General features: G+C 68.2%; 51 protein-coding genes and 2 pseudogenes (1 of these 53 running past the window's edge). 28 read left to right on the top strand and 25 right to left on the bottom strand.

Translation table 11 applies throughout. The features are described from left to right. The 5 genes from JNW91_RS31710 to JNW91_RS02460 all read left to right on the top strand — a co-directional run. On the top strand, positions 1 to 206 hold a 206-nt coding region (locus tag JNW91_RS31710), incomplete at its 5' end, for a hypothetical protein (RefSeq protein ID WP_238424239.1). Further along, a complete protein-coding gene (locus JNW91_RS02445) occupies positions 196 to 1,089 on the top strand; it encodes a CHAT domain-containing protein (RefSeq protein ID WP_309244197.1) in 894 nt (297 codons plus the stop codon). The genes JNW91_RS31710 and JNW91_RS02445, both read left to right, overlap by 11 nt. Before the next feature lie 61 nt (positions 1,090 to 1,150). Continuing rightward, on the top strand, positions 1,151 to 2,104 hold the full coding sequence (locus JNW91_RS02450) for an SH3 domain-containing protein (protein WP_203173320.1): 954 nt from the start codon (positions 1,151 to 1,153) through the stop codon (positions 2,102 to 2,104). A gap of 586 nt (positions 2,105 to 2,690) precedes the next feature. Further along, positions 2,691 to 2,921: a hypothetical protein gene (locus tag JNW91_RS02455; protein WP_203173321.1), complete on the top strand. Its 231-nt coding sequence runs from the start codon at positions 2,691 to 2,693 to the stop codon at positions 2,919 to 2,921. A 96-nt stretch (positions 2,922 to 3,017) separates the two neighbouring features. After that, on the top strand, positions 3,018 to 4,202 hold the full coding sequence (locus JNW91_RS02460) for a radical SAM protein (RefSeq protein WP_203173322.1): 1,185 nt from the start codon (positions 3,018 to 3,020) through the stop codon (positions 4,200 to 4,202). A 217-nt stretch (positions 4,203 to 4,419) separates the two neighbouring features. Here JNW91_RS02460 and JNW91_RS02465 read toward each other — a convergent pair whose 3' ends face one another. Beyond that, the gene (locus tag JNW91_RS02465; RefSeq protein ID WP_203173323.1) at positions 4,420 to 4,602 is read right to left on the bottom strand and encodes a hypothetical protein; all 183 of its coding nucleotides are present in this window, start codon (positions 4,600 to 4,602) and stop codon (positions 4,420 to 4,422) included. A 204-nt stretch (positions 4,603 to 4,806) separates the two neighbouring features. Between JNW91_RS02465 and JNW91_RS02470 the strand changes: the two genes are divergently transcribed. After that, complete coding sequence (locus JNW91_RS02470) at positions 4,807 to 5,370, top strand: RICIN domain-containing protein (protein ID WP_203173324.1); 564 nt, start codon at positions 4,807 to 4,809, stop codon at positions 5,368 to 5,370. Positions 5,371 to 5,402: 32 nt separating this feature from the next. Here JNW91_RS02470 and JNW91_RS02475 read toward each other — a convergent pair whose 3' ends face one another. Continuing rightward, entirely contained in the window at positions 5,403 to 6,242 is an 840-nt protein-coding gene (locus JNW91_RS02475) for an ABC transporter permease subunit (protein WP_203173325.1), read from the bottom strand. Next, positions 6,220 to 6,990 (bottom strand): ABC transporter ATP-binding protein, encoded by a 771-nt coding sequence (locus JNW91_RS02480; protein ID WP_309244198.1) that lies wholly within the window; start codon positions 6,988 to 6,990, stop codon positions 6,220 to 6,222. The genes JNW91_RS02475 and JNW91_RS02480 overlap by 23 nt, the downstream gene beginning before the upstream one ends. A gap of 7 nt (positions 6,991 to 6,997) precedes the next feature. Between JNW91_RS02480 and JNW91_RS02485 the strand changes: the two genes are divergently transcribed. Beyond that, the gene (locus JNW91_RS02485) at positions 6,998 to 7,738 is read left to right on the top strand and encodes an ATP-binding cassette domain-containing protein (protein ID WP_203173327.1); all 741 of its coding nucleotides are present in this window, start codon (positions 6,998 to 7,000) and stop codon (positions 7,736 to 7,738) included. Positions 7,739 to 8,051: 313 nt separating this feature from the next. Next, on the top strand, positions 8,052 to 8,900 hold the full coding sequence (locus JNW91_RS02490) for a hypothetical protein (protein ID WP_203173328.1): 849 nt from the start codon (positions 8,052 to 8,054) through the stop codon (positions 8,898 to 8,900). Between the two features lie 482 nt (positions 8,901 to 9,382). On the opposite strand, the gene nhaA is transcribed toward JNW91_RS02490, so the two are convergent. Then, entirely contained in the window at positions 9,383 to 10,714 is a 1,332-nt protein-coding gene (gene nhaA / locus JNW91_RS02495) for a Na+/H+ antiporter NhaA (RefSeq protein WP_203173329.1), read from the bottom strand. Positions 10,715 to 10,883: 169 nt separating this feature from the next. After that, positions 10,884 to 11,486 (bottom strand): TetR/AcrR family transcriptional regulator, encoded by a 603-nt coding sequence (locus tag JNW91_RS02500; protein WP_238424240.1) that lies wholly within the window; start codon positions 11,484 to 11,486, stop codon positions 10,884 to 10,886. Positions 11,487 to 11,870: 384 nt separating this feature from the next. Between JNW91_RS02500 and JNW91_RS02505 the strand changes: the two genes are divergently transcribed. Genes JNW91_RS02505 through JNW91_RS02515 form a run of 3 tightly spaced genes read left to right on the top strand, consistent with a single transcriptional unit; the run spans position 11,871 to position 14,098 of the window. Next, positions 11,871 to 13,373 (top strand): SulP family inorganic anion transporter, encoded by a 1,503-nt coding sequence (locus JNW91_RS02505; RefSeq protein WP_203173331.1) that lies wholly within the window; start codon positions 11,871 to 11,873, stop codon positions 13,371 to 13,373. Positions 13,374 to 13,411: 38 nt separating this feature from the next. Continuing rightward, positions 13,412 to 13,789 (top strand): MerR family transcriptional regulator, encoded by a 378-nt coding sequence (locus JNW91_RS02510; protein ID WP_238424241.1) that lies wholly within the window; start codon positions 13,412 to 13,414, stop codon positions 13,787 to 13,789. A gap of 60 nt (positions 13,790 to 13,849) precedes the next feature. Then, the gene (locus JNW91_RS02515; RefSeq protein ID WP_203173386.1) at positions 13,850 to 14,098 is read left to right on the top strand and encodes a hypothetical protein; all 249 of its coding nucleotides are present in this window, start codon (positions 13,850 to 13,852) and stop codon (positions 14,096 to 14,098) included. 459 nt (positions 14,099 to 14,557) lie between these two features. On the opposite strand, the gene JNW91_RS02520 is transcribed toward JNW91_RS02515, so the two are convergent. The 5 genes from JNW91_RS02520 to JNW91_RS02540 all read right to left on the bottom strand — a co-directional run bounded on the left by JNW91_RS02520 (position 14,558) and on the right by JNW91_RS02540 (position 20,037). Next, a complete protein-coding gene (locus JNW91_RS02520) occupies positions 14,558 to 15,553 on the bottom strand; it encodes an aldo/keto reductase (RefSeq protein WP_203173333.1) in 996 nt (331 codons plus the stop codon). Between the two features lie 137 nt (positions 15,554 to 15,690). Next, positions 15,691 to 17,823, bottom strand: a complete 2,133-nt coding sequence (locus tag JNW91_RS02525) for a xanthine dehydrogenase family protein molybdopterin-binding subunit (RefSeq protein WP_203173334.1) — start codon at positions 17,821 to 17,823, stop codon at positions 15,691 to 15,693. Then, positions 17,820 to 18,809 (bottom strand): FAD binding domain-containing protein, encoded by a 990-nt coding sequence (locus tag JNW91_RS02530; protein WP_203173335.1) that lies wholly within the window; start codon positions 18,807 to 18,809, stop codon positions 17,820 to 17,822. The genes JNW91_RS02525 and JNW91_RS02530 overlap by 4 nt, the downstream gene beginning before the upstream one ends. Then, on the bottom strand, positions 18,806 to 19,351 hold the full coding sequence (locus tag JNW91_RS02535; RefSeq protein WP_203173336.1) for a (2Fe-2S)-binding protein: 546 nt from the start codon (positions 19,349 to 19,351) through the stop codon (positions 18,806 to 18,808). The genes JNW91_RS02530 and JNW91_RS02535 overlap by 4 nt, the downstream gene beginning before the upstream one ends. A gap of 95 nt (positions 19,352 to 19,446) precedes the next feature. Further along, positions 19,447 to 20,037: a TetR/AcrR family transcriptional regulator gene (locus JNW91_RS02540; protein WP_238424242.1), complete on the bottom strand. Its 591-nt coding sequence runs from the start codon at positions 20,035 to 20,037 to the stop codon at positions 19,447 to 19,449. 105 nt (positions 20,038 to 20,142) lie between these two features. On the opposite strand from JNW91_RS02540, the gene JNW91_RS02545 reads away from it, so the two are divergent. Beyond that, entirely contained in the window at positions 20,143 to 20,886 is a 744-nt protein-coding gene (locus JNW91_RS02545; protein WP_203173338.1) for an SDR family oxidoreductase, read from the top strand. On the opposite strand, the gene JNW91_RS31715 is transcribed toward JNW91_RS02545, so the two are convergent. Both JNW91_RS31715 and JNW91_RS31720 read right to left on the bottom strand, forming a co-directional pair. After that, entirely contained in the window at positions 20,858 to 21,112 is a 255-nt protein-coding gene (locus tag JNW91_RS31715; protein WP_238424243.1) for a SigE family RNA polymerase sigma factor, read from the bottom strand. The genes JNW91_RS02545 and JNW91_RS31715 overlap by 29 nt on opposite strands. 33 nt (positions 21,113 to 21,145) lie before the next feature. After that, positions 21,146 to 21,295: a SigE family RNA polymerase sigma factor gene (locus tag JNW91_RS31720; protein ID WP_238424244.1), complete on the bottom strand. Its 150-nt coding sequence runs from the start codon at positions 21,293 to 21,295 to the stop codon at positions 21,146 to 21,148. A gap of 527 nt (positions 21,296 to 21,822) precedes the next feature. Here JNW91_RS31720 and JNW91_RS02555 point away from each other — a divergent pair. Then, a pseudogene (locus tag JNW91_RS02555) lies at positions 21,823 to 23,070 on the top strand (IS3 family transposase). 451 nt (positions 23,071 to 23,521) lie between these two features. Here JNW91_RS02555 and JNW91_RS02560 read toward each other — a convergent pair. Both JNW91_RS02560 and JNW91_RS02565 read right to left on the bottom strand, forming a co-directional pair. After that, positions 23,522 to 27,091, bottom strand: a complete 3,570-nt coding sequence (locus tag JNW91_RS02560) for an NACHT and WD repeat domain-containing protein (protein WP_203173339.1) — start codon at positions 27,089 to 27,091, stop codon at positions 23,522 to 23,524. 203 nt (positions 27,092 to 27,294) lie between these two features. After that, entirely contained in the window at positions 27,295 to 28,296 is a 1,002-nt protein-coding gene (locus JNW91_RS02565; RefSeq protein ID WP_203173340.1) for a hypothetical protein, read from the bottom strand. 792 nt (positions 28,297 to 29,088) lie between these two features. Between JNW91_RS02565 and JNW91_RS02570 the strand changes: the two genes are divergently transcribed. Next, entirely contained in the window at positions 29,089 to 32,895 is a 3,807-nt protein-coding gene (locus tag JNW91_RS02570) for a hypothetical protein (protein ID WP_203173341.1), read from the top strand. 266 nt (positions 32,896 to 33,161) lie between these two features. Here the strand turns inward: JNW91_RS02570 and JNW91_RS02575 are convergent, their stop codons facing one another. Next, positions 33,162 to 34,571, bottom strand: a complete 1,410-nt coding sequence (locus JNW91_RS02575) for a hypothetical protein (RefSeq protein WP_203173342.1) — start codon at positions 34,569 to 34,571, stop codon at positions 33,162 to 33,164. Between the two features lie 130 nt (positions 34,572 to 34,701). Here JNW91_RS02575 and JNW91_RS02580 point away from each other — a divergent pair, with 130 nt between their 5' ends. The 3 genes from JNW91_RS02580 to JNW91_RS02590 all read left to right on the top strand — a co-directional run bounded on the left by JNW91_RS02580 (position 34,702) and on the right by JNW91_RS02590 (position 36,877). Further along, positions 34,702 to 35,313, top strand: a complete 612-nt coding sequence (locus JNW91_RS02580) for an RNA polymerase sigma factor (protein WP_238424245.1) — start codon at positions 34,702 to 34,704, stop codon at positions 35,311 to 35,313. Beyond that, positions 35,310 to 36,095: a hypothetical protein gene (locus tag JNW91_RS02585; protein WP_203173343.1), complete on the top strand. Its 786-nt coding sequence runs from the start codon at positions 35,310 to 35,312 to the stop codon at positions 36,093 to 36,095. The genes JNW91_RS02580 and JNW91_RS02585 overlap by 4 nt, the downstream gene beginning before the upstream one ends. Positions 36,096 to 36,274: 179 nt before the next feature. After that, complete coding sequence (locus tag JNW91_RS02590) at positions 36,275 to 36,877, top strand: hypothetical protein (RefSeq protein WP_203173344.1); 603 nt, start codon at positions 36,275 to 36,277, stop codon at positions 36,875 to 36,877. Positions 36,878 to 37,176: 299 nt separating this feature from the next. On the opposite strand, the gene JNW91_RS02595 is transcribed toward JNW91_RS02590, so the two are convergent. After that, complete coding sequence (locus tag JNW91_RS02595; RefSeq protein ID WP_203173345.1) at positions 37,177 to 37,599, bottom strand: hypothetical protein; 423 nt, start codon at positions 37,597 to 37,599, stop codon at positions 37,177 to 37,179. A 350-nt stretch (positions 37,600 to 37,949) separates the two neighbouring features. Here JNW91_RS02595 and JNW91_RS02600 point away from each other — a divergent pair, with 350 nt between their 5' ends. Further along, on the top strand, positions 37,950 to 38,987 hold the full coding sequence (locus tag JNW91_RS02600; RefSeq protein ID WP_203173346.1) for a DUF4238 domain-containing protein: 1,038 nt from the start codon (positions 37,950 to 37,952) through the stop codon (positions 38,985 to 38,987). Between the two features lie 965 nt (positions 38,988 to 39,952). Here the strand turns inward: JNW91_RS02600 and JNW91_RS02605 are convergent. Beyond that, entirely contained in the window at positions 39,953 to 41,479 is a 1,527-nt protein-coding gene (locus JNW91_RS02605) for a hypothetical protein (RefSeq protein ID WP_203173347.1), read from the bottom strand. Positions 41,480 to 41,818: 339 nt separating this feature from the next. Between JNW91_RS02605 and JNW91_RS02610 the strand changes: the two are divergent. Then, positions 41,819 to 42,162 (top strand): annotated as a pseudogene (locus JNW91_RS02610) (ArsR/SmtB family transcription factor). Continuing rightward, positions 42,162 to 42,878 carry a cation transporter gene (locus JNW91_RS02615; RefSeq protein WP_203173348.1) on the top strand — a complete coding sequence of 239 codons (717 nt, stop codon included), beginning with the start codon at positions 42,162 to 42,164 and terminating at the stop codon, positions 42,876 to 42,878. Before JNW91_RS02610 ends, JNW91_RS02615 begins: the two are co-directional and overlap by 1 nt. Before the next feature lie 78 nt (positions 42,879 to 42,956). On the opposite strand, the gene JNW91_RS02620 is transcribed toward JNW91_RS02615, so the two are convergent. The 5 genes from JNW91_RS02620 to JNW91_RS02640 form a co-directional block, all read right to left on the bottom strand. Continuing rightward, positions 42,957 to 43,595: a vitamin K epoxide reductase family protein gene (locus JNW91_RS02620; protein WP_203173349.1), complete on the bottom strand. Its 639-nt coding sequence runs from the start codon at positions 43,593 to 43,595 to the stop codon at positions 42,957 to 42,959. Beyond that, positions 43,592 to 44,254, bottom strand: a complete 663-nt coding sequence (locus tag JNW91_RS02625) for a DsbA family protein (RefSeq protein ID WP_203173350.1) — start codon at positions 44,252 to 44,254, stop codon at positions 43,592 to 43,594. Before JNW91_RS02625 ends, JNW91_RS02620 begins: the two co-directional genes overlap by 4 nt. Positions 44,255 to 45,194: 940 nt before the next feature. Further along, a complete protein-coding gene (locus JNW91_RS02630) occupies positions 45,195 to 45,590 on the bottom strand; it encodes a DUF1622 domain-containing protein (RefSeq protein ID WP_203173351.1) in 396 nt (131 codons plus the stop codon). Between the two features lie 412 nt (positions 45,591 to 46,002). After that, positions 46,003 to 47,598: a peptide chain release factor 3 gene (locus JNW91_RS02635; RefSeq protein WP_203173352.1), complete on the bottom strand. Its 1,596-nt coding sequence runs from the start codon at positions 47,596 to 47,598 to the stop codon at positions 46,003 to 46,005. 90 nt (positions 47,599 to 47,688) lie between these two features. Continuing rightward, positions 47,689 to 48,123: a MerR family transcriptional regulator gene (locus tag JNW91_RS02640; RefSeq protein WP_238424247.1), complete on the bottom strand. Its 435-nt coding sequence runs from the start codon at positions 48,121 to 48,123 to the stop codon at positions 47,689 to 47,691. A gap of 355 nt (positions 48,124 to 48,478) precedes the next feature. Between JNW91_RS02640 and JNW91_RS31725 the strand changes: the two genes are divergently transcribed. The 5 genes from JNW91_RS31725 to JNW91_RS02660 all read left to right on the top strand — a co-directional run bounded on the left by JNW91_RS31725 (position 48,479) and on the right by JNW91_RS02660 (position 53,595). After that, a complete protein-coding gene (locus tag JNW91_RS31725; protein WP_238424248.1) occupies positions 48,479 to 48,799 on the top strand; it encodes a hypothetical protein in 321 nt (106 codons plus the stop codon). Next, on the top strand, positions 48,688 to 50,694 hold the full coding sequence (locus JNW91_RS02645) for a HelD family protein (protein ID WP_238424257.1): 2,007 nt from the start codon (positions 48,688 to 48,690) through the stop codon (positions 50,692 to 50,694). Before JNW91_RS31725 ends, JNW91_RS02645 begins: the two co-directional genes overlap by 112 nt. A 465-nt stretch (positions 50,695 to 51,159) precedes the next feature. After that, a complete protein-coding gene (locus tag JNW91_RS02650) occupies positions 51,160 to 52,452 on the top strand; it encodes an MFS transporter (protein ID WP_203173354.1) in 1,293 nt (430 codons plus the stop codon). Positions 52,453 to 52,535: 83 nt separating this feature from the next. Further along, entirely contained in the window at positions 52,536 to 52,805 is a 270-nt protein-coding gene (locus JNW91_RS02655; RefSeq protein WP_203173355.1) for a DUF2795 domain-containing protein, read from the top strand. A gap of 31 nt (positions 52,806 to 52,836) precedes the next feature. Beyond that, on the top strand, positions 52,837 to 53,595 hold the full coding sequence (locus tag JNW91_RS02660) for a hypothetical protein (protein ID WP_203173356.1): 759 nt from the start codon (positions 52,837 to 52,839) through the stop codon (positions 53,593 to 53,595). A gap of 252 nt (positions 53,596 to 53,847) precedes the next feature. Here the strand turns inward: JNW91_RS02660 and JNW91_RS33015 are convergent, their stop codons facing one another. Both JNW91_RS33015 and JNW91_RS02670 read right to left on the bottom strand, forming a co-directional pair. Then, positions 53,848 to 53,919, bottom strand: a complete 72-nt coding sequence (locus JNW91_RS33015; RefSeq protein ID WP_255544944.1) for a MerR family DNA-binding transcriptional regulator — start codon at positions 53,917 to 53,919, stop codon at positions 53,848 to 53,850. A gap of 40 nt (positions 53,920 to 53,959) precedes the next feature. Then, positions 53,960 to 54,478 carry a VOC family protein gene (locus tag JNW91_RS02670; protein WP_203173357.1) on the bottom strand — a complete coding sequence of 173 codons (519 nt, stop codon included), beginning with the start codon at positions 54,476 to 54,478 and terminating at the stop codon, positions 53,960 to 53,962. Positions 54,479 to 54,807: 329 nt separating this feature from the next. On the opposite strand from JNW91_RS02670, the gene JNW91_RS02675 reads away from it, so the two are divergent. Then, entirely contained in the window at positions 54,808 to 55,779 is a 972-nt protein-coding gene (locus tag JNW91_RS02675; RefSeq protein WP_203173358.1) for an ADP-ribosylglycohydrolase family protein, read from the top strand. 296 nt (positions 55,780 to 56,075) lie between these two features. Continuing rightward, entirely contained in the window at positions 56,076 to 56,978 is a 903-nt protein-coding gene (locus JNW91_RS02680; RefSeq protein ID WP_203173359.1) for a hypothetical protein, read from the top strand. Between the two features lie 67 nt (positions 56,979 to 57,045). Here JNW91_RS02680 and JNW91_RS02685 read toward each other — a convergent pair whose 3' ends face one another. Further along, entirely contained in the window at positions 57,046 to 57,234 is a 189-nt protein-coding gene (locus tag JNW91_RS02685) for a hypothetical protein (protein WP_203173360.1), read from the bottom strand. 341 nt (positions 57,235 to 57,575) lie between these two features. Here JNW91_RS02685 and JNW91_RS02690 point away from each other — a divergent pair, with 341 nt between their 5' ends. Continuing rightward, positions 57,576 to 57,671: the start of a hypothetical protein gene (locus tag JNW91_RS02690; protein WP_203173361.1), read on the top strand. 543 nt of this gene lie beyond the right edge of the window; the window shows 96 of its 639 coding nt (coding positions 1-96); the start codon lies at positions 57,576 to 57,578; its stop codon lies off the right edge, out of view.

Here is a 57,671-nt window from a genome sequence, read left to right on the forward strand (position 1 = left end):
CGGGCCGCCCGACCCTGGCCTTCCACAGCCGATTGGAGGCGCTCCAGCGGGTGATCCGGGAGCGCGCCTGGGCGACGCCGGGGCCCCGGGACGCGGCGCCGCCGACGTCGGCGCCGCTGACCGCCGTGACGGCGCAGCTGGCCGGCGCGGCGCTCGTGGGTGTACGTGGCCGCCGGGGACGTTTTGCGCGCGCTGGTGGTCACTGATCGGGCGACCTCGGTGGTGGTGCTCGGCGACCGCAGCACGGCCGAGGAGACGGTACGACGGTTGCGCGCCGACCTGGACGCGCAGGCGGGCCGGGCCATGCCCGCCCGGCTGGCAGCGGTGGTCCGCGCGGCGACGCGGCAGGACGCCGACCGAGTGGGCTCGATGGTGCTCGATCCGGTGCTTCCGCTGGTCGGCGACCGGGACCTGGTGGTGGTCCCGACCGGGCTGTTGCTGACCACGCCGTGGCACGCCCTGCCAGCGTGCGCGTCCCGGCCGGTCACGGTGGCGCCGTCGGTCGGGGTCTGGCTGGCCGCCCGACGCCGCCTGAACGCCAGCCGGCCGGCCGCCGAGTCGGCGGCGGTGACGGTGGTGGCGGGACCGGGAATCCCCCGAGGTGAGGCGGAGGCCCGGGCCGTGGCGTCGCTGCACCGAGGCGCCGTGGTGCTCACCGGGCCGGAGGCGACCCCGGCGGCGGCACTCGCGGCGATGGCCGGCGCCCGCCTCGCCCATATCGCCGCGCACGGGCAGCACCAAACCGAGAACCCGCTGTTCTCCACGCTTGAGCTGGCCGGCGGCCCGCTCATGGGATATGACGTGCAGGAGCTGCGGACCGCTCCGCGTACCGTGGTCTTGTCCTGCTGTGACCTGGGCCTGACCGACGTGCGGCACGGCGACGAGGCGCTCGGCATGCCGACCGCCCTGCTCGCCGCAGGCACCGCCACGGTCGTGGCGAGCGTCAGCCGGGTCGCCGACGAGGCGGCCACGGAGATCATGGTGGCCTATCATCGGGCGGTCGTCGCGGGCCGGCCGCCGGCAGCAGCACTGGCGGAAGCCGTACGCGGCAACCAGCCCTCGAGTTTCGTCTGTTTCGGCGCCGGCTGATCCGACAGGGAATCGTGCCGACAGCAGGTATCCAGGATGCCATCCGGCCCCCCATCCAGGCATGACTGACCACAATGGGAGGAAGCTCCGACGCCGGGCGGGTCTCGCCGCCAGCCTCACCGTGCTCGCCCTGGCGGCCGGTCTCCTGGCGGGGTGCCGCCCGAACGGCGGCGCGGCCAGCGGCGGTGCCGAGAACCACCCCGGCACGGCCAACGGCCTCGCGAAGATCGCCGGAGGCGGCTGCCCGGCGGCCGGCACCCGCAGCGGCGGACTGCTCCCGAAGCTCGACGAGGAGAGTTACACCTCGATCGAAAACCCCTGCCTGCCGTACGTTGACCTGGTAAGCGAGGTGACCCAACGGATCGTGCCTGGGCAGCGGCCCCGGGTCGACCAGTTCCTCGACAACCTCGGCCGCTTTGCCGACCGGCTCGGGCAGGTCAACGACGCCGTCCAATGCGCCTACCAGACGGACCGGCTGGCGGTGCGGATCTACCAGAGCCGGCGCGACTCGTGGGCGGTCGGCGTCGTAGCGGTCCTCCGTGGCCGCCTCGGCGCGGTCGCCGACAGCACCGCCTGCTTCCTGATCAAGCAGATCCCGCTCTTGGATCTGGCCACCCAGGGCATCGGACCGGAGCGGGACAACCCGGCGTACTGCTTCGACACCACCCACCAACAAGGCGACGGTGAGGACTACACCATCATGTGGATCGGCTCGTCGGCCCTCACCTGCCGAGGACTCCAGGACGGCCTGGTTCCCGGCGACGGCCGGCTTGTCGCAGTGAAGGCCCGACCCAACGTGTCGCTGCGCGCCGGCCCCGCTACGCGCGACCGGGTGCTGCGGCAGGTCCCCGACGGCACGCTGGGCCGGGTGACCTGCTACCGCACCGGGGAAGCCGTCCAGAACGACGACGTCTGGGCCAGGACGACCGTCCTCGGCGACACCGGCTGGATCGCAGCGGCCCACCTGGACAGCGCTCTGCCGATCCGGAGCACCGGTTTGTGCCCGGACAACTGAGGCGGCACCGCGCGCGCTGGCGGGCGATCCCACGGGCGGCCGGCTCACCACCGGCCAAGTACGACGACTCGCAGACCCGCGCCAGCGTCCGCGGCCTGCGCGCCACCCGCCCGGCCACCATGCACCGCGTCCGCCGGGGGCGGCCAGCCGAAGAACCTGCCCTCCCCAACCCTGCGACCCAGCCCACACTCGCCGCCGAGTTGCCCACCGCAGAACGGTTTCATAGCGAGTGACCTGCGCCAGGCCGACACCTGGCTCTCGCTCTCCCAAGCGAAGGGCTGGACCTTTCAATCCGCTGCTCCCCGCTCCACGACGAAGCTACCGCCCAGCAACAGGCGCCGGGAGCGTTGTGCAGGCACGGCACCCACGCGCGACGCCGACAAGTCCGAAAGCCGGGCGGCCGGCGAGACGGTGAATCGCCTGCACCGGACGTCCGCAGACCTCCATAGCTGACATCACCGCTGACCGGTGCGGCGGCACTCGATCGGGGGAGAACCCGGCGGATCGGTATCTGCTACCGACCCTGCCGCCACGTATCCAGAAGACCGGCGGGAAGTCGTTCCGGCCGGAGAAGGGAGCAGGACAGATGTGCGGTATTCAGATCGGTGCCGAAGAACTGCAGAACATCCTCATCAACCGAGGGCCGGACGCCTCCGGTGAAGAGGCCGCCGCCTGCGGAGTCCAGATCGGGGCGCCCGAGGTAAGCCGGGTTCTCGCCAACCGCAGCTCCGCACAGCTCGCGCCCGCCGCCTGCGGGATCCAGATCGGCGCGCCAGAGAACGCCACGCTGCAGCACAACGCCGGCCCGAACGCCTAGCCGGGTGCATTACCGCGGGGCCCGTTGGCGGCTTCGACCGGCCTACGGGCCCCGCTGACCCGACACACAGCACTTCTGGAGGAGGAAGGAAAAGCCATGATCGGCACCCGCCTGGACGACATCGACGCGCCGCGCCTGATCCGCAGCGACCACGGCTGGTGGTTCATCGGGAACCAGACCTGGACCCTGCTGCGCCCCGAGTGTGTGGGGCCCGACGGCACGGTCGACGACGCCACCACTGGCTTCCTTCGCCGCATTGGGGCGTTCCAGCCGCGTATGCCGGCCTCGTTCTCGCTGACCGTGCTCACCACGACCACCTGCAACCTCGGCTGTGGCTACTGCTTTCAGAACACCGGGCTGGACAACACAGGCGGCGCACGGCCGCCGCGGATCCGGCGGGCCTGGCTGGACACTGGCATCGTCGAGCGCATCATCACTTTTGCCCGCGACCGGATGCGTCAATGCGAGCTGGATCGCCTTTACCTGCTGCTATTTGGGGGTGAGCCGCTGCTCAATCCGCGTGGCTGCCTCACCCTGCTGGACCGAGCCCGCGTGATCGGGCTCGACCAGTGCGCCATGACCACGAACGGCGTTCTGCTGAGCCCGAGGCTGGCCCGCGAGCTGTACGCGGCAGGTCTCAACGGCGTGCAGGTGACGTTCGACGGCAGCCGGGCGGACCATGACCAGATCCGGGTCAAGCGGTCTGGAGCGCCCACCTTCGACACCATCCTGCGCAACGTGGCTCGCGCGACCGAGGTCACCGGGCTGAACTGGAATCTGCGGGTGAACGTGTCGCACCACAACTTCGACCGCATCGCCGACCTCGTCGGGGAACTGGCCGCCGGCCTGAGCCCCGACCGGTGCACGGTGACGTTCGCCTGGGTGGGCGACGCGGGTTTCGGGTACCGCAACACCATGCGCCACATCGATGATGTGAGCGATGCGTTCGCGAGCTGGAGCATCGCGGCATTGGAAGCGGGCTTCCGGATGGTCCGACCCACCATGAGAACCACCTGCCACATCTGCTCGGTGCCCGGAGGTCGGTACGGCGCCGTGGTCAACGCCGACGGTCAACTCTTCAGCTGCTGGCAGTCGGCCGGAAAGCCCGGCTTCGAGGTGGGCAGCATCGACGAGGGGTACCTGGACGTGGCCAGCGTCCCGGAACGCTGGGTGCGCTGCGGTTACGAGTACGAACAACCGAGAGCGGCGCTGGCCGATACCTTCCAGGACCGGGTGGACGGTCGGTTGCTCGACTACCTCTACACCAGCGGCCGCCTGTAACCCTGTCGATGAGATAACGCCGATCAGCACGTCAGCACCCGACCTGCTTCGACGGCCCGCGCCGGAGTTGAGTCGAGCAATGCGGGAACCCGCTTCCGAAGCTTGCCATCACCTGCGCCAGCCCGGTGCCCAGTCGTTGCCGTCCCGGCGCACTCACCCGCCTGTGCGGCGGCAGGACCATGATCGGCAATTTTGGTGCCTCCCGCACCCGGTTGCGCTAGGTGACGGCGCGGCGCAGGTAGACCAGCTCCGCCCGCCGGGCCCGGGCTCCCGCGGCGGCGGCCGCGGCCTGCGCCGGGGTCAGCTCAGCGGCGAACGCGCGCTGCAGGGTGCGCAGCGCGGCGGCGAGGGCGGGTACGTCGTTGACGCCATCGCAGCAGGCGTGCCGATGCCGGCCCACGTCGAGATCGCGACGATCAACACCCCTTGCCCGCACGGAACTGCACCGCCATGCCGAGTCCCGGCTTCCGCCGATATCCACGACGGCGCCTTCCACTCGCACACCATCGCGAAGCCGATCCTCACCCGCGCCTGACGCAGACGTATCTGGCGCGGCCGGCTACCCCTTTATCGATATCTCCGACTCCCATTGGAAGGAACGGTCATGAACATCCTCAGCCGGACGTCCGTGGTGCTCACGGTCTGCGTCGGACTCGTAGCCGCCAGCCTGGTGGTCGCCTCGCCTGCCAGCGCCGCCACCGAATACTCATTCAGATCCGAGAGTTCCGCGACCAGCGAGCACCCCTTCGGCAGCCTGTGTATCGACGTGTCGTACGCCAGCACCGCCAACGGCACGGCCATCAAGCAGTGGCCCTGCGACGGCGGCCCGGCCCAGAAATGGACCATCGTCTTCGAGGGAAGGTGGGACGGCGTCGTCTACTACCAGCTTGTCAGCTCCCTCTGGTCGCCAGACGGCCCCAAGTGCCTCGACCTGCCCTGGGGCAACCCGGCCGCCGGTCAGACGCTACAACTGTGGGACTGCCTGGGCGTCGCCCGGCAGCTCTGGTCCGTCACGCAGGTACCCGGCTCGAATGGCTACGCGCTGCGCAACCTCCAGACCGGACAATGCGTCGATGTCCCCTGGGGCGACCCCATCGCGGGCAACGCCGTGTGGCAGTGGACCTGCAACAACACCGCCGCCCAGCAGTGGAACTTGCGCGCCTGGTAGACGGGCTGCCGCCTGGTCAACCGCTCGGTTGATCAGGCGGCAGCCTGGAACACCGACCGGGTGTTCTCGCCGGTCCTATGGTTCGCTGGCCAGGCATAGAACAGGTAGAGCAAGGCCGCGACCTCGACCGCACATGCGGCGCCGAGGAGCACGAGGGCGAGAAGCTCGAGCGGGTGCCAGCCGGTGTGCAGCGGATCGGTGCCGATGAAGTAGTGGAACGGTGAGAGCCAGCGCACCCAGTGCCACCCGTCGAGCATGCCGCCGATGGCGTTGGCCATGTAGGCGGCCAGGGCAAGGCCACCGGTGATCGCGAGGACGGCAGCCCGTTTTCCGGTGGTGGCGCCAACGAGGAAGGCGACGCCAGCGAAGCTCCACACCAGGGCGACCAGGCCGGCGGACGCGGCGGCGACGTTCGACAGGGGGATGTCCATGCCGATCCAGGGAACAATGATCATCAGCAGGAGCCCCGGGATGGCGGCGATCCCGGTGAGCGCGCTGCCGGCGGCGGCCACCCGTTGCCAGGCGAAAGCAGCTCGCGAGACCGGATTGGCCAGCATCAGCTCCATGCCGCCGTCCTCCTCCGGCCGAGCGATCGTGCGGGCAGTCAGCGTGATGGCGCACATCAGGACCAGCAGTGGGCCGACCAGGCTGAAGATGGTCGCCTGCAGATAGCCGGCGGGTGACAGCATGTCGGCGATGCCGAGGAAGTCCAGCATGCCCTGAGGCAGCGCGTCCTGCTTCAGCTCCGCGGCTCCCTGGAACTGGCTGTAGAACGAGGTGTAGATGGTGGTGAAAGCGGCGACGCCGCCGGCCCAACCAATCAGTGCCAGGCGGTCGTCACGCCAGGTCTTACGCACCAGCGCGGGAAGCATCGCCGGCTCCTTCCCCGTGGTAGTAGAACGACAGGAACGTCTCTTCCAGGTCGGGCTCGGCCGACAACATGTCCACCACCTCATGACGTGCCGCCGCCTTGACCAGCGGGTCGATGCGGCCGTCGACCGTGCATTTCAGCACCGGCCCGGACACCACCACGTCACTTACTCCGGGCAGGACACTGAACTCTGCCGGGTCCACCGGATCGTCGAAATGAATCTCGACGGCGCGGACCGCCCGCTTTCCCAGTGACTCAACCCGCTCGACCGCGGCCAACTGGCCGTCGCGGACGATGGCGACCCGGTCGGCCGCCTGCTGCACCTCGGCCAGGACATGAGAGGACATGAAGACGGTCTGCCCAGCACCACTGGCGTCGCGGACCATGGCCAGGAACTCCTGCTGCATGAGTGGATCCAGGCCACTGGTCGGCTCATCCAGGACCAGCACCGCCGGCCGGTGCATGAACGCCTGCACCAGGCCGACCTTCTGCTTGTTGCCCTTACTCATCGTCCGTACCGAGCGCGAGAGGTCCAGGTCGAGCCGCTCCGCGAGCTCGGTCACCTGCGACCAGGCCACGCCGCCGCGCGCCGCAGCAAAGAAGCGCAGCAGGTCTTCCGCCTTGTCGCGCCCGGGGAACACGAGCTCGCCGGGCAGGTAGCCGATCTGACGGTGCAGTGCGGCCTTGTCCCTGCGCGGGTCGAGCCCGAGCACAGTCGCGTGGCCCAATGGTGCCGGCAAGTCCACCACGATCCGCATGGTGCTGGGCCAGGTGCGCCCGACGACAGGCCGTGCCTGGGTGTTCGACGCCGACGCAGGGGATGTTGCCCGCGCGCACCGACTGCTGGCGTACGTCCCCGCTGATGTGGCGTTGTGGCCGCAGCTGACCGGCGCGGAGATTCTGCACCTGCAGGCCTCCACCGGCCCGGGCACCGACCTGGCCTATCGTGACGAACTGGTGGAGCGGTTCGCGCTTGACACGACCAAACCGGCGCGTACGTATTCGTCGGGGAACCGGCAGAAGGTCGCGCTCGTCGCGGCGTTCTCGACCCGGGCGCCGTTGCTGGTGCTGGACGAGCCGACCAGCGGCCTCGACCCGCTGATGGAGCGCGAGTTCCGTAGCGTCATGCAGGCACGCGACCGGGGGCAGACCGTGTTCCTCAGCTCCCATCAGCTGGCTGAGGTCGAGGCGGTGTGCGATCGCGTCGGCATCCTGCGGGCGGGTCGGCTCGTCGAGATCGCCACCATTGAGCACCTGCGGGGCCTGCATCGCACCGAGGTGACCGTGTCCTACACCGGCAGAGCACCGGATCTCGGCGCGGTCTCCGGCGTCGAGGCCGTTGAGGAGACCGGGGTGGGTCGGTTGCGGTTCTCGCTCATCGGGCCGCCCGCTGCGGCGTTGCGGGCGCTGGCCGCCGCTGAAGTGACCGCTTTGGCATTGCGAGAGCCGAACCTTGAAGAGATCTTCCTCGACTACTACGGCGAGCAGGCCAACTGATGAGCATGTCGATGATGGCGCCCGCCTCTGGAATCACCACGCAGGCCGTTCCGGGGAGGTCGATCAGCGGGCTGGCAACACGCCAGCTACGCTGAAGCGGCCTGATCGTGCTGGCCGTGACCGCGGTCATGCCGGCGCTGGTGGCTGGCACCTACACCAGTGTTATGGCGGATCCCGCCGCTGCGGGCAGCATCGCCGAGCTTGCCGGGAACCCCGCCATCCGGCCCCTGTTCGGGGAGCCGGTTGCGCTCGACCAGGCGGGCGGGTTCACGGTGTGGCGGGTCGGTACCTTCGTCGCCGTCCTTCTCGCAGCTTGGTCGATTCTGGCGACTACCCGCATCACGCGCGGCGAGGAGGATGCCGGCCGTGGGATGTGCTGCTGGCCGGGCGGGTGTCGCTGCGGGTGGTGGTGGCCCGCCACCTCACGGCGGTCGTGATCGTGCCGGTTGTCGCCGGTGGTGCCGTCGCCACGGTGTTGCTGCTGGCCGGCACCGAGCCGGCCGGAGCCGTAGTGCACGGAGCCGGCGTGGGCGTCCTCGGGTTGTTCTTCGTCGCCCTTGCTGGGCTGACGGCGCAGGTGTTCCCGGCGCGGGCGACCGCGACCGGAGCGGCCGTGGCGCTCCTCGGCACGGGCCTGCTCGCACGAATGATCGGCGACGGCCTCACCGAGTTGGGGTGGTTGCGGTGGCTGTCACCGTTCGGGTTGCTCGCGATCAGCGAGCCGTACGCGCAGAACCGAATCCTGCCGCTGGTGCTCCTCCTCTCCGCAGCGGTGGTGCTGGTCGGCGCCGCGCTCGGCGCCGCCGGGCACCGCGATGTCCGCGGTGGTCTGGTCGCCCCCGCCGCCGGCCGGCAGCCGCAGTTGACATTACTGAGCAGCGTGGGAGGGTTCGCGGTGCGGCGTCTGCTGCGACCGCTGACCGGGTGGGCCCTCGGCGTCGGCGCCTACTACCTGCTCATCGGCTGTACCGCGATGTCGGTCACCGGCTTCCTGGCTGATAATCCGGCGCTCGCTGCCGAAGCAGCACGAGCGGTTTCACCGCGCTCGGTGCGGTCGAAGGGTTCGCCGCGACTCTGTTCGCGCTGCTCGCCCTGCCCGTCGGCGGCTTCTGTGCAGTTCGGATGTCCGCCTTCGCCGCCGCCGAGACCAACCGCCACCTGACTTTGCTGACCGGGCAGCCGGTCAGCCGGCTGCGCCTGCTCGCCGCCGAACTTGCCGCCACCGCCGGCGGCGCCGTGGCTCTGGTCATCGTCGCCGGATTGGCCGTGTGGGCGGGCGTCACCGCGACCGACGGTGATTCGAGCCTGCTCGCGGCCCTGAGCGGGGCGTGCAACGCGCTGCCTGTTGTGCTGCTCAGCCTCGGCGCGGCCACCCTCGCCACCGGCTGGGCACCCCGGGTGGCCGCGGTCGCCGGGTCGCTGCCCGCGACCGGCGGTTTCCTTCTGCTGGTGATCGTCGACAGCATCGGCGCACCCGGGTGGATCCGTGAGGTGTCCGTTCGCCCATCTGGCACCCGTCCCCCTCGCCGGTGTCGACTGGGCCGCCACCCTGGCCATGACCGGCGTGGCCGCAGTCCTGACGGTGACCGGAGCCTTGGGCTATCGACGGCGGGATCTACGCGGGTGAGCGCGCATCGCCGTCGGTCAGGCGGTGTCGGTACGGCCACCGGTCGGCTGCTGGTAGACGTCGGGGATGTCGTCGCGGTCGGCGTCGACGGTCTCTTCGTCGTGAATGCGCCGGTAGGTGCGGTTCCGCAGGCGCAGGATGATCGTGGCCAGCACCGCGGCGGCGAGGGAGCCGGTCAGCACGGCGACCTTGACGTGGTCGTCGCGGTCACTGCCGAGACCGAAGGCCAGTTCCCCGATCAGCAGCGACACCGTGAATCCGATCCCGGCGAGCACGGCCAGACCGACCACGTCGATCCACGCGAAGCCGCTGTCCATCCTCGCCCGGGTGAATCGAGTGACCAGCCAAGTCGCGGCGGTGATCCCGATCGGTTTGCCCAGCACCAGGCCAACGACGATGCCGATCGCGACCGGGTCGGTGAAGGCGGAGCCCAGCCCGCTGAGACCACCCACCGTGACGCCGGCGGACATGAACGCGAAGACCGGCACGGCGACGCCGGCGGAGATCGGCCGGAAGCGGTGCTCGAAGTGCTCGGCCAGCCCGGGACCGGCGTCCGGGCCGCCCGCCTTGCGGCTGCGCAGCACGGGGACCGCGAAACCGAGCAGGACCCCGGCGACGGTGGCGTGGACACCGGAGGCGTGCATCAACGTCCAGGTGGCGAACGCCAGCGGCAGGAGCAGCCACCACGACCGGACCCGGCGCTGCACCAGGACGGTGAACACCGCCAGCGGGACGATCGCGGCGAGCAGCGGCAGGATCGACAGGCTCGCGGTGTAGAAGACGGCGATGATGACGATCGCGAGCAGATCGTCGACCACGGCGAGGGTGAGCAGGAACGTGCGCATGGCATTCGGTAGGAATCGGCCGATGACAGCGAGCACCGCCAGGGCGAAGGCGATGTCCGTGGCGGTCGGGATCGCCCAGCCCTTGGCCTGCCCACCAGCCGAACTGACGTTGATCACCGAATACAGCACGGCGGGGATCAGCACGCCGCCGACCGCTGCGGCGATCGGCACCGCTGCCCGTCGCGGATCGCGCAGGTCACCGGCCACGAACTCGCGTTTCAGCTCGAGGCCAGCGACGAAGAAGAAGATCGCCAGCAGGCCGTCGGCTGCCCACGTCGCGGCCGACAGGTCGAGGTGCAGCGACGGCGGGCCGACCGTGAACCTGCGCAGCGTCTCGTAACCGTCCCGCCAGGGAGAGTTCGCCCAGATCAGAGCGAGGACCGCGCCGGCGAGCAGCAGAATGCCGCCGATGGTCTCTTTGCGCAGGATGTCGCCGATCCGGCGGGCTTCCGGCCACGACCCTCGGTCGAACAGGCGTGGGCTTTGCGGGGGTGTTGCCGTCATGAGTGCGCCACTTTCGGGGTCGGGTCGGACGTTGCCGACCAGACTTCCCGGCGCACCGTTTGCAACCGTACCGGCCTTGGCCGTGTGCATTGTGCGGACGTAGCTGCGGCAAACGTCACGATCCTGTCGGGTTGGACTGCGGCGGGCCCGCTGGCTCGCCAATGCGCTGTCACACCGCCTTGCTGGTCGAGTAGGCGCCGTGGAGGAAGAGGTCGACGAGCTGGTGGGTGTCGATCTCGGGGTGCTGGTGCAGGTTTCGGCTTCTGCCGAAGAACATGCCGAGGAACAGGTCGGTCAGGGTGTGGGCCGGAAGCCGTAGCTGCGGCTGCTCGGGTTCGATCAATTCGAGGATCGCCTGCCGGGTGGCGGCCTGTGAGGCGTCACGCCCGGCGGATCGCTGCCGCAGCTGGGCGGGGTCAGTGGCGCCACGCCCTGATCTGCGGTTGGGATTGCCGGAGGCGTGCAGGGCAGCGATGACCGCGCCCATGCGGTTGAGGTGGGCGTCGAGCGCGTCGACCGCGTCGACGAGTCGGTCCACCAACGGTTGCTCAAGCGAGATCGATCGCAGCTGTTGAAGGACATGGGTGGGATCCATGGCTGCGGCGACGCACGCGTCGAGCACGGCGTCCTTGTCGTCGAAGACGCGGAAGATCGTGGCTTCACCGATGCCCGCGGCCCGGGCGATCTGCGCGGTCGTCACGGCGGCCCCACGCTCGGCCACCAGGGGGAGAGCGGCGTGGAGGATGGTCTCGCGTCGCTGTTCGGCGGTCATGCCTGTCGCCCTGCGCCGATTCGGATTGGAAGTCATACACCAACGCTACGGAGTGAGTACTTACTCCCTCAACCGATTTATGCCACGGTACCCGGGAAAGCGCCCGCCAACCTGAGCTTCTGGTGGTCGATCAGATCCGGGTGATCATCGACACGTAAGCCCTCAACGAACTCTCCTCTCACCGAAGGGTAGGGTCGGGTGCGTCGCCGGGACGTGACGCCATTGCGCCCCCGGCAGCGACAACCCGTTTCGTGAGCGAAGGCGCTCACTGCTGCGTCGGCGGCCACGTCCGCGACCCGGCAACCCCTAGGTCAAGCAGCGCACCCGCAGCCGGTGGCGCCGGTGTACGCCCACGCGCGTACACGTCGAGTGGAAATGAGAGCCATGTCCTCGCAGTTGTCCGCAGTACGCCCGCCCCGATGGTCACGCCCCGACTGGCTGACCTCCCCGCGGGTCCTGCGCACCGAGGTCCTCGCCGGCCTGGTCGTCGCGCTGGCGCTGATCCCCGAGGCGATCTCGTTCTCCATCCTGGCCGGCGTCGACCCGAAGATCGGCCTGTTCGCCTCCTTCACGATGGCCGTCACCATCGCCTTCACCGGCGGTCGCCCCGCCATGATCTCCGCCGCGACCGGCGCTATCGCGCTGGTCGTGGCGCCCCTGGCCCGCGATCACGGGCTGGGTTACCTGATCACCGCGGTCATCCTCGGCGGAGTGCTGCAGGTGGTCCTGGCGCTGGTCGGGGTCGCAAAGCTGATGCGATTCATCCCGCGCAGCGTCATGGTGGGCTTCGTCAACGCCCTGGCGATCCTCATCTTCACCGCCCAACTGCCCCACCTGCTCGGCGTGCCATGGCTGGTGTACCCGCTCGTAGCGGTCGCGTTGGCCGTCATGGTGTTCCTGCCGAAGTTCACCACCGTGGTCCCGGCGCCGCTGATCGCCATCGTCCTGCTCACCGCGTTCGCCGTCATCACGCATATGAGCGTGCCGACCGTCGGTGACGAGGGCACCCTGCCCGACAGCCTGCCCGTGCCCGGCCTGCCCGACGTGCCGTTCACCTTCGACACGCTGACCACCGTCGCCCCCTACGCCCTGGCCATTGCTCTGGTGGGGCTGATGGAGTCGCTGATGACCGCCAAGTTGGTCGACGACATCACCGACACCCATTCGAACAAGACCCGCGAGTCCTGGGGCCAGGGCGTGGCGAACATCGTCACCGGTTTCTTCGGCGGCATGGGCGGCTGCGCCATGATCGGCCAAACCATGATCAACGTGAAGGCGTCCGGCGCCCGCACCCGCCTGTCCACGTTTCTTGCCGGGATGTTCCTGCTCATACTGGTTGTTGCTCTGGGCGACGTGGTCGCGCTGATTCCGATGGCCGCCCTGGTCGCCGTGATGATCATCGTGTCGGTTGGGACGTTCGACTGGCACAGCATCGCCCCCGCCACCCTCAAGCGCATGCCAGCCGGCGAGATCATCGTCATGCTCGTCACCGTCGCCGCCACCCTGGCCACCCACAATCTGGCCATCGGCGTCGTCCTCGGCGTACTCGCCGCGATGGTCATCTTCGCCCGTCGGGTGGCTCACTTCGCCGACGTCACCAGCGTCCTGGACCCGGACGGCTCGACGCGGATCTACCACGTGCACGGCGAGTTGTTCTTCGCCTCCAGCAACGACCTGGTCTACCAGTTCGACTACGCCGCCGACCCTGAGCACGTAATCATCGACATGAGCGCCGCGCACATTTGGGACGCCTCCTCGGTAGCCGCGCTGGACGCCATCACCACCAAGTACGAGTCCCGTGGCAAGCGCGTGGACATCGTCGGGCTCAACACCGCCAGCGCCCAGTTCCACGAGAACCTCGCCGGTAATCTCAAGGTTGGCCATTGATGACGCACAGGCACACTGACGCGATGACGCCAGGGCGCATGCAGATCGGCGAAGCCGCCGAACGGGTCGGGCTGAGCATCCGCACCATCCGGCACTACGAGGACGCCGGCCTGGTCGTGCCGTCGGCGCGCAGCGAAGGCGGGTTCCGCCTCTACACCCAACCCGACCTCGACCGCCTGCGCGTCGTCAAGCGCATGAAGCCGCTCGGGTTCACCCTCGAGGAGATGCGCGACCTCCTGCAGATCCTGGACGCCCTCCCCGGCGCCGACGGCGACGAACGCGTAGCCCTGCAAAATCGGCTGGCTACGTTCCACACCGCTGCGCAGACCCGCGTCCAAGCCCTGCGCGCGCAACTCGCCACCGCCGAAGGCTTCGCCCAGCAGATTCAGGGCCACATCGACCAGCACAACCGCTGACGCCGCCGGCTGCGCCTGCCTCCTCCGCGCCAGGGCAGGCACGAAGGCGAAGGCATCCTTTTGCAACGCACCGACTGGCGGCGTGGCACGACCCGAACGACAGGGCGCTTCAACGGCCTCAGGGCACCCCAAGCCGACGGCCGGCCCGTCAAACTCGGCATGGCCGGCAACGCGCCCACCGGTCTGGCCCACGACACCTGGATCCAGGTCACCGGCCGCTACACCGACCGCGTCACCCGCGACTCCATCAACGACGAAGACATCCCCTATATCGAAGACATCCCCTATATCGACGTCGAATCCTGGTGACAGGTGACCGCCCCCAAGGACCCGTACGAGTAGTCCTCCGCACCGCCGGGCACGCTCCCGGCGAGTACGGCCGCCGGAGCGCCGCAGACACTGCGCGGGAGTGCAGATCTGCGGCGGAGTCCACCTCGGGCCATGACACCCTCCTGGGTGAGCTCGGTAGCCTCCAGCGTGGCTGGTGGCCGCCGCGGTCGCCTGCCTCCGTTTCCGGCTTCTGGGCAAGCTCACCCTCGACTGCGACGTGTGGGACAGCCCGGACGGCAGCGGACAGCGCCTCATGTCGCCGAAGCTGCAGGATCGCGGTGCCCGCTGCGGCGGTTACCTCACCTGCCGCAGCGGCGCGCCGCTCAACGAGAAGGTGACCGTGACGTACACCGTCGATCCGGAGCTGGTTTCCATGCGGGCGCGGCCGGCGCCGTGGTCCTCGTCGACCAAGGCGAGGGCGAGATCGATCGAGGGTCCTTACCGTTCGCTGTCCAGCTCCGCCATTGCCGGGGGCCCGTACCGTTCACCGGCGGCGGCGCCGGCCGGTACCGCCAGTTCGATGGCGGCCAGATCGTCGTCGGTCAGCGTCAGGGCGAGCGCGCCCAGCGACTCGGCCAGCCGGTCCGGGCGGCGGGCCCCGACCAGGGGGACGATGTCGTCGCCGCGGTTGAGTATCCAGGCGATGGCGACCTGCGCGACGGTGACGTTGCGCGCGTCGGCGATCGTCCGCAGCGCCTCGACCAGGCCCAGGTTCGCGAGCAGGTTGTCGCCCTGGAAGCGCGGGCTGAAGCCGCGGAAGTCGCCGGGGGTGAGTGCGCGGTCGGCGGTCCATCGGCCGCTGAGCAGGCCGCGGGAGAGGACCCCGTAGGCGGTCAGGCCGATGCCCAGCTCGCGCAGGGTCGGCAGGATCTCTGCCTCGATGCCGCGGGAGAGCAGCGAGTACTCGATCTGCAGGTCGCTGATCGGGTGTACGCTGGCGGCCCGCCGGATGGTGTCGGCGCCGACCTCGGAGAGGCCGATGTGGCGTACCCGGCCGGCCTGCACCTGCTCGGCGATGGCTCCGATGGTTTCCTCGATCGGCACGTCGTGGTCGAGCCGGCTAAGCCGGTAGATGTCGACGTAGTCGGTGTCGAGGCGGCGCAGGGTGTACGCGAGGAAGTTGGCAACCGCCTTGGGCCGGCCGTCGGAGCCGTGCCAGCCGCCAGCGGCGTCCCGCAACGCCCCGAACTTGACGCTGATCTTCACCTGTTCCCGGTCGCGGCCGCGCAGCGCCCGGCCGATCAGCATCTCGTTGTGCCCCATGCCGTAGAAGTCGCCGGTGTCGATCAGGTTGATCCCGGCGTCGAACGCGGCGTGGATCGTCGCGAGGCCCTCCGCCTCGTCAGTGGGGCCGTAGAGGTCGGACATCCCCATCGCGCCGAGTCCGAGTGCGGAAACTTCCGGTCCGGTACGGCCGAGCGTACGCGTCTGCATGTCAGCTCCTGTCTTGATTGTCGTGTCAACCAAGTCCCGGAGAACGGATTCAAACGCCATCGCGCTGTCGCGACCCGCGACGACGAAGCGCTGTCCGCTACCGGGCCACCCCGCGCATCGTCACGATCAACGAATGGCTACCCGCCAACTTCTGAACCGGGCCTGTCGCCTGGTAGAAGTTTGTCCAGGGTGATCGGTAGGTCTCGGATGCGGACGCCGGTGGCGTGGTACACGGCGTTCGCGATCGCCGCTGCGGCGCCGACGATGCCGATCTCACCGACGCCCTTGGTCCGCATCGGGTTGACGTAAGGGTCGTCCTCCTCGATCCAGTGCACCTCGATGGCGCCGACGTCGGCGTTGCTGCTGATGTGGTATTGGGCGAGGTCGTGGTTGACCACGTGACCGAACCGAAGATCGAGCACGCTCTGTTCGTGCAGCGCCATGGACAGCCCCCAGGTCATTCCACCGAGCAGTTGCGAACGGGCGGTTTTCGGGTTGACGATCCGGCCGCACGCGAATACGCCGAGCTGTCGGGGTACGCGTATCTCGCCGGTTCGCTCGTTTACCCGTACCTCGGCGAACTGCGCGCCGAAGCTGTGCATCGCGTACTGCTTCAGGTAGGGGTTGTCCGGCGTGTCGGCGGTGACCTCCAGACCGTCGGCCGGCACTGTTCCACCGTGCTCGGTGGTCAGTCGCTGGCGCAGCTGGTCGGCGGCCTCGTGTATCGCCGCGCCCCAACTGGTGATCCCTGCCGACGCACCCTCCTCGGCCGCCGGTGGGTAGGTGCTGTCGCCGAGCCGCAGATCGACCTGCTCGATGTCGACCTGCAGGGCGTCGGCGGCGACCTGGGTCAGCGCGGTGCGGGTGCCGGTACCGATGTCCACGGCCGCGATCAGCACGAGGTACCGGCCGTCCGGGCCGACGCGGATGGTCGCCTTCGACCCGGGTAACCGGAGCACCGGGTACGTTGCCGCTGCTACCCCGGTGCCGATCAGCCAGCCCCCGTCTCGACGGGCCCGAGGGGTCGGGTCGCGCGGCTCCCACCCGAATCGGCGGGCACCCTCCTGCAGGCATGCAACCAGGTTCCGGCTGGAGAACGGCAGCTGGAAGTGAGGGTGGACCTGCGGTTCGTTGCGGATGCGCAGCTCGATCGGGTCTAGGTCACAGGCGATGGCCAGCTCGTCCATCGCCGACTCGAGAGCGAACATGCCGGACGCCTCTCCCGGCGCCCGCATGATCGTCGGCGTCGGTACGTCCAGCTCGGCCACCCACTGCTGGGTACGCCGGTTTGGCGCGGCGTACATGCTCGGGGTGGCTCTGGTGCTGTGCTCGGCGAACTGCCTGATCTTCGAGGTCTGCTCGATCGCGTTGTGTTCGATCGCGACCAGCCGGCCGTCGCTGCCGGCACCCAGTCGTACCCGTTGGAACGTCGGCGGCCGGTAGCCGGTCTGGGAGAACGTCTGTTGCCGGGTGAGTGCGAACTTCACCGGTCGACCCGGTACGAGCCGGGCGGCCATCGCGGCGAGCACGACATCGGCCCGCGGATAGACCTTCGACCCGAACGCGCCGCCGACGTGTGGCGAGATCACCCGTACCCGGCTGGGGTCGAGCCGGAAGGCACCAGCCACCGCGGCCTGTATCCCGGTCACCCCCTGGGTCGACAGACGCAGGGTGAACCCGTCGCCGGTCCAGCAGGCGATCGTGGTGTGCGGTTCCAACGCGTTGTGGGTGTACCAGGGGGTGCTGTAGCGCGAGTCCACCCGTACCGCCGCCGAGGCCAGCGCGGCATCGACGTCTCCTTCGGAGGTGTCCATCGGGAAGATCGGCAGCACCTCGTCCGGTACCTTGAGTCTCTCCCGGTGGCCCGGCACCTCGCCCCGGAGGTCGACGTTGTGTGGTCGTTCCTCGTAGTCCATCCGGACCAGGCCGGCGGCGTCCCGGGCGATCTCCGAGGTCTCCGCGATCACCCCGCCGACGATCTGGCCGCGAAAGGTGACCTCGTCGGACTGCAGGGTGCGCAGCTCACCGTTGTCCGTGCTGAGCCGAGGAGCGTTCTGGTGTGTGAGCACGGCCAGCACGCCCGGCCGGGCGCTCGCCTGGCTGCAGTCGATCGCGGTGATCCGACCGACCGCGATGGTGCTCTGCACCGCGAACAGGTACACCGGGTGCTCTACCGGGTGTTCAAAGGCGTACGGAGCCAGGCCGCGTACCTTCTCCGCGCCGTCGAACCTGTCCAACGGCTGACCGATGGCCGGTACGGGGGTGGTCATCGCGGCCCCCCGGCCAGATCCAGCAGGGTAGCCACTAGCGTGTTGCGGGCCAGCGGCACCTTGAACGCGTTGCCCGGCATCGGCCGGGCATCGGCGAGCTCGGCCTCGGCAGCCTGGCGGAACCGTTCCTCGTCGGCCGGTCCACCGCGCAACAGCTCCTCGGCTCGATACGCTCGCCACGGCTTGTGCGCCACCCCGCCAAGCGCGATCCGCACGTCCCGGACCACGCCATCCGCCAGGTCGATGGCTGCGGCCACCGCGACCAACGCGAACGCGTACGACGCCCGGTCCCGGACCTTGCGGAAGTGCGACCGGGTGGCGAAGGGTGCCGGCGGCAGGTCGATCGCCGTGATCAACTCGCCGTGCTGGAGCACAGTGTCCCGCTGCGGCTCCGGCCCGGGCAGCCGGTGCAGCTCGGTCATCGAAATGACCCGTTCCCCGCCTGGCCCGTGGGTACGGACCGTCGCGTCCAACGCGGCCAAGGCGACGGCGAGGTCCGACGGGTGAGTCGCGACGCACTCCGGTGAGGTGCCGAGGATGGCGAGGTCGCGGTGGTGCCCCTCGATGGCGGAGCAGCCGGTTCCCGGTTCGCGTTTGTTGCACGCCGTGGTGATGTCCTGGAAGTACGGGCAGCGGGTGCGCTGCAACAGGTTCCCGGCGGTGGTGGCGAGATTGCGCAGTTGGCCGGAGGCGCCGGACAGCAGGGCCTGGGAGACCATCGGATAACGCTGGCGGACCAGCGGGTGGGCCGCACACTCGCTGTTGGGAGTACCGGCACCGATGCGTACCCCGCCGCCAGGCAACTCCTCGACCCGGTCCGAGACCAGCCGCCGCACATCGACCAGCAGGTCCGGCTGGGCCACCCCGAGCTTCATCAGGTCCACCAGATTGGTCCCCCCGCCCAGAAAGGCACCGTGCGGCGCCTCGGCGAGTAGCGCCACAGCGCCGGACACGCTGCTGGAGCGTTCGTAGCGGAATGTCCTCATCGCCGAGCCACTTCCTGGATCGCTGGCACGATATTGGCGTACGCGGCGCAGCGGCACAGGTTGCCGCTCATCCGCTCGCGGACCTCGTCGTCGGTCACCGTCCCCACGGTCGGGCCGTCACCCCCGCCACTGCCCACACCGGCAGGTTCACCCATCGTCACCGCACTCGGCCAGCCGGCCTCAGCCTCGGCCAGCATGGCGACCGCCGAGACGATCTGGCCCGGCGTGCAGTAGCCGCACTGGAAGGCATCGTGGCGGATGAAGGCGCGCTGCATCGGGTGTAGCTCACCGTCCAACGCCAGCCCGGCCGCCGTCACAATCTCGGCACCATCGTGCGCCACCGCGAGCGCGAGGCAACTGTTAACCCGCCGGCCGTTCAGCAGCACGGTGCACGCACCGCACTGCCCGTGGTCGCACCCCTTCTTGGCGCTGGTGTTGCCCAACCGCTCCCGCAACGCGTCGAGCAGCGTGGTGCGCACATCCACGGTCAGACGATGCGGAGTCCCATCCACACGAAGGGTGACTTCGACTTCCGTACTCACGGCACCGACCTCCGACAAGATTCAGCGAACCCCACGACCCAACGGTAGCCAGTTCGCCCAATTTCGTCCCAAAAACGCCAGTCGGCGGCGATGCTTCATTCCCAGGGAAGTTTGAGCAGGGCGAGTTCGGCCAGGCGTCGTAGGTCTGCGCGGCTGGCGCCGGAGGCGGCCTGGACCGCGAAGCCCTGGGACAGGGCGATCACGTACGCCGCCGCGTCCCGTGGCTCGACGGTCACGGGGAGGTCGTCGGTTTCCCGGGCGCTGGCGAACCGCTCGGTGAGCACGACCTCGGCCGCCTGACGCCGGGCGCAGAGATCGGCCCTGGCTTCCGCCGCAGCGTCTCCGGTCACAAGCGCGCCTTGGACCAGGAGGCAGCCGGGTGGGGTGTCCGGCCCGGTCGTGGCATCGGCGGCCCCGAGCAGCCAGCGCCGGACCACTTCCCGCACGGTGTCGGCCTCCAGTGCTGCTGTCCCGTAGCCGAACACGGTGTCTCTGTAGCGGTCGACGACCTGTTTGAAGAGGCCCGACTTGGAGCCGAACGCGCCGTAGATGCTGCCGGCCTTAAGGTTCGTCGCGGCCGACAGGTCGGCCATCGTGGTCCCCTCGTAACCCTTGGTCCAGAAGACGCGCAGCGCCGACTCCAGGACGCGTTCGACGTCAAACTCACGCGGCCGGCCCATCACCATGGTGACATCCCTCACTTTCTGAGTGCGCATTCAATATATCACTTGCCGGCACCTACCTGACGTGACATCTTGAATGTTCACTCAAAAATGATGGAGGGAAGTCCGATGGCTCAGACTCTGGCCGGCAAAGTCGCGACCGTCACCGGTGGCTCGCGCGGCATCGGCGAGGGCATCGCGCGGCGGCTTGCGGCGGCGGGCGCGACGGTCGCAATCACCTACAACTCCTCGGCAAAGCAGGCCGAGTTGGTGGCGAAGTCCATCCAGGAGGCAGGCGGCACGGCACTGGCCGTGCGGGTCGACGCCGCGGACCGCGCCGCCGTCCGCGCCGGGGTCGCGGAGATCGTGGCGCAGTTCGGCCGCCTCGACATCCTCGTCAACAACGCTGGCGTCGGCGGCGTCGGTGCCATCGAGACGATCACGGACGAGGGCTACGACCACACCGTCGCCGTCAACCTCACCGCAGTCTTCGCCGCCAGTCAGGAGGCGCTGCGGCATCTCAGCGACGGCGGGCGGATCATCACGATCGGCAGCATCAACGCCGACCGAATCCACTTCGGCGGCGGCAGCGTCTACGCCCTGACCAAGGCCGGCGTCGCCGGCTTCACCCGCGCGCTCGCTCGGGAAGTCAGCAGCCGGGGCATCACTGTCAACACCGTGCAGCCCGGTCCGGTCGACACCGAGATGAACCCGGCTGACGGGCCGTTCGCCGAGATCACCCGCCCCTACATCGCCGCCGCCCGCTACGGCACCGCAGCCGAGGTCGGCAGCCTCGTCACCTACCTCGCCGGCCCGGACGCGGCCTACATCACCGGCGCCACGATCAACGTCGACGGCGGCTACGCCGCCTGAGCCCGCACGAGATCCCGGGCCGGGGCACTCCCAGACCCTGGTAGTGCCGGAGCACGACCGCGGCCCGCTGTCGGGCCGGCACGGTGTCGAGCGCTGTCCGCAGGCGCATCCGCTCGTCGGTCGCACCGGCCGGGTCCCCCACCGTGACCTCCGGCATGGCGTCTCCGGCCGACCGCTCGCGCCGCCAGGGCCGACGGGTCTCGTCGATCGCGGCCCGGTAGACCATGGTCTTGACGTAGAGATCGGGCCGTTCCAGCTTTCACCAGCGGGGGTAGAGCTTGACCAGCGCGTTGGCCACGGCGTCCTCTGCCGTGTGCCAGTCGCCGGAGGTCACGTACGCCAGCTTGCGCAGCGACGCCACCTCTGACGTCACGAACTCGCGGAATGCCTGCTCGTCTTCGGCTTTCACGTCGACTGCCTCCCTGTGACGGAGGTAGAACGCAGCCGCCGCCCAGGGAGTTGCACCGTCCGGAAGAGTAGTTGTGCGATTACCACCCTGTGATGGCCTCGGGCTACTCGGACGGATCCTTTCGGGCCGGGCGCGCAGCGCGGTCAGCCCGAGCAGGCTGGGCGCGTCGCGGGCCATCGCCGGTACCACGGGCACCGGGGCTTGTCCATTGACAAGATCGACGACGTCGCGAACGGAGGCGGCGCCGTGTTTCACCTGACCGCTCGGTGGAGACTTTCCGCCGATCGATGTCCGGCCATGAGAGGACGTTAGAGACGGGCCGTTACCGAAATGCCGCGCAACTCGTCTGGAATTGCCGGCGGGGCTGTGAGTTGCATGGCGCGCTGATCGAAGAACAGGCGCGCGACGAGGTCGCCGCGGGCGCCGGTGCCAGTCCTAGAGAAGATCGACTTCAGATGGTCCTGGACGGTGTAGGTTGAACCGCCCCGGATCTTGTAGAGACTTCCCCGCTTGGGAAGGATCGAGAGATGGCAGGAACGAAGCCGTATCCGCAGGAGCTGCGGGAGCGGGCGGTGCGGATGGTCGCGGAGGTGCGGCCGAACTACGAGTCGGACTGGGCGGCGATCACGGCGGTGGCGGCCCGGCTCGGGATCGGCACGGCCGAGACGTTGCGTAAGTGGGTCCGTCAGGCGCAGGTCGACGACGGCCAGCGGCCGGGGGGTGACGTCGGAGGAGTCGGTGGAGCTGAAGCGGCTGCGGCGGGAGAACGCCGAGCTGCGGCGGGCGAATGAGATCTTGAAGGCCGCGTCGGCTTTCTTCGCGGCCGAGCTCGACCGGCCTACGACACGCTCGTGAGTTTCGTTGACGAGCATCGGGACCGCTTCGGTGGAGTCGAGCCGATCTGTCGCGTGCTGCGCCAGCACGGGCTGCAGATCACCCCGAGCGGCTACTGGGCGGCCAAGAAGCGACTGCCGTCGAGGCGGCAGGTGCGTGATGCGCAGCTGACCGAGCTCGTCCGCGAGATCCATGCGGCGAACTACGGCGTCGACGGAGCCCGCAAGATCTGGCACGAGCTGCGCCGCCAAGGGCATCCGACGGCCCGGTGCACGGTCGAGCGGTTGATGCGTGACGTCGGCCTGGCCGGTGTCGTGCGGGGCAAGAAGATCCGCACCACCACCGCCGATCCTGGGCGTGAACGGGCCGCGGACCTGCTCAACCGAGACTTCACCGCCGCCCGGCCGAATCGGTGCTGGGTCGCGGACTTCACCCACGTCGCCGCCTTCTCCGGCGTCGTTTACGTCGCATTCGTCGTCGACGTCTACTCAAGGGCGATCGTGGGTTGGTCCGCGGCGACGAACAAGCGCACCCCGCTGGTCCTGGCCGCCCTGGACATGGGGTTATGGCGCCGCGACCGCGCCGGGCAACCCATCGACGCGGGCCTGGTGCACCACAGCGACGCGGGCAGCCAGTACACGTCGTTCCGCTTCACCACCCACCTGCTCGACGCCGGTATCGACGCCTCGATCGGTAGCGTCGGCGACGCCCTGGACAACGCCCTGATGGAGTCCACCATCGGCCTCTACAAGACCGAGCTGATCAAACCCCGAGGCCCGTGGCGCAGCCTCGCCCAGGTCGAACTGGCCACCGCCGAGTGGGTCGACTGGTACAACAACCAGCGCCTGCACTCCGCCACCGGGCACGTCCCACCGACCGAATACGAATCGATGTTCTACGCTCAATCCCAGCCCCGCGAGGTGGTTGGAGCCAACAGCTGAGGTCTCCACAGAACCCGGGGCGGTTCACGGCATCCGACGCCTTGTCGGCGGCCTCGACGACGTGCGCAACACCCTGCGCGACGCCCACAGCGAGGACAAAGGCAACGTCTACCGCGAGCTACGGCTCACCCTCACTTACAACCCTGGTGAAAACCAAATCAGCGTCGAGGCTAAGCCCGACGCTGATTACTGTGGGATAACTGTACGTGTCCGAGGGGGGATTCGAACTCTTGTACGCGTCATATGAGCACCATTTCGGGGTGCACATGCTCATAGATTACGGTACGGCCAGGGTTGGCTCAAGCCCGCAGGCTCATTACCTTCCGCAACCATACATAGCAGTTCGGGCGCATTGGTTCGCTGCTTGTCTGGTGCCTCGCTCTATCATCGAGTGGCAGGTTTGAACGCGTGGCCATAGGCTGGAGGCGACCCGCCCGCGTCCCGGTGAGTCTCAGTCGGTCGACGCTGACGGCAGCCCGTATCGCTCGCGTTCTTCGGCAGTCAGCTCTCGCGGTTCTCGGTCTTCGACCAAGCGCTTCGCCTGGTCGCCGCATACGTCCCAGCTTAGGATCCTGCCGTCGTTGTAGGTGACAATGAGGGTGTCTTGCCAGGACAGGCTGCGAACTATCCCGTCTGGCGTGTCGAGCACGCCGAGGGGCCGCCCGTCTTGGGTGTGCCAAATGTAGAGCGTGTCATCGTCGCTGATAGATGCAATCAGGTTTCCTTCGGGTGACCAGCTGATTTGACGGACGGCATTTGTGTGGCCGACACAACGCATGCTTATGTGCTGCTGCACGACGTTCCAGATCTCGATCTGGTTGCCGACGGCGGCAGCGAGTCCGGTGGAGTCATTCGACCAGGCCAGGGCCGCTACCTCGCCGTCACCTTCGGTTCGCCATTGATGGGCGAGGGTGTAGTCGTCTCCTCGCCATAAGCTCACGTTGTGTTTGCTGGCGACCGCCGCTATAAGGCCTGAGTCTGGGGACCAGGTGAGCGTTCCCGCGCTTTCTTCGCCTCCGTCGAGGACTGCTAGGCGCTGCGCTTTGGCCACGTCCCACACCGAGAGGGCGGGTCGCGTTCTGCCGAAGAAGCAATGCGTGTGGACGACCAGCCGTGAGCCGTCGCCGGACCAGGCAAGTCCGTAAACCCACGGTAAAGGCGTCATTTTCGTTGCGTGTTTCGGGGTTGGTCTTGGACGAGCGCCCCACTGTGCTCGCAGGACACCGGATCGCGCGTCCCACACCGTGACCTGTTCTTGCATGGCGGTGGCGACCAGGTCACCTAGCGGCGAGTACGCGATCGACATGCAGTCGTCGTCTCCGAGCCTCAGCGGCAGCGTCGCCTCGTCCGTTTCGATGATCTCCGGCGTCGTTCCCGTCCGCTTTATGGCGGCTCGTTTGTGCTCCGGCGACCATGACACTTCTCGCAGGCTACCGGTGGGCAGGCGGCGGAAGCTTCGGCCGACAACATCCCAGAGCTCCACCTGGTGGAATGAGCTTCCCAGGCCGATTCGCTTGCCATCGGAGGACCATGCGATCGTGCTTATTCGGTGAGGGCGTGCCCGCCGCTCGACTGTCCGTCCCGTGGCGACGTCGATCAGCGCCACGCGGTGTTGGTGTCGTGTTCGATGCACTGCGTAGGCGATGACATCCTCGACGGGCGACCACGCCATTGCTTCGGCCAGGCCGGGAGGCGCGCTTTCGGCGGCCTGGCCGGTATCGGTGTCGTAGATCCACAGAGTGCGGCGTTCCCGTGCGAGGGTCGCAGAGCGGCGCATTGAGAACGCCGGAGCTGCTGAGACCGCGAGGCGGGTTCCGTCGGGTGCCCAGCACAACACCGGGTCTGACCACGCTACCTGCTGTCGCAGGATCTCCGACGTCTGCTCGCCGATGCTGATCACGAGCAGCAAATCATCTGAGGCGATGGCCAGCCGGTCACCTTGAGGAGACCATGCCGTGGCGTGAACACTTGTGGCAGGGACGCTCGTAACCAACCCTGGGATGTCATCATCCAAGCGATAGACGTCAACGGTTCGGTAGTCGAACGTTCCCGCGAAGCACAGGTCACCGCCCCACGAGACCGAGTCGAACGATGTCAGGAGACTCCCTCTTCGCCTGCCCAGGTTGCGGCCGTCCGCGACGCGCCACAGCATGAGGCCTCGATCGTGCTCGGTGAGGGCAAGGGTTCCGGTGGCACTGAGCAGGGTGTGACCGCACGCTTCTGAGTCAGTGGCGAAGGCGACACCGGCAAGACGGCCGGTGTCGTCCCAGGTGCAGACGCGGCCCATCTTGTCGGCGGTGCGCAGTCCTTGGTTGTCGGGCAGCCAGACCGCGGAGGTGATGCCGGTGGTGTGTCCGATGAAGAGGCGCCTTGTTCGCGGTGTGGCGGTCAGGGCCCATCGCGTCATCGTCGCTGCCGGCGTGGGTGGCAACTCGTGTAGCGCGGTGTGGGCGAGCGCCACGGCCAGTTCGTTGTCCTGTCGGCGCACCTGTTGCGCGAACTCGGCAACGCGCTCGGACTGTCGGGCGCGGTCCTGGTGATCGGTCTCTTGAGAGGCGTCGAGTAGCTGACGGGCTGCGGTGGAGAGAGTCACCTCGGCTGCCAGCGCGAGGGCACCGGCGAGCGTTTGGCCGCGTAGGAGGTCGTCTGTCTGTGGGTTCGCTTGCCATGCTGCCGCGCGGTGTTCGAGCCGGGTGATGCGGTGCAGGCGCTCCTCGTTGGCGTTGATCAGAGCGGCGAGTCGGTGCCACTGGCGAAATAGTGCGTCGTGGGTCAGTTCGAGGCAGGTGCCGTCGTCAACGTCGATAATCAAGCGAGCTGCTCTGAACTCTTCAAGGATGTGGTCGGCGGTGGTATCGAGGTCGGCTCGGCGGATCGTCCGTCGTACGGTTTCCTTGCCTTCCAAGCCGACGCCGTGCAGCAAAGCAGAGTCGACGGCGTGTTGGGGGTATCGCTCGGTGAGGGATTCGTAGATCTGCTCGGCGTGAGCTGCGATGGCGCCGCCCACCTCGCCGGCCTGTTCGTATTGGGCCACCGTGATGTGTCGGCCGTCGGACTGTAGGTGCAGACGTTGTAGCAGGTGGCTGAGCAGGGGAAGCGCGTCCCCGACTGTGGCGTCGGCGGTCATTCGGTCGATGAGGTCGTCCTCGAACGTGAGTCCGGCAGCCCGGGCGGGCCCCGCGATGGCCTGTCGGATGCGGGCCGGATCCAGCAGACCGATGGCCACCGGCCGGGTGATGAAGCCGGCCTGCTGATCGGTGAGCCGGCGGCGGAACTCGGGCCGGATCGCCACCAGCAGGCGCAGTTCCGGCAGCACCGTCAGCGTCCGGGTCAGCAGGCTCCACCACTGGGCCCGATCTTGCTCGTCGGTCAGGGTGTACAGATCCTCGGCCTGGTCGACAACGAGCAGCACGGGTCCGCGGGCGACGCTGAGGAAGCTCGGCACAACTTGTAGTGGCGCTTCCGGAGAGGCGGCTTCCTCGCGCAACAGCCGCGCCGTCTGCAGCACAGCGGTCGGGCGATCCGCCAATGCAGCGGCGAGGCTCATGAACGGATCGGCAGCCGGGCGAAGCGGACCCACCACAGTCCACCGCCGTGGTAGTCGAGCAATGACGCCCGCGCGGATCAGCGATGACTTGCCCACTCCCGACGGACCGACGATAGCGACGATCCGCGTCGCCGGCGCCGACCCCGAGCGCTCCAGCCGGTGCAGCACTTCGCTTGCCTCGCGGTTGCGGCCAAAGAACACGCCCTCCCGCTCCACCGTGAACGGCGCGAGGCCAGGGTACGGGCTTTCCGGGCTCCGCCACGTGACCGCCGTCCGGCGGTGTAGGAAGTACCGCCAGCCGAGCCACAGGACAACACAAAGCGGAAGCCACAGGTAGGCGTAGTCAAGGACAGACCGCCACGGCCCACGCCAGCTGTCCGTGCGCGCCGTCACGATGTTGATCGCCAGGCCGACGGCGATCGTGCCCAGCAGGGCACCGGATTCGCGACGGTACTCCCTTAGTGCCCGCCCCACACGGTCATCGCACTACGAGAAGGCACTGCTCGCCAGCGCGTGGCGGATAGCCGACAGAGACAACAACTATGGCCGGGACTGGACTCACACCCTTGACGTGGCTAAGCCCGGATCTCGATCAGCGGCACCGCGAAACCGATGGATTGCACTGCGACGTGCTGCTCTCCCTGTGGCTGAGCGAGACACCCACCGTCGCAGCCGCCTCATGTCGTGATGAGGTGCCATGGCTTGCCGAAGGCGACGCGACGGAAGGCGTCGATCTCGCGCAGGTGGGCGTCGTGCACGTATGGGACGAGAGCGGCCTCGCTGGCGTGCAGGCAGGCCCGGTAGCCGATCTCGCGCAGCGGGTGTCCATCGGGCGGTGCCGGGCTCTCGGGATCCCAGCCGACGATGGCGCAGATGCTCTGCGCGGTGCGTCGGGCGTGGGGACGGGCGATGGCCCAGGCCGGCTCGGGGTACATACCGCGCAGGCTCCACAGGTCGCTGCGGTCAGGGATGGTGGGAATCTGCTCGTGGTCGGTGGTGGTGCCGGCCAGCTTGTCGAGCCGGTTGCGCAGGCTCTCGCGGCGCCCGGCGATCGCGATGTTGTCCGTCAGGGCCGACTCGGTGAGCCACGAGACCGCGTCATTGTGCTCGGACGGGCCGAGCCCGGCGGCGGTGACGGCCTGCGCTGCGGCGGCGTCGAAGTCCTGCCAGAACTCGTGCGAGCCGACGCCACACGGCCACCAGTCGAGGTAGCTGTCCTGGTCGGTGATCGGCTGCCGCCCACTGATGAGCGCGGCTACCTCGGGGAAGCCGGTCGAGGTGTACCAGTCGGCCAGCTCGACGCGGCCGAGCCAGTCAGTCAGTCGCCACCACGCGTCCCGCTTCGGGCGGGAGCACGCCGCCGCGAGGGCCAGCTGCAGCACCACGGGACGCAGGTCGTCGGCGACCATGTCGTACAGGTCCATACCCCAAGCCTCGAGGACCGGCGAGTGGTGCAGGTCACCGGAGTGCACGCCGACGGGCAGGCTCAGCGCCTCGGCATAGGCGGCCACGAACGGATGGGCATCACCGGGTGTCTCGTCGTCGTCGAGCACGACCAGGCGGCCGGTGAGGGTGCGATGGATCGGCACGTTGAGCTTGCCGTTCTTGGCCCAGTTGTAGGCGGTACGGCGCGGGACGCCGTTCTGGTCGGCCCATTGGGACAGCGGGAGCGGAGTCATGAATCGACGATGGCACAGATAGCACAGTGCCATCCAGGAAAGCTGTGCCATTTGTGCCATCCGCAGCAATGGGCATTTGCGACAGCCGACGCTCAGGCGGGTGGCTGGCTGCGCTCACCAGCGGCTGCGGGCCGCCGGCGCGGCCTACCTCCCGGGTGCACTCCTCGCCATCGGCCTTGCGTTCACCACCGCGACCGCCGTCGCCAGCATCTTGGCGGCAGCCGGACACATCGCCGACGTAGGATTTCGGCGGCGGTCACGGCGTTCAGGTTAGGCGTTCTGGGAGCTGGCCGACCTTGGGACCGCCCTCACCACCGGCATCACCGTCTGAGCAGTCTTGCCGCTGTAGTTCACTCCCTCGCCCCGCTCCTGTGGACCCGGATGACCATCGGCTTGACGCTGCTGGCGCCCCTGCTCTCCCGGTAGGGAGCCTTGGTCGAGCTCGCCCAGCCCGACGCCGACGGCTTCGGGTGCCTGCGCTTGCCCGAGCACGCCGGCGCATCGCACCTATCCGGGTAGCGGCGAGACCAACACTTGCAAAGTGAGCCTCTCGGCCCGCCGGGCCCGCGCCTCCGCCCGGTGCCGCGCCTCCAGTTCGCCTCCGGAGGTCACCGCTGCCACAGTGCCCGATCTCCCTGCATGCCCGGAAATTGCCAGCCAGGTCGGCTGACCAGGGGTGATGTCTGAGGTCGAACGCCCTCGCCGAGATCAAGTCAGCTGGCGGTAACCGCCGAGGCCATTCCTCGGTTCAGGCACCATTAGCCGTCTTTCTAGGATGGATGCGAAAAGCAGATGGAGGGACTGTTGACCATCGGTGCAGTCGAACGTCACGTCCAAGACGCGGACGAGGAGCACACGCCGCTAGACGGCGACGGCTTTCTCGACGTCGGCGCGGCCGCCAGCATCACGCCAGCCGGGGACCTGGCCGGACGTCCGGGAAGCTTTGTCCTGCTTGCGCCAGGCGGCGTCGGAAAGTCGGTCTTACTCGATGGTCTGCGGCGGCAGGAGGACGGCCTCGAGGTGGACCTCGTCGGGCTCCGGGGCGCCGATATCGGCCGAGCGATCGATGCGGCGATCGCGTGCGGGAAAACGATTTACCTCGATTCCTTGGACGAGGCCCTGCTTACCGAGCCGGCCCTTGTCCGGCTGGTGAACCGGGCGATGTCCGGACCCGGCGCCGATGGGGTCAAGTGGCGGCTCGCGTGCCGCCCTTCAGCTTGGACCAGTGCATTTGTCGACGGCGCCAAGAGTGTCAAGAGACTGCGCCTCCTGCCGATGACGCGTGACGCGGCCCGTCGCCTGCTCGCCACCCTCGATGTCGACGAGGGCTTTCTGGATGCGCTGGCTGCGGCGGGCCGGAGCCGGTTGAGCGCCTCGCTGTTGCATTTCATCGCGGCGGCCCGGCAGTGGCAGGAGACGGGTCGTCTTCCAGGCCGGCGAGTGGATGCCCTGGAGTCGGAGGTTCAGCGGCTGCTGACCGAGCGGGAGGATCTTCGGCAGCCGTTGCGGACGGGCGCGGACGTGCGGCGCCGGACCGCCGGCCGGCTGGCTGTCTTCGCTGCGTTCGGTGGGGTCGGCCGGTTCGCGTTCCGCACCGGCGCGGGTCAGGCCGCCGTCGCGGTCGCCGGGTTACCGACTAGGCCGGAGCCGGACCGCCCCGACGTCACGGTTGGGGGCGAGGTCTACGCGGAGGTGCTGGGCAGCGCGTTGTTCGACACCGCGCCGCAGGACACCGTCGCCTTCCGGCACCAAGAGTACGTTGACTACCTCGCCGCCAGGTACGTGGTGGACCGCGCGCCCACGCGGCCCCAGGTCACGGCCCTGCTAGGCCTGACCGATGGGGTACTGCCGCGCTCGATGGTCGCGGTCGCGGCGTGGATGCTGGCGCTGCGCCCGGAGATCGCCGACGTCGTCGCACCCGCTAACGCAGCGGCCTTGGTCGAGTCCGAAGTTGACCTGCCGACGGCCGCACGGGCGGCGGTCGTGGACGCGCTGCTCGCGGACGCGCGGGAGCACGAGGCGCCGCCGCGGTGGTCCCTGGACCTGTCGGTCGTCGTCCACCCCGACCTGGCACGGCAGCTCACCGACCGGCTGGCAGCCGGGGTCGACCAGCCCTTCGAGGCGTGGTGGATCTGTCGGCTCGCCCTGGCCGGACGAATCTCGGCGGTCGCCCCTGCGGCGCTGGCGATCGCGCTCGACGACCGGCTTCCGTCGTGGGTCCGCAGGCCTGCGATCGATGTGGTGACCGACCTAGGCTCAGCGCCCGAGCGGGCGGCTCTGCTCGACGGCCTGAAACTCAACCCGGACGCAGACCCAGACGACGAGCTGCGGGCCGGACTACTTCACGGGCTCTACCCGCAGCACCTGACCACCACCCGGCTGCTGCCTTTCCTCACCCGGCCGCGGCGTGCCAATTTCATCGGCGCATATCGAAAATTCCTCTGGGAGTTCCCGGCCAGGATTCCGAACGCCGATCTGCCCGAGATTCTCGCCTGGGCGCGTGCAAGCCTCGAGCCTCATGGATCCGCCGAGGCCCGTCGATGGACGAGCGATGTGCCGGTTCGGATCGCACAACGAGCCGTAGCCGCATCCGATGACCCCGCAGTGCTGAGACCCTTGGCCGAGCTCGTCATCGACCTGACCGGACACATGCGCGTCGACGCGCACTGGGCACTAGACACCGCCCAGCGTCGACATCTCACCCTCGCCGTCGCGGCGCGACTCGACGAACACCGATGGACCGTCCTGCTCCAACTCGGTCTCGTCACCGCCGACGACATCAGCTGGCTGACGGACGCAGTCAACGAGGAACGAGCCACCGGCCACGACGTCCTGGCTCGATGCCTTCAGCGGCTAATTGCCCCGCCTGCCCCAACAGAAGACGAGCAAGAACACGACGAGCAGGAAGCCGAGGACCGGCCCGACGCTACCGCACTCCGAGCCGCCATCTCGGCTGCCCGTCAAGACCTCGCCGCGTGGGCCGCCATCCCGATAGCTCTGGTGCTGGGCAACAAGTTGGAGCCGTTGTTCCTCTGCGACCTCGGCGCTCGCCAGGGCTGGTCGCTGCTGACGAACGACGAGCAGCGAGAGGTCCTTGACCGGGGCCTCGAATACCTCGTTGAGCATCCACCCAACCCGGACCTGTGGTTGGGCAAAGCCGAGATCGGACTCGATGCCATCCGCGACTGGTCCGGGGTCTACCTGCTGACGACGCTAGCCCGCCATGCGCCGGAGCGCCTCGGCGACCTCCCGCAGACGACGTGGGCGAGGTGGGCGCCCGCCATAGCGAACGCCTGGGCCTTCGCCGACATCGACCTGCTCGGGGACCTTGTCGACCTCGCGCCCGCCGAGGCGAAGGCCGAAATCCGTACCGCGGTGCGAACTTCGCTCGACAGCCGCACCGAATGGCGGCGCACACCCCTCCACAAGTACTTCGCCCAGGACCTGGTGCCCGACCTGACCGCCATCCTGCCGCAGCGCCGCTATCCCGACGACCAGAACGCCGACGTTCTCGCCTTCCTGATCGAACATGACCCGCACGTGGCCGCTGTCGCGGCCCGGTCGGTGGCGAACGGAGATGACTCGCAGCTGTCCCGCGCCGCGAACCGGCACCTCGCCCACATCGACACCCGCGGCACGATCGACCGTCTGTTGAGCGAGTCGACGCCGCCCGGCGGATTCCTGGAACTCGTTGAGACTCTGCCGCTGGACACGGTCGACGACGACCGGCTGGCCGACCTGGCCCGCCTCCTGCTCGGTCGGCTGCCGTTCACCAACACGCGGGAAGATGAGGGTTCGTTCGACAGCCCGGCGCAGCGGGAAGCCCGCATGTGCAACTACGCAGTCGAGATGCTGGCCATGCGCGGCCTCGCCACGGAACTCAAGGTGCTAGCCGACGGGCAGCCGCCGCAAGCGCAGGCGCTCATCCAACACCACCTGCGTCAGGCCCGCCAGATCGCGGCCGACAATGCCCAGGCCCACCTCGACCCGACCGGCCTGCTCGACCTGCTCGGCCGCTCGGACCTACGGCTCATCCGCAACTCCGGCGACCTGATCCTCGCCCTGCTGAACCACCTCGACGACCTGCAGCATGAAATCTCGCGCAACAACGGCTTCCGCGACCTGTGGTCACCGAACGGCAAAAACCTCGGCAGCGAGGACGACATCACCGACTGGTTGCGACGCCGCCTGACCGACCAACTCGGCCGAAACCGCGTCCTCCTCACCCGGGAGCCCCAAGTCGAACGCATCGCGGTCAAGGGCTCCGGCACACGGATCGACCTGACCGCAGGAGCCCCGACCAACACAACACCCGTTGAAGTCGCCGAAGCGATCATCGAGGCGAAGCTGGTCACCAACGACGAGGTGCCCACCGCACTACAAGATCAGCTCGTGCGGCGATACCTCGCAGCGACCAGCCAACGGCACGGCATCTACCTCGTGTACTGGCTTCCTCCCGAACAACGGACCTCCGGATCGCGAAAGTATGCCGACAAGCAGAAGCTCCTCGACGACATGCGGCGCTGGGCCGCGGAGGTGGCGCCGCAGTTCGACGTGAGCGTCTACGTGCTCGACGTCAGTTGGCCGAAGCGCCAGTGATGGCCAGGCTCGACGGACTTGGAAGCTCTGACGGCCGCTGCTGGAGCAGGTCAACGCACGGCTGGGTGGCCTGACGGGGGTGGTGAGCGTCGCGGACGCGTTGCATGCGCAGGTCGCTCCCGCCCGCGCTGTGGCCGCTGCCGGCAGGGACGCGTACGTGTCGCGGTCAAGGCCAACCAGCCGAGCTTTGTACGCCCGGGACTCAGGCGCAAATCATGCACTGGTTCCCCGGACGCCGTCGATTCCTCACTCGCGCATCGGGGTGATCAGCCGTCCGCTTGCAGGATCATCGTCTCCTTGACGATCTGACGGATCTGAGCGCTGCAGTCCGCCTGCAGCTGCGCAGCCAACTGGTCCCGCAGAGCGGCGTCGTACTGCCCGATCCGGCCAAGCGCATTCGCCAGCTGCCTACGTACCTCGGAGGAGGCGTCAGCCGCGAGGTCTGCACCGAGATTGCGGTTCACCGGATTACGCGACCAAAGGACGGCCGCCATCTGCCGCGCTGCCGGGCTCTCGTGCTGTGCCAGGACACGGATCGCGTCGGTGCCGCCAGGATCGATGTCGATGAAGTGGCGCAGACCCTGGACGCCGTTCCGTTTCGCTAGGCGACTGAGAGCCAAGGCGTGGACGCGTTGGACCTGGTCCTGCCTGACAGCCAACTGTCCTACCGCCCCAAACACGGCATCCTCAAGTCGACCACGGAAGATGCCCAGGTCCAGATCGCCGGGGGCCAGCCCGCCGATCAACAGCCACGCCTTGTCGAAAACCTCCTGCCGCTTGCCTTCGTCAAGTGCAGGAGCAAGATCTGTCACCGCAATCATGGCCGCCGCGCGGTGGTCTTCTGCGGTGAAACCGTCCGAAGCGATCTCGATGAGCTTGTCGGCGAGCCTGTCCCGGTCCTCCACTGACAGGGCATGACCGAAGTAGCCGCTGGATTCGTGCGTCGTCCCACCGGACTCGTCGGTCGTGACGCGAGGGCCGGTAGGAGCCTGATGCACCTCCTCGACGGCGCGCACCGCCTGCTCGTTCACAGCGGGGTGAGATATCTGCATCCGAGCCAGGAGCTCAACGGCGCCAGCCCGAACAGTTTGATTGGGGTCGCTGGCCTGAACCTCCAAGACGTCTCTCAACCGGTGCAGGGCGGGCCCGGCTTCCCACAGGAGCGCGGTATGGCCCGGTTCTGGCATGTCCCGAATGGCGGCGGTGAGTGCCTGCGCGGGCGCAGGGTGCCCAGGGTTCGCCCGCAGCATCCTGGCAATGGTTTTGATCGCTCGACGCATTGACAGCTGGGACACCAGATGGTTGAGGTACGGGGTGAGCGCGTCCGTCACCTCCGCGATGTTGTCACCTCGAAGCGCGAAGGCCAGGTTGGACAGGGCACCGATGGCGGTCTCGCGAATGCCGTTGTCGGTCCAACCGGAGGCGGGCGCGACCTCAAGCCGGGTGAGTATCCACGGTACATACGAGCCGGACCTGTCCGCAGGCACGATATCGGCGACGACACTGAACGCTGCCAGCGCTGCCCTGATCGCCCATGGGGCCAGCGGCGGATCATTCAGGCAGCCCGCCGCGTCTGCACCGAGCTCCCTGGCTGCCGCGATCGCCATCTCGACCTCGCCGGCTGCTACGGCGTGGCGCAGCGCCTCAGCAGTTATGTAATCAATTCCGTACTTCACCAGGCCAGAGACAGCGGACCCCGCCGATCCGCAATCGTTGATCCACCGTGGTGACAACCACCTTGTCGGGTATCGCTATGGAACTCGAATGGCGTAGCGGTCATAAGAGGGTGTGAGGGATAGGGCGGACATGACCCGAGCCGACGACGGCGAGTTGTGGCGGCGGGCACGCCAGGGAGAGGCCGAGTGCTTCGGTGTGCTCTTCGACCGGCACGGGGAGGCAGTCCGGGCTTTTTGTGCGCGCCGAACCGGCTCGAGCGACGCCGCCGATGATCTGGTCTCCATCGTGTTCCTGGAGGCCTGGCGCCGGCGGGGTGAGGTTGAGCTGATTGATGGCAACGCCCTGCCGTGGCTGTACGGCATCGCACGCCGGACCATGCAACATCGCTGGCGGACCGCGCTGCGGCATCGGCGGACGCTGGAGCGGCTGACTCCCGTGCCGGCCACTCCCGACCATGCCGACGAGGTCGCCGGCCGGCTCGACGATGAGCGGCACCTGGCCCAGTTGCGGAGGGCCCTCGAGCGACTGAGGCCGCCCGACCGTGACGTGTTGTTGCTCTGCGTCTGGCAGGGCCTGTCCTACGCCGAGGCGGCGGTAGCGCTCGGCGTACCAGTCGGCACCGTCCGATCGCGGCTGTCCCGTGCGCGGTCCCGGCTCGGGGCCAAGACAGAAGCCCTGAACACACCCCACCCCGCGGCCTACCCGACGACCGCCTCAGCACAGCGACGGGAGATGTCATGAGCGACCTGCAAACCCGCCTGGACCCACAGCGCCAGGCCGAGATCCGGCGACTGCTGGTCGCGCAGGCATCGCAAGGAACTGTGGTGACTCGGAGCCGCCGCCTCGCCCTCGCCGGCTGCGTCGCGCTCGTCGTCACTACCGGCGTCGCTGCGCTCACCTTCTATCCCGACCCGCCGCCGCCGACCTATGCCGCCTGGACGGCCGTTCCACAGGCCGCTCCACCTCTGACCGCAACGGATGGAGAAATCGAGAGTTGGGCCTCGAAGTGCAGCGACCTCGGCGTCGGCGGGGTCGGCGTCGGAGGCGTCCCGGCGCGCCCGGAAGCCGCGGCTCGTCGGGAGGTGCTGGTCGATCGGCGCGGCGGTTTCACCTACTGCGTCGATGTTGCGCTGGGCAGCGGCACCTCCTCTGATCCGCTGATCGCCCTGTCCGGTCTGAAAGCCAAGGGACTCGATGGCCTCAACCTCATGCAGGCCACCGTCTCCGACAAACCGTTCGCCAAGCCGCAAGGCAGCGCTGTGTTGGTGCTCGGCGGCATCTCGCAGATACCGTCACGCGGCATCCAAGCCTTCCAGCTGTACGGCCTGAGCGGCCCCGAGGTGACCGGCGTCGACGTTGTACTCACCAATGGCCTGCAGGTGACCGCCACGGCGAGAAACGGTGTCTGGGGTGTGTGGTGGCCCAGCGATCGGGGCGATCCCGCCGGCTGCAAGCTGCACGTGCGCACTGCCGCCGGCGTGACGCTCGTCGACCCGGATGCCGTCCGGCTACGGATCCAATGAATTAAGGAGGTTCGCAACCCCTGGAGCTTCCTGGCGGAACTTCATCTGCCGCCATCTCGCCATCGCCGGCAGAGCCGTCGAGTTGACCCCGAGCAGGATCGACAATCTGGATCTACCGCCGGGTTCAGCGGCTGGCGAGCGAGCGCGAATGGTTGCGGCGGCTTCGTACGCTCTTCCAGGTGCTGTGGGCGTGCGTTCAGTTGTCCGGATGGCTCGTCAGGGCCGAGCTTGGCGATCTCGCGACATGGATCGGCGCACTGGCCAACGTAGCCACGCTCGCCTTTGCTCTCGTCGCCTCCGTCGTCGGCCTCCGCGTCTACAGGATCGAGTCGGGGCGAGATCGGCGGGCCGAGGACGAGCGCCGAGAACGCAGACTCGACGAGAAACGCGCCCAAGCATCGCTCGTGTCCGCGTGGCTCGCCCAGCAGGAATTAGAGGTCATTACGACGAGGAGCAGCGATTCCCAGCCCCTCCTCCGACCCCGGCCAAGGTGGGGCGTGAACGTCCTCAACGCATCCACCGCGCCGATCTACCACGTGATCGTCTTCTACCGCTGGTCCGCCAACCCGTACGATGCAGCAGCAGGAGACGAAATGCGAGTCGTGCCACCCCACCAGGGCGGCATCTGGCAACTTCTTCCGGAATCGATCAGGCGGAGGGTCGAGATGGACGTCGACCCACAGTTCGCGGTTGACGTGGCCGTGGAGTTCCGGGACGCTGCCGGCCGGTGGTGGCGGCGCGGCTGGGACGGACTCCTGAGTGAAGCCCCGGACCGGGCTTGACCGAAGGCCAACTCAACCAGGCTCTGCACACCGTCGTCCTGCCCCGGCTACAACGCGACGAACGCACCCGCTCCTACGCCGCCCGTCGCCGCGCCCAAGGCAAACCGACAGGGAGATTGAACGCTGCCCCAACCGCTACGTCGCCCGAGATCTCTACCGACGCCTCGAAAACTCATCCCGGCCCGAAAGTTAGGTAGGCTAACCAACACTTCCGGTTTTGGCCAATTCCGGGGTGTGCTCCTCACCTCGAGATCGAGCCAAGTCAGGCCCATCTTCGCCGGCTCGTCGTCGCGCTCTCGTCAATCAGCTTGGCTAACTGGGGCTGATTCAGAGCGGGCTGGGGATGGCACAGCGGCGCCGGTGAACGTCGGGGCGGCCCGGAAGTGTGCCCGGCGGGCCGCGCAGCGGAACGCGCCGAGCACCGCCGGCCCGGCCAGGGTGACAAGGACAGCGGTAGTGATCGCCCGCCCGGTGTCCCAGCCCAGCGAGGTGACGGCGAAGAAGGTCAAATACCGGTGCAGTTGTTCGAGCACCGGCAGGCCCGGCTGGTAGGCGATCGAACTGGTCGGATCGAGGGAGAACGGCCAGAAGGACAGGTTGAGCATGAAGCCGAAGAAGTATCCGCTGACTGCGGCGTAGACCGCGAGCAGGAGGATCTCGGCCCGTCCCCGTACCCGGGGCAGCAGGCCGGCGAAAATGCCGACCCAGGCACAGCCGAACATCTGCTACGGCATCCACGGTCCCACTCCCCCGGTGAGCAGGGCGGAGGCGAACAGCGAGGTGCAGCCCAGCGCGAAACCGAAGCCCGGCCCGAAACGCTGCTCCGCTCCGCTCACCGCCTGTGGCACCTCTGTCAGACGTCGTGCTCCGCAGAGCACCGGCCCGAACGCAAAAAAAACACAGAGCTCGCGTAGGTGTCGGCGGAGCCCGGGGTACGGTGTCCGCTAGCTCAAACGGGTTGCCCGGGACGCCCGTCGAGGGCATCCTCGGACGTTGTCGACCTTTGCGTGACTCAAACTGGTTCCTCTGGTACCGCCAATTCAGATCGCGCTGGACTGGAGTTGACGAGGAGATGGCGAACCTCGCCGACGAGTGGCCCTTCCCAGGCGACCCGAACCACTTCGTGGGCGCTCGGCACCACACCGTGCCTCGCTTCTACCTCGAATACTGGGCAGACGCCGACGGTCACATCGACGTTGTCGAGAAGCCGGGTGGGCGCAGATATCGGACATCACCCAAGACGGCCAGTGCCGAGACCGATTTTTACACCTATATCGATCTTAACGGGGATCTGGCCGGTCACATGGAACAGGTGCTGGGGGTCATCGAAGCCGGCGCCTCCGCCGCGATCGGCAGGATCAGCCACCCGACCTTCGGCCAGTTTCCGCCGCCTCCCGACGACAAATACGAGATTGCCACCTTCCTTGCCTTTCAGAAGGTGCGGGGCAAGCGTCGGCGCAGAGAGATTGAGACCCAGGCCGACTTTTACATGAAACTCCAGTACTCGGGGCTCGGTAGCGACGCTATCAAGAGGCTGCTTGAGGAGCGGCTCGGGCATGCTAGTCCAGAGCATATCGCCCAGATGGAAGAACTCGTCGCAAACCTGGACGATTACGAATTCGTTCCGGACCCTAACGAACATGTCCGCATGATGGGCAAGTTGGCGCACAAAATCTTCCCGCACCTCATGCGCCGGCACTGGCACCTCGGCGTCTTCGATGAGCCCGTCCTCGTCACCTGCGATGAGCCGGTCATGCTCTACAAGAGCAACCCCAGCCCGATCCGGGGCTACGGGCTGCTTGACGCCGACGAAGTCTGGTTTCCGCTCAACCCGTCCATGCTGCTGATACTGACCCTGGAGCCACAGCCGGGTTCGATGCGGTTCTCGGCGCCAATCTCGACCGCGCGAACAGTAAACACATACGCCACCCACAATGCATACCAAAATATCTTTCTCCACCCAGAGCAGCCGGATATCGATACCGAGCAGTTGGCCGACAATCCGCTCTTCGAAGTGGCCGCTCCGCCAGGCGTGATACTGCCCGATGGGGCAAACAAGCCTCTCAAGAACCGAACGACCGCGCGGCGGCGTAAGCCGAAGCGGAAGTAGCGCCACGAGAGGGGTTTCTCGCCAAGAGGTGTTGCCGGCGAGCGCCGGTACGGGCACATCTGCCGGCTGTTCGGGCGGCTGCGGGATTGGCAACGGGGTGCAGGACGCGTACGCCGGGCCTGCGCTGTGGCAGACCCAGATCCGGGACGACCTGGCCGCTTCCACAGCCGCCTGTCCGAAGACTGGCGCTGCGGCAGCGGTCGAAGTCACACCTGACGTAGCCGGTCCGAGCTGAGCAGGCGGTGCATTGCGGCAAGCATGAGGCAGGCATCTGATCCGGTCCGACCGGGCCCGACCGCTCCGGCTGTCGGCGGCGGAGCGGTATCGGCCTGCCATTCGGCTCAGCAGTCGGTACCGTCGCGCCACCCGCTCATCGGCAGACACAGCCGGGTGGTCAGCACACCCTTGTGCAACGGCCGCTTAACTCGTCCTCGGTATCCGCCAAGACCCCCGCGAGGTGCGAATCACCTTCGGCAGCAGCCAGGACCTACCGTGCAGCAGAGCAAGAAGTGAGGGCCGCCTCGTGACGGCTGGCCCTCACTTCACTACATCTTCTTCAGTAAGCGGGACCATGCCTGGGGCCGTAATGGCCCTGGGATACGAGAGGATGCGGTTCGCCGCTAAGGGCTGACAGCGCTGCGGCCACTTCGACGATGTCGGCCTTGGTGTAGACGTTGGTGGCCCCGACGTCGCCGCCTGTGCTTGACTTCAGGGTGGCACGAACTCAGCCTGCGCGAGCCGCGTAACGCATCAGCCGAACCGGATGCTCCCGGGGGTCCAGTCGACGATCCTCGCTGTCGTCACACCGTCGTCGGCACCGGGGACGAGCCGGAAGGCGTCCCCGGGGCGGAGCGCTGCTGGTTCGACTCCAGGTTCGAGCTGGATAGAATGTGCCGTACTGGCGAGGGGGTGATCAATCGTGTACGTCCGGTTCCCAAGCTGGAACACCGGCATTTCCACTTTTACTAAGTGCCGCCTGAAACAGCGTTCACGGCAACCCTCCTAAGGCGTTCTGCCCCGGCATCATCGTCGGGTACCTGGAGGGTGATCTCTGTCCAGGCCCAGCGACGCGCGATGCCACCATAGATCGAAGCGAGGAACGAGAGGTAATGGAACTGACTGTCGGTGGTCTCGGTGATCGAGGGCATGACGAGCATAGAGGCGGTGTGGGCCTGCAACTGGGTTAGGTGCCGAGCGACCGGAAGATGGATCGCTTCCAGTGCGGTAGGCAGAACTGCGCCGTGCGCTCGCATGAGCGACTGGCCGTTGCCGGTTTCCACGGAGATGACATCGCCTGCGCTGATGCCCAGCAAGGTTTCGAGCTCATCGCGGACAGCCTCGGGGTTACGCCCATCGACGTTTCCCATCCGCGCCTTCGCGTCAGCCTCCTCACCCTGCCTGAAACGAAGTTCGAAGTTGAGCGCCCGTTCGGGCGTATCGACGACCAGACGTAGCCAGCCAGTGCGCGTCCCGATCGTTCGCGCGGCGCCAATCAACGGCATGCGGAACCGACTCTCGCCGTCACTGGTAATGCATCGGAGGTATAGCGGTGGCGCTTCGCTACGGGCTCCCTCGATGAAGGAGACCGTTGATTCGATCGGTTCGTCGGAGAAGGGTCCACCAACTGTCGTGGTCCTGGCGTGCGCGTCGCTGAAAGGAATACCCCACTCAAACCACGCTCGTATGGCCTCGTGCTCGGGTGTGCCCGGGGTCGCGAGGAACTCCACGTTCAGCCTGATCGGGTCAAGCTCGACCGCGTCCGGGGAGCGCGGCACGAGGGACTCGTACCTCCACCGGGAGCCACCGAGATAGGTCATCCGGTGATACACCGCTGGGTCATCATCAGACGGCAACGGAACCCCCTGGCTGTTGGCCGCCGTCCGGGTGCCGTGCTCGATGCGGTAGCTGTCGCTAACGACATCACGCAGGGCGTCAAGCGCCTCCTGCCGGGCCTCGATCGCGCCAAGCATCGTCAGTGACTCGCCGCGTTCGACCGGCGAGGACGCGAGCATCGCCATCTGGCTAATGAACTGCTCCAGCACCCCTTCCCCGTGGGTGAACCGCCGCATGGTTTCGGGATAGCGATCCGCGAGCCCGGCGATGAAGGCGTCGCTGTCCCACTGGCAAGGGAACGACACGCCCTCGGTGAGGCTATTGAACTCTGCGATGCGCTCCTCGGTCGGCGTCCAGGGTGTGACGAGGTGGTACCGGGCAACCTGACATGCGCCGGGGGTGACATGTTCCTCGACGAACCGTTCCCAGGACCTCTTGACTTGGCGGAACTGGCTATCGGTCATCGCTGTGGTGAAGCCTTTGACCTGCCAAATCTCAAGCCCGTCCATCGTAGAGCGGAGGATGTCGATCCCGCCGTCGCCCTGCGATGGATTGACCTGCCGCGCGTCGCCGTACTCGCGGCGCAGGAGAGTCGCGACGAGCGACTCGATGGAGTCTCCGCTTCGATGCTGAATCAGCGGCCAGTCGTAGGTCGGCACGAACTAAGACTACGGACCACGTCGGACACGTTGGCCCTGTTGCGCTGTGCCATGACGGGCTACTCCGCCAGATGCAGCGGGTCAGGGCCACCCGGTCAGCCTGGCGGCACGGTAAGGATCGGGCGCGCTTCTACGAGACCTCAGCACGGTGACCGCTTCGGCCGGATCAATGGTCGTGGCCCATCAGTGGTTCTCAATCGCCGTGCTCGCCGCGCCGGCACCGTCGCGCTGGCCAATCAAACCGGAAGTCATGCTGACATGCGCATAATAAGATGATTGGTTCGAGCCACGTCAAGAATCGTGACCATATAGTTCAGCATTCTGTTTATTCACCAGATGATGTACTGTTGGGTGGTGGAGACTCTGACGCACGGACAGGTCCTGGCCCGCTTCGGCCATGCCCTGTCGACCCGGTCCGCGCCCGACTCCTGCTCGCCCTGCGCGACGGGCCCGGCTACCCGGCGGACCTCGCCGACCTGCTGGGCACGAGCCGGCAGAACCTGTCCAACCACCTGGCGTGCCTGCGGGGCTGCGGCCTCGTCGTCGCGGTGCCAGAGGGCCGGCGTAGCCGCTACGAACTCGCCGACGCGCGCCTCGCGCACGCCCTCGGAGACCTCCTCGGCCTGGTCCTGGCCGTCGATCCAGCCGCCTGCCCGGCCGCCGAGTCCGAGGGGTGCTGCTGATGAACGCGCCACTTCCGCTGATGTCAGTTGGTCCGTCACCGGCCCGCCGGTCGATCCTGATCCGGCGGGTGCGCCTGTTCGTCGCCGCGACAATCACCTACAACGTCATCGAGGCGGTCATCGCCATCAGCGCCGGGAGGATGGCCTCCTCGACCGCGCTGATCGGGTTCGGGCTCGACTCTGTCATCGAGGTGGCCTCCGCCGCCGCCGTGGCCTGGCAGTTCTCCGGACCCGACCACGAACGCCGGGAACGCGCCGCGCTGCGTGTCATCGCGCTGTCGTTCTTCGCTCTGGCCGCGTACGTGTCCGTCGAATCGGTGCGCGCGCTCGTCGGCGCGGACCGCGCGGAGCACTCCACGATCGGTCTGGTCCTGGCCGCGGTGTCCCTGGCGGTGATGCCGGTCCTGTCGGCCGCGCAACGCCGCGCGGGACGCGAACTCGGGTCGGCCTCGGCCGTCGCGGACTCCAAGCAGACCCTGCTGTGCACCTACCTCTCGGCGGTGCTGCTGGTCGGGCTGGCGGTCAACTCGCTGTTCGGCTGGTGGTGGGCCGACCCCGCCGCCGCGTTGATCATCGCCGCAGTCGCGGTGAAGGAAGGCCGCGAAGCCTGGCGCGGCGACACCTGCTGCGCCCCAGGCGCCGCCCTGCGCTCCCCCACCACTGGTGGCGACGCCAGCGGATGCACCGACGGATGTTGCACCAGCGACACTCGATGAGCGAAACCTGCGGGCTCATCGGTTCCTTTGGGCTACCGCCGCAGTTGCCCCATCGCGGAAGCAGAAGCGGTGGGCGGGCTAGATGAGGGTGATCCAGTAATCCCAAAAGCGGTTTAGGATCGCGAGCGAGATGATCACGTACCAAGCGGTGAGGACGAGGCTGTGGTAGCTGGCGGCTGCTGCGGCAGCCCGACGTACGGACCTGGGAAGCGCACCGCCGTGCTGGCGCAGGGTGCGCAAGGTGACGTAGAGGAAGATCGGGATGGCGACGGCCCAGACGAGCATGCAGTACGGGCACAATGCGCCGATGATGTAGAGGCTCTGGTAGATCAGCCAGTGCACGAAGACCACGCCGAACGTGGCGCCGGCTTGTAGTCCCAGCCAGAACCAGCCGGGCAGTCGCACACCGGCCAGCAGGACGACGCCAATCATGGTGACCACGGCGAAACCCGCGATGCCGATCAGGGGGTTGGGAATGCCGAACGCCTCGGCCTGGGGTGTGCTCATGACCGAGCCGCAGGACAAGATGGGGTTGATGCTGCAGCTCGGCACGTAGCCGCGATTGGCGAGCAGGTTGATTTTCTCGACGATGAGCATTACGGCGGCGAGCATCCCGACGACGCCACCGACGGTGCAGATCCAGGCGGTGGCCCGGGACAGGAAACCCTGCTCGGGTAAGCCCCGCTCGGTGTGCTGCTCGACGGTGGCGGCGCTCATCTAGCCAGCGCGTCGTCGATGGCGGCGACGAGGTCGTCCTGGCCTCGCAGGTCGGTCAGTTGCCGGCCGTTGAGGAAGAACGTCGGTGTGCCCTGCACACCGGCGGCTGCACCATCGGCCTTGTCCTTGCCGATCCGGGCGGCAGTGGCGGGATCATCGAGATCACGTTGGAAGCGCGACATGTCCAGGCCGAGGGTGCGGGCGTGGCCGAGGAACACCTCCGTCTGTGCCTGCTCCTTGTGGCCCCAGCTGGTCTGGTTCTCGAACAGCTGGATGTACATGTCGGAGAAGCGGCCCTGGTTCGCGGCGGCCTGAGCGGTGCGGGCGGCCAGCTCGGCGTTCGGGTGGCTGGGGATCGGGAAGTACCTGACCACGAAGGTGATGCGGTCCTGATAGGTCGCCAGGATCTGCTTGACCGCCGGGTACGCGGCGGCGCAGGACTCGCACTCGAAGTCGAGGAACTCCACCAGCGTCACCTTGCCGTCCGCTGCCGTGGACAGCCGGTGACTGTCCTCGCGCGCCAGCACCGTCGGTTCAATCGCGCCAGCGTCGGTGGTCGCAACAGGCGGCTGGTCGGGACGATTGACGGTCAGCAGACCACCGACCACGAGCACCACCACCGCTATCAACGCCAAGGTCAAGCGAGTATTCCTCGTCATTTTCCCGTCCTCGTCCGCCGCGTGGAACAACGTGATCAGCCCGCCCGCGCACAAGCGGCGGAGTCCGATCGGACAATACAGAGACGGGTGTACCGACTTGCTGTCAGATTCCTGAGACTGGCGGGCGTCGCCGCCAGGTGAACCGACCCGATACTACGATGAGTAGTAGCGGCGTGAGATGACCAACCTGGTCCGCACCGAGCAGGACCTGAGGGAGGGCGGCATGCCGATTCTGGTCAACCAGGCCGTCATCCCGAGCACGACCGCCGGAGCCCGCTGTGGTGGGCAACAGTTCGCGTCCATCGCCGCGTCCGGGCCTCTCCTGGCTGCGATGGCCGGCGCGGCCGCGGCGGGCCTGGTGAGTCTCCTTGTCGCCGTGTCCCGTGGCCGGCGCGGACGTCGACCCGACCGTCACCCAGGTCTCCGAACTCACCCGCGCACGGTTCCCTGCGGTCACCGACGACATGCGGACCCGATGGGTTCCGGCCTACTTCGGTGTCATGCACGCTCTGCCTGCCGTCGCCGCTCTACGCCGGGCCTGGCGGGACGACCGACCCGACCTCGTTGTGCACGATCCGGCCAACCCGGGTGCTGCTGTCGCCGCGGATGAGTTGGGCATCCCCTCGCTGCTGTTCAGCGTCTTTCACTATTTCCCGCCCATGCTGGACCTTCCCGCCGTCACACGCCGGGCCCTGGATCAGCCCGATGTTGACCCTGAAAGCCGTTGCCAAAGCCGGCGCCGCCCCGCCCCTACATCGACCCCGTGCCGGCTGCCCTCCAGGTCGGCCCCGTCGCCGACCATCCCGACGTCATCCCATCCGCACGGTCCCCTGGGAGGACCCCCTGACCAAGCCTGTTCGGCTGCCCGACCGCACGCCGGCACGGCCACTGGTCTACGTGACCCTTGGGACGGTCGTGGGCACGGGGTCCGCCGGAAGCGTCACGACCCGGGGTTGTCGCGGGAGGCCGCCGTGGTGGTGCCCATGGTCGAGCGCTTCTTAGCCTGCCAGGGCCAGTGGCCATCCAGCTCGACCTCAAGCGAGAAGCTGAGGAAGGTGCGGACCAGGACGATCAGGGCCAACACTCCGACACTGTGAAAGGTGGGCGAGACCGCCACGGTGCGGATGATGTCGCCGCCCACCAGAAGTTCGAGTCCGAGCAGGACGGCTCTTCCGACACCCTGCCGGAACTGCCGGTAGACCTCGACAAGCTGTCGGGTTTGCCAGTACCGGTATACGAAGACGATTGCCGCGATGGCGACACCGACCGCGATGGCCAACACGCCGGCGAGATCTAGCAGTCCCCCGATGTGTTCGATGATCTGCTTTGTCTGCACCGCCACCCTCCCCTTCAACCTCGGCGGACGAGATGGGCGACACGGGAGACCTCCTCGCGGTCGAGACTCGCCAGCCACAACGTCGCACGGGCGATCGACTCAGAGGCCAGGTAGTGCAACTGCAAGTCGTACGGGCGGCCCAGCCGACAGCACGGAGAAAGCGCCGAGGGCATGCTGAGCACGATAGGCGGTGCTGCTGCGGAGGATGGTGCTTTGTTCGACGTCGGTGGCATCGACCTCCCACTGGCGCAGCGCCCGATGGTGCCGAGGGGCCGCACACCGATGAGGAGACCCGTCAACCGGCGGCAGACCAGCCACCAGTACGCCCCTGCAGGGTCCTGCGAAACTTTCGGCAGGACCGGATCATCCAGGCGACACGTGGCAGGTTCGTACGCCGTGGTGGAGGCACCGACTATCCGGCTGCGGGTAGGGGATCGAGGGTGAGACCGGGGCTGCTGTCGCCGATGGCGCGCAGCCGCCAGCCGTTGGTGAACAGAGCCAGCAGTGCGCCGTCGCGGACTCGGGTGAACACCTCCGCGCCGGCGACCCCGCGCAGTCGCTCTTCGCTGGCCCGGTCGGTGCGGCGCGCCAGCTCGTAGGGGAGATGTTCCAGCCCGGTGGTGACACCGAACTCGGCGTCCAGTCGGGCCATAGCGACCTCGAACTGCATCGGGCCGACGGCGGCGAGGACCGGCGCTTGTTCGCCTCGGCGGTCGTTGCGCAGCACCTGGACCACACCTTCGGCGTCGAGTTGCTCGACGCCTCGCTTGAACCGCTTGTAGGTGGAGGTGTCGGCGGCGCGGAGCACGGCGAAGTGTTCCGGGACGAACGAGGGCAGCGGGGGGAATGCCACGGCCCGGCCGTCGTAGAGGGTGTCGCCGATGCCGAGGGCGGTGGCGTTGACCAGGCCCACGACGTCTCCGGGGTACGCCTCGTCGATGGTCTCCCGGTCGGCGCCGAACATCTGCTGTGCGTACTTGGTGGCGAAGGGCCGGCCGGTGCCGGCGTGGATGGCGGTCATCCCTCGGGTGAACCGGCCGGAGCAGACCCGGACGAAGGCGACCTGGTCGCGGTGCGCCTTATTCATGTTCGCCTGGATCTTGAACACGAAGCCGGCGAACGGCGCGTCGACCGAACGAGGTTGACCCTCCGCGTCCGGGCGCGCCTGTGGCGCGGGGGCGTGAGTGGCGAGCACGTCGAGCAGTTGTCGTACTCCGAAGTTGGCCACTGCCGCGCCGAACAGTACGGGTGTGGCGACGGCGGCGGTGAAGGCGGCCTGGTCGTGGTCAGCGCCGGTGAGGGCGAGCAAATCGAGTTCCTCGACCGCCCGGCGCCAGTCCTCGCCGTAGCGCTGCGCTGCCTGGTGCGGGTCGAGTTGTTCCTCGACGGCCGCGGTAGCGCCGCCGGGGGTGCGGTGGAAGGCGGTCATCTCGCCGGCGCGTCGGTCGATCACGCCGTGGAACTCACCGGCGATGCCGACCGGCCAGGTTATCGGGGTGGGGCGAAGCTTGATCCGCTGTTCGATCTCGTCGAGTAGTGCCAGCGGCTCCTGGCCGGGGCGGTCCCACTTGTTGATGAAGGTAATCACCGGGATTTGTCGGGCTCGGCAGACCTCGAACAGCTTAAGGGTCTGCGGTTCCAGGCCTTTGGCGGCGTCCAGGAGCATGACGGCGCAATCCACGGCGGTAAGGACGCGGTAGGTGTCCTCGGAGAAGTCGGCGTGGCCAGGGGTGTCGAGCAGGTTGATGATCAGGTCGCGGTAGGCGAACTGCAGGACCGCGGAGGTGATCGAGATGCCGCGTTGCTGCTCCATGGCCATCCAGTCGGAGACCACTCCCCTGCGGCCGGCTTTGCCGTGCACGGCACCGGCTTCGCCGATGACGTGGGCGTGCAGGGCGAGCGCCTCGGTGATCGTGGACTTGCCCGCGTCGGGGTGCGAGATCACTGCAAAGGTGCGCCGCCGGGCCGCTTCGGCGGCCACTGCTGTCGTCGTTGTCGCCGTCGGCACCTGCGCCCACCCCCTCTGTCGCTGAATCCAGCACAACAATACCCTCACGTGAGGGTTGCCCGGCTGGGCGGGGGTGACGGGGTTCGGAGGTCAGCCGCTGGCCGTGGCGCGGGAGGCGGTCGGTGACTGAAGACAGTCCATGTGGCCGGTGAGGGTGGCGGCGAACTCCTCGGCGGTGGCGAGCTGCGCCCGTAGCGCCGCGCACCGCTCGTGGACGGCTTCGCGGTAGCCGGCGAGGGTGTCGAGCAGCCGTTGACGTTCCGCCTTGGTCAGCCGGGCGCCGCCGGAGAGCTGATCGACGATGGCCAGCAGGTCACGCATCTGCTCCAGGCTGAATTCCAACGGCTTCATTCGCTTGACCACCCGCAGCCGGTCCACGTCGGCGTCGGTGTAGAGGCGGAAGCCGCCCTGACTGCGGGCGGAGGGGACAATTAGGCCCACCTCTTCGTAGTAGCGGATCGTGCGCAGGCTCAGCCCGGCCCGCTCGGCCACTTCGCCGATCTGCATCAGTGCGCCGTCACCCATCGCTTCCGTCCCGCCTCCCGATCGTGCTCCCAACCCGGTGAGCGCCCACCGGTCGACTGCCGTCCAGGCTAGCCGGCACCACTGTCACCGCCGGCACGACTGCGACGCGCCGGGCACCGGCCGGTCGCCAAACTGAACCACAACCCTACCCGCACGGAAGAGTTGCGCGGGATGGTGGTTCCAGCGGTCACGGAGGACGCCGCCGGAGCGAGCACGTCAGCAGCCACCTCCCGCAGCGGGTGTTCGCCTTCGACGAGTCCGACCCCTGGCGATCCGCCCGCAAGCCGGATCCGAGATGGGCACCCCGGCGGGACTCGGCGCCGGCCGGCATCTGTACTCGCACGTTAGGGTAGAGGTGGAGATGGCGTCCGACCGTCGGTCCATACGTGCAGGAATCGAACCGGAGACAGCTGTGACAGATGTGCAGACTCGAGACGAACAGCTGGAGCGTCAGCATCTGGCCGAGACGGTGCGTCTGCTGACGGCGGCGCTGGAGCGTCTGACCACCACCATCGACAGCTCCGCCAGCGCCATCCAGGCGCACAAGGAGCACATGTGGACGCACTGGCGCGACATGGACGGCGTCGAGAAGGCGAACGTCCGCGTCGAGGTGAACACCTCGGTCACCTTGGCCGAGCACGCGGTCACGGTGCGAAACGCATCCAGCGGCTGTTGACGTCCCCCTACTTCGGGCGCGTTGACTTTCACGCGAGCGGCGACACGGAGGCCAGGGCCCACTACCTTGGTGTGCACAATTTCTCTGACCCGCAGACCCAGGAGATCGTGGTGCACGACTGGCGTGCCCCCGTCTCCAGCCTCTACTACGACTTCGAGTCGGGCGAGGCGTTCTTCCAGGCCCCCCAGGGGATCGCCCACGGCGAGATCACCGGCAAGCGCCAGTACAAGATCCAGGACGGGCGCCTGGAATACATGTTCGAGAGCGCGCTGAACATCGGTGACGACGTCCTGCAGCGGGAGCTGAGCCAGTCCGCCGACGACAAGATGAAGAACATCGTGGCGACGATCCAGCGGGAACAGAACGCGGTGATTCGCAACGAGACAGCGCAGGTGCTGATCCTGCAAGGTGTGGCGGGCTCGGGAAAAACGTCGATCGCCCTGCACCGGGTGGCCTTCCTGCTCTACCGCTTCAAGGACACCCTCTCCTCCGACAACATCATGATCCTCTCCCCGAACAAGGTCTTCGGCGACTACATCGCCAACGTGCTGCCCGAGTTAGGTGAAGAGCAGATCGCCGAAATCGACTTCACCACCATCGCCGGCAGGTTCCTCGCCAACATCACCGACTACGAGACGTTCAGCGAACAGGTGGTCAACCTGCTCGACCGGGTCGACGACGCGGCAGCCGAGCGCATGCGCTACAAGGCGACGCCGGAGTTCGTCACCCTGCTCGACGCATGGATCAGCGCGCGGACGGACGAGGAATTCACGCCCGCCGAAATCGTCCAGAAGAACAATCGACTCTCCGCCGGGTGGGTCGCGGCGACCTTCGGGCAGTCACCGACACTTCCCATCTTCACCCGGCTGGACCTGCTGGCCGACACCGCCGTCCACCTGCTCAAGCAGCAGGCTTCGGACAGAGGCCGCACGTGGACGGCCGCCGACACCACCGCTGTGCGCCGGCAGGTCCGCGCCATGTTCCCCCACAAGGACGCGCTCGCCGTGTACAAGGCCTTCTACTCGCACCCCGCCCGCCGCGGGCTGTTCAAGCCGCTGGGTCGGAAGAAGGTCGAGTACGCCGACGCCTTCCCGCTGATCTACACCATGATCAGGACATCCCGCCAGGAGAGCTACGGACGCATCCGCCACCTGCTGATCGACGAGATGCAGGACTACACGCCCATCCAGTACGCCGTGGTGCGGGAGCTGTTCTCCTGCAGGATGACGATCCTGGGAGATGCCAACCAGTCGGTCAACCCGTTCAGCTCCTCGTCACCGTCGACCATCCGTAGCATCTTCCCCGAGGCCGACTGCCTGGAGTTGCGCAAGAGCTACCGTTCCACGACCGAAATCACGGATTTCGCCCAGCACATCTCCCGCAACGACAAGATCGTCCCGGTCGAGCGCCACGGACGTCCACCGCAGGTCATCGCGTGCACAGACCAGAAGGGTCAACAGGCCCAAATCCTGGCCCTCATCGAGCAGCACAGAAACAGCGAACACAAGTCTCTCGGCATCATCTGCAAGACCACCGCCCAGGCGACGACGCTCTACCAGGCCCTGGCGGAGGCCGGCGTCGAGCTGACGCTCCTCGACTACGACAGCGCAGAGTTCGCCGGCGGCATCGTCATCACCTCGGCGCACCTCTCCAAGGGACTGGAATTCGACACGGTGATCGTCCCGCAGGTCGACGACACGAACTACGCCAACGAAATGGACAGGTGCATGCTTTACATCGCCTGCACCAGGGCCATGCACGAACTCCACCTGACCCACGACGGGCCCGTCTCACGCTTCCTGACGTTCGCCGGCCAACCCCGGGGCGATCTCGGAGTTGGCCACGGCGAAGCCGGGGAGATCCGCGATCACGCGACGGTCGCGCGGGTCGGCTGACCCGACGGCGACGTCAGCAGCCGGCGGCGTCGACACTGCCCCCTGCAAGCACCACCACCTGATATGGATACTCGTACGTTAGGGTAGGGGTTCGGAGCGCTGCTCGTCAGGCCGGCGCCGCGACGCCTCGGGGCGACGGGTTTTCGTCCTACCCTCCCGCCTCCCCGGGGCGAAGCCGCCCGCCCGAGCGACGCGGGGCCACCGGGGGCACGCCGACAGCACTTGACCCGGTTAAGGAGCACCCCCGGACCGGGGGGATCATCGTCACCGGCGAGCGCCGCGGGACCGCGTGGACGTGCGGAGAGGCCCGGGGCCCGCCGCCGGGAACCGGGCGAACCAGCTCCCGGCTCCGGCATGTCCATCCTGCCGCCCATAGCGGCAGACAGCCCGATTCCGACCCGCACCGCGGGTGGCCTACACCGGCCCACCACCCGGCGAGGCCCCGCGTCAACAGCTCTGAGGCCCATGACTACCACCCTGCCCTCGACCAGCGCACCGACGCCTACTGGCGGCTTCCACGGCTGGCGGATCGTCGGCTTCGCCGCTGTCGCGCTGGCGATGACCGCGCCCGGCCAGACCGTGGCGGTGTCGGCGTTCGTCGACCCCCTCATCGCCGACCTGGGAATCAGCCGCTCAGCGATCTCCACCGCGTACCTCATCGGCACCCTGACCGGCGCGGCGGCGCTGCCTGCGGTCGGGCGACTGGTCGACCGCTATGGGGTGCGCCGGTGCATGTTGGTCATCGGCGTGGTCTTCGGCGCCGTGCTGGTGGCGCTGTCGGTGGTGTCGGGGATCGTCGGTCTCACCGCCGGGTTCGTGGGTATCCGGATGGCCGGGCAGGGCGCACTCGGGCTGGCCGCGACCACCGTCACCGCGCACTGGTTCCGGCGGCGGCGAGGTATCGCGCTGGGCGTCGTCTCCGCGGTCGGCGCGGCCGGGATCTCCCTGGCCCCGCTGCTGCTGGAGCGGTTGATCGCCGTTCATGGCTGGCGCACCGCCTGGCTGGTGGAAGGACTGGCCGTGTGGGCGGTCGTCATTCCGGTCGCGGTGTTCGGCATCCGCAACCGCCCCGAGGACGTCGGCCAGCGGGTTGACGGCGGCGATGGGGACGCCCGCTTCGACGGCGGCGCCCTGGCCGACCTCAGTCACCGCGTCGCGCTGCGCACACCGTACTTCTGGGTGCTGTCCGCCAGTGTCGCCACATCCGGAATGCTCACCACGGCCGTGGCCTTCCACCAGATCAGCCTGCTCACCGAACGCGGGCTCACGGCCGCTGCGGCGGCGGCGAACTTCTTGCCGCAGACCATCGCGGGGATCGCGGCGACGCTGCTGGTCGGCGCGCTGATCGACCGCACCAGCCCTCGGGTGGTGCTGCCGGCCGCCATGGTCGGACTGACCGTCGCGCTCGCCTGGGCCACCCGGGCCGGGCCGGGATGGTCGGCGCTGGGGTTCGGTGTGGCGCTCGGCGCGGCCTCCAGCGCCATCCGTACCGTCGAGGCGGCCCTGACGCCACGGCTGTTCGGGCTCGGGCACCTGGGCGCCATCCGCGGGACGGTCACCGCGGTCAACGTCGGTTCCACCGCCTTCGGCCCCGTCCTGTTCGCCGTCGGCCATGACATCACCGGCAGCTACACCCAGGCCCTGCTCATCGGCTCGACCCTCCCCCTGGCCGTCGGTGTCGCAGCGATCCTCGCTCCCCTGCCCGGCTCCGAGCGGCGGTCGCGTCGCCGACGACCGCGTGACACCTTCCCGAACTAGGGGCCGCGGTTCGTAAATACTCTTACGTTAGAGTAGGGATAGTGCCGCGGTCCGCGTGGCACGACAGAAGGCAGGAGGAACCGGTGCACGACGTGACCCGCATCGAACTTCTCGACCACGTCCGAACAGCCTTCGACGATGGTCCCGCCAGCCGCGACGCGTTGCTGGCCGCGGCTGCGGCCAGCAACGCGCGGCCCGAGGTCATCGCCCTGCTGAACCGCCTGCCCGAGCGCGACTTCCGCCAGGTACGCGACCTGTGGGAGGAGATGGCCGAGCCGACGTACCGGTCGGCGCCTGAGACGGGCGACATCCACCACGCCGCCGGAAGTGGGCGTGGCCACAGGCCGGTCTAGCAGGACGGGGCGATCCATGCACGACCCACGGTTGACGAGCCTTGGCGATACGGCGGGTTCTCTGGCAGGCAGCCTCGGTCGCGCCGCCCTGCTCGCCGCCGCCGCTGCGGAGGCCACCTCTGCCCGCCTGCAGGAGCGAGGCGCACCAACCGCCGCGGAGATCACCGCGGCGCTGCGCAGGCACGACGGCAGCGCCCCACCCGGACCGCACATCGCCTCGGCGATGACGCTCGCCCGCCGCCTGTCCGGCTCGGCCGGCACGGTCGACGTGGACGCACTGACGGCCGGCCTGCAGACGGCGGGCCCGGTCGCCCGCGCTGCCGTCCACGTGGCCGACGGCACCATCGCGGATGGCTCGGTCGGGCCGGCGGCCTGGATCTGGCCGGTGGGACTGCTCACCGCCCTGCCGCTGGAAGAGGTGGCGGCCCTGGCCGGTGAGATCGCCGTACGGTGCACGACCGTTGCGCTCAGTCAGGACACGGCCGTCGCCCACGCCGTCGCCACCGCGCTGGCGGCGCGCCGCATGGACATTGAGCCGGACGTGTTCGTCGACGCCGTCGCCGCCCACACCGTCACACCGCCGCTGCGGGAGGCAATGCGGGTGACGAAGATGCTGTTGCGCGCCCGCGCCGAGCCAGAGTTCGTCGCCGCCCAGTTCCCGACCCGCGGCCGTTCCCCCCGGCGGTGTCTCGCCTCGGCGCTGACGGCTTTCTGCTGCATCCGCGCGATCCGGTGGCGGCGGTCCGCACGAGCCTGGCCCAAGCGGGTGCCGTCAGCGACGTGGCGGTGATGGCCGCCGCCCTGGTCGGCGCACACACCGGTGAGCGGGCCCTGCCTGCGGCCTGGCGGTCGCCAGCCGCCCGGGGCCGGCTCCCGCGGTGGCCGACTCCAGCCTGACCACTGCCACGCCGAGCGAGCGCACTTGGCGGAGGCGACCGCAGTGCCTTCGAAGCGGATCCTCGTGGCCCTAGACGGCACGGTCTTCGACCTGCGAGCTGGACGCGCCGAGATCACCGGCACGATCGTCCCGTTGACTGAACTACTAGCCGTCCCCGTAGTAGCGGATCGTGCGGATGCTCAGCCCCATGCGTTCGGCAGCCTCGCCAATCTGCATGCGCCTCAGCCCAACGGCTCCTGCGCGGCTGCTGGCTCGGTTACTGCGGCCGAGATCGCTGTGGCACGTCGTTATAGCGAGCGGTCAGCACTTCAAGCATGTGCTTGTCCGGGCCCAAAAAATACAGTCGTCGGCCGGTCCCGTCACGATTGACCTCACCGACCTCGGAAGGCCGCTTCCCGGGCGGGTCGGCTGTGTACGGCGTACCGTCGCTGTCGAAGCGGGACTTGATGCGGTCGAAAAGTTCGTCGCTTACCAGGAAGGCGTAGTGCTGGGGCTGCACCTCGACCGGCGGGGCCGCGAAGTTGATGACAACCGAATCATCGAGTTGCACCGACTGAAAGAAGCCGTTCTCCCAGGGTTCGCGCAGTTCGAGCAGGCCCGTGAAGTAGCGGGCGGCAACGTCGCGATCAGACACTGGGATGATCATATGATGCAGTGACGCGGGCATAGTCGTTCCTTGATGTTGTGTCACCTCCATCACCACAACGTCGTTGCGGCCAGACGCGATGACACCTCGCGACGAGGATAAACCGGATGCATCCGGCACCTCAAGCATGCCGCCCACCCATCAGCCGCTTAACCAACCTTCCTGGGGAGTACAGCTAGCGCAGCGAAGCCGACGAGGTCGGCCCGCTCACCGCCGACGCCCCACCCCAGGCGGTGCGGGACGGCAACGCCGACGTCCACGAGCTTGAACAGCGGATGCGCCGGGTCGTGGGCGACGGATCGACCGGACCCACCGGCGGTGACCGCTGGTCCCGTCTGTCGTGGTGACGGTATAAGCACGTGGTCCGAGCGGCGATCCGCAGCTCCCAGGCCATTGAATACTCTACCCTCGCGTTAGAGTAAAGTCCGTCGGGAGTGATCACGGGAGACGGTTAACCGATGCTCAGGACAGAATTGAGCTGGTCACACCGGGTACGCGGGGCCATGGTGCTGGCGGCCTGCGGCGACGCCCTGGGCGCACCTTTCGAGGGCCGTGAACCGGCGGATCCGGCTGAGATCGACGACTGGATGCACCGCTCGACCCAGCTGATGCGATTCACCGACGACACCGCCTGCACTCTCGTCCTGGCCGACCATCTGACCCGACGCCGGGGCATCGTGAACGAGGACGAGCTTGCCGACGAACTCGCCCGCGAGTGGACGCGCGAACCTGGCCGCGGCTACGGCCAGGGTGCGGCCCAACTGTTCGCCGATATCGCCCGCGGCGCCGCGTGGCGGCAGGCGGCCGCGGACATGTTCGACGGACATGGCTCGCTCGGAAATGGTGCGGCGATGCGCGTCGCCCCGGTCGGCCTGTTACCCGGTCTGGCCCTGGGCGCCGTGGCCGGACGCGCGCGCCGGACCGCGATGGTCAGCCACCAGCACCCCCAGGCGTTGGACGGGGCGGCGGCACAGGCAGTCGCGACCGCCCTGGCCGCACTGTCGATCCAGGACACCCCGCTGGACGCCGACCGGATGGTCGCGGCGATCTGTCAGCACGTGCACACCGCCGAGTTCCGCGCCGCGCTGCGGAAACTGCCCGCACTCGTCGCCCGAGCCGCCAGCGGTGCCGACGTGGCCGGCGAGGTCGGCAACGGTGTTGCCGCGGTCCAGGCTGTGCCCGCCGCGCTGGCCGCGTTCCTGCGCCATCCTGATGACGTCCCTGCGGCGATCGGCTTCGCTATTGGTATGGGCGGCGACACTGACACCATCGCCTCGATGACCGGCGCGCTGTGTGGCGCCCGCCGGGCGGAGAAGGACCTCCCCGTCATGTGGGGCCTTCGACTGGAGGGTGCGTCGCGCGTTTGGACAGCGGCCAGTGCGCTGGCCCGGCTCGGCAGGCCGGGAGCCGGGGCGCAGCCGCCCGGATGAACCGGCGCAAGGATTACCCCCTACCGCCCCCGGCGCCGCAGACAGGCAGGTCCCGCGCCGCGACGGCTCACCACACCCGGCAGTCCAGCCAGGCAGCATCGCGCGGGCTTCCTCATTGAGTGGGCCAATTTCCGAAACGCCGACCCGGTCACCTTCGGCGAGCTGGTCGGCGGCCCCAAGGTCGTCGACGGGCGCACCTGCCGCGACCCGGCACGGTGGGCCCGGGCGGGCTGGGGGCACCGGGGCAAGGGTCGCCCGGAGCCGGCACCCCGACACTTCTTGGAGAGCGACAACCGATGACTGCGCTGTCCAGCAATCCGACCGCTGCCTGGCAGAGGTGGCGACACCGCGTCGGCGGCTGCCTACTCATGATCGCGTGCGCCGAAGGTTTGCACCGCGGGATGCCCGCCTCCGTCTCGGTGGAGGACACCGACCAGGTCATGCCGTCACCCACTCGGGAACTTGAGTACGGTCCGGTCACCGAGCACACGCTCAGCCTCGCGGTGCATCTCATTCGCCGTTCGACCTACCCGGTGACGCGCCCCCTCCTGATCGGCCGGCGCCCGTCGCACCGGATCGATGCGCTGCACCTGGACGACCTTGACGTCACCGGCTTCACGACGCCGGGCGCCGCGGCGGCGTGGATCAGTCCACTGGGCCTCTTGCCGCGCCTTCCGCTGTCCGAGGTGGCCGAGGCCGCCCGCCGCACCGCTGCCCGATGCGGCGCCGACCATACCGCTCAGGACATCGCCGCCGCGCAGGCCGTTGCCGTGGCCGTGGCGGCTCTGCAGGAACCCGGCCGGCCGCCGCACGTCGACCACCTCATCGCGACGATCGCCGCGCACACCGACACCGTGCCGCTGCGCAGAGCGCTACAGACGGTACGGGCGCTGGTCGGTCGGCCCCTCAATTCAGAGGATAGCGTTGCCGAGATGGCCGGCGAGCCAGCTGTCACGGCCTTCGCGGTAGCTCTGCGCCTCTACCTGACCTGCTACCGAGAGCCTCACCCAGCGTTGCGTCGAGCGACGCTCGCACCCGCGTCGGACGCGACCGTCATGACGGCAGCGCTGCTCGGGGCGCACGGCGGAGACGACCTGGTGCCGGCCGAATGGGGCGCGCGCCTGCGTTCCTCGCTGCGCGTGTGGAGTGTTGCCGGCGAGCTTGCCGAACTGGTGACCCACGCCGCACCGCAACGATGACCCCCAGCCGCCGAGGTGCACCGGCATGCCGGTGTCGGGCCCAGTGCCGCCCGGCCGCGTGCAACGGCTAGACGTGTTCGATGCGCTCGACCCGGTGCACGTCCTCCCACCGCAGCGCGGACACTTCGCGCCAGTGGGTGGTGCAGGCAGTGCCGGTGCGGCGCTCGAAGGTCATGATCCGTCGATCGTGACGACACCGGTCGGCGGCGACCGTCAGCAGGGTGCCGTCAGTCAGCCACACGAAGAACTGCGTCATGACACCTCCCTGGCCTGCGGACCGTTGTCCGCCCGACACGCCGAATCTACTCTGACGTTAGCGTTACCGAAAGGGCGACCCTCCACCGCTGCACCCTTACGTTAGGGTAGAGTGCGAGTGATGGTATTCATCGACCAACCCTTGGCGCGGCTACGCGATCGCAGCCGTGGCTGCCTGGTCGCGGCCTTCACCGCCCCGGGCAAACACCCGCCGCGCGCCTGCCCACCACGTGGCCCACCGGGCCGCTCGACCAGCCCGCCGCACGGGTCGTCGCGCACGCACGACACCTCGTAGCCCACGCCGACGCCTGCCCAGAACCGCCGGGCTACATCGAGGACCTGATGGCCGCGATGACCGTCACATGGGGTTGCACCGACGGCCAGGCGACACGGCATCCGGTCGATGACGGCGTCCACCTGCTGTGCGCCGTCCCCGCC

It is taken from the genome of Micromonospora parastrephiae (genome assembly GCF_016802865.1).
GTDB lineage: Bacteria > Actinomycetota > Actinomycetes > Mycobacteriales > Micromonosporaceae > Micromonospora > Micromonospora parastrephiae.

What these genes read in the sequence shown, in the direction of transcription:
- JNW91_RS02450 (WP_203173320.1), top strand. Translation starts at nt 1,151, where the DNA reads ATGACTGACCACAATGGGAGGAAGCTCCGACGCCGGGCGGGTCTCGCC.
- JNW91_RS02455 (WP_203173321.1), top strand. Translation starts at nt 2,691, where the DNA reads ATGTGCGGTATTCAGATCGGTGCCGAAGAACTGCAGAACATCCTCATC.
- JNW91_RS02460 (WP_203173322.1), top strand. Translation starts at nt 3,018, where the DNA reads ATGATCGGCACCCGCCTGGACGACATCGACGCGCCGCGCCTGATCCGC.
- JNW91_RS02470 (WP_203173324.1), top strand. Translation starts at nt 4,807, where the DNA reads ATGAACATCCTCAGCCGGACGTCCGTGGTGCTCACGGTCTGCGTCGGA.
- JNW91_RS02475 (WP_203173325.1), bottom strand. Translation starts at nt 6,242, where the DNA reads ATGCTTCCCGCGCTGGTGCGTAAGACCTGGCGTGACGACCGCCTGGCA.
- JNW91_RS02485 (WP_203173327.1), top strand. Translation starts at nt 6,998, where the DNA reads ATGGTGCTGGGCCAGGTGCGCCCGACGACAGGCCGTGCCTGGGTGTTC.
- nhaA (WP_203173329.1), bottom strand. Translation starts at nt 10,714, where the DNA reads ATGACGGCAACACCCCCGCAAAGCCCACGCCTGTTCGACCGAGGGTCG.
- JNW91_RS02500 (WP_238424240.1), bottom strand. Translation starts at nt 11,486, where the DNA reads ATGACCGCCGAACAGCGACGCGAGACCATCCTCCACGCCGCTCTCCCC.
- JNW91_RS02505 (WP_203173331.1), top strand. Translation starts at nt 11,871, where the DNA reads ATGTCCTCGCAGTTGTCCGCAGTACGCCCGCCCCGATGGTCACGCCCC.
- JNW91_RS02510 (WP_238424241.1), top strand. Translation starts at nt 13,412, where the DNA reads ATGCAGATCGGCGAAGCCGCCGAACGGGTCGGGCTGAGCATCCGCACC.
- JNW91_RS02520 (WP_203173333.1), bottom strand. Translation starts at nt 15,553, where the DNA reads ATGCAGACGCGTACGCTCGGCCGTACCGGACCGGAAGTTTCCGCACTC.
- JNW91_RS02525 (WP_203173334.1), bottom strand. Translation starts at nt 17,823, where the DNA reads ATGACCACCCCCGTACCGGCCATCGGTCAGCCGTTGGACAGGTTCGAC.
- JNW91_RS02530 (WP_203173335.1), bottom strand. Translation starts at nt 18,809, where the DNA reads ATGAGGACATTCCGCTACGAACGCTCCAGCAGCGTGTCCGGCGCTGTG.
- JNW91_RS02540 (WP_238424242.1), bottom strand. Translation starts at nt 20,037, where the DNA reads ATGGTGATGGGCCGGCCGCGTGAGTTTGACGTCGAACGCGTCCTGGAG.
- JNW91_RS02545 (WP_203173338.1), top strand. Translation starts at nt 20,143, where the DNA reads ATGGCTCAGACTCTGGCCGGCAAAGTCGCGACCGTCACCGGTGGCTCG.
- JNW91_RS31715 (WP_238424243.1), bottom strand. Translation starts at nt 21,112, where the DNA reads ATGGTCTACCGGGCCGCGATCGACGAGACCCGTCGGCCCTGGCGGCGC.
- JNW91_RS02565 (WP_203173340.1), bottom strand. Translation starts at nt 28,296, where the DNA reads ATGACTCCGCTCCCGCTGTCCCAATGGGCCGACCAGAACGGCGTCCCG.
- JNW91_RS02570 (WP_203173341.1), top strand. Translation starts at nt 29,089, where the DNA reads ATGGAGGGACTGTTGACCATCGGTGCAGTCGAACGTCACGTCCAAGAC.
- JNW91_RS02580 (WP_238424245.1), top strand. Translation starts at nt 34,702, where the DNA reads ATGACCCGAGCCGACGACGGCGAGTTGTGGCGGCGGGCACGCCAGGGA.
- JNW91_RS02585 (WP_203173343.1), top strand. Translation starts at nt 35,310, where the DNA reads ATGAGCGACCTGCAAACCCGCCTGGACCCACAGCGCCAGGCCGAGATC.
- JNW91_RS02595 (WP_203173345.1), bottom strand. Translation starts at nt 37,599, where the DNA reads ATGTTCGGCTGTGCCTGGGTCGGCATTTTCGCCGGCCTGCTGCCCCGG.
- JNW91_RS02600 (WP_203173346.1), top strand. Translation starts at nt 37,950, where the DNA reads ATGGCGAACCTCGCCGACGAGTGGCCCTTCCCAGGCGACCCGAACCAC.
- JNW91_RS02615 (WP_203173348.1), top strand. Translation starts at nt 42,162, where the DNA reads ATGAACGCGCCACTTCCGCTGATGTCAGTTGGTCCGTCACCGGCCCGC.
- JNW91_RS02620 (WP_203173349.1), bottom strand. Translation starts at nt 43,595, where the DNA reads ATGAGCGCCGCCACCGTCGAGCAGCACACCGAGCGGGGCTTACCCGAG.
- JNW91_RS02625 (WP_203173350.1), bottom strand. Translation starts at nt 44,254, where the DNA reads ATGACGAGGAATACTCGCTTGACCTTGGCGTTGATAGCGGTGGTGGTG.
- JNW91_RS02640 (WP_238424247.1), bottom strand. Translation starts at nt 48,123, where the DNA reads ATGGGTGACGGCGCACTGATGCAGATCGGCGAAGTGGCCGAGCGGGCC.
- JNW91_RS02650 (WP_203173354.1), top strand. Translation starts at nt 51,160, where the DNA reads ATGACTACCACCCTGCCCTCGACCAGCGCACCGACGCCTACTGGCGGC.
- JNW91_RS02670 (WP_203173357.1), bottom strand. Translation starts at nt 54,478, where the DNA reads ATGCTTGAGGTGCCGGATGCATCCGGTTTATCCTCGTCGCGAGGTGTC.
- JNW91_RS02675 (WP_203173358.1), top strand. Translation starts at nt 54,808, where the DNA reads ATGCTCAGGACAGAATTGAGCTGGTCACACCGGGTACGCGGGGCCATG.
- JNW91_RS02680 (WP_203173359.1), top strand. Translation starts at nt 56,076, where the DNA reads ATGACTGCGCTGTCCAGCAATCCGACCGCTGCCTGGCAGAGGTGGCGA.
- JNW91_RS02685 (WP_203173360.1), bottom strand. Translation starts at nt 57,234, where the DNA reads ATGACGCAGTTCTTCGTGTGGCTGACTGACGGCACCCTGCTGACGGTC.